Here is a 41,986-nt window from a genome sequence, read left to right as displayed (position 1 = left end):
CGGAAGGGGAGTGAAAGAGATCCTGAAACCGTGTGCCTACAAATAGTCAGAGCCCGTTAACGGGTGATGGCGTGCCTTTTGTAGAATGAACCGGCGAGTTACGATCCCGTGCGAGGTTAAGCTGAAGAGGCGGAGCCGCAGCGAAAGCGAGTCTGAATAGGGCGTTTAGTACGTGGTCGTAGACCCGAAACCAGGTGATCTACCCATGTCCAGGGTGAAGTTCAGGTAACACTGAATGGAGGCCCGAACCCACGCACGTTGAAAAGTGCGGGGATGAGGTGTGGGTAGCGGAGAAATTCCAATCGAACCTGGAGATAGCTGGTTCTCCCCGAAATAGCTTTAGGGCTAGCCTTAAGTGTAAGAGTCTTGGAGGTAGAGCACTGATTGGACTAGGGGTCCTCATCGGATTACCGAATTCAGTCAAACTCCGAATGCCAATGACTTATCCTTAGGAGTCAGACTGCGAGTGATAAGATCCGTAGTCAAAAGGGAAACAGCCCAGACCGCCAGCTAAGGTCCCAAAGTGTGTATTAAGTGGAAAAGGATGTGGAGTTGCTTAGACAACTAGGATGTTGGCTTAGAAGCAGCCACCATTTAAAGAGTGCGTAATAGCTCACTAGTCGAGTGACTCTGCGCCGAAAATGTACCGGGGCTAAATACACCACCGAAGCTGCGGATTGATACCAATGGTATCAGTGGTAGGGGAGCGTTCTAAGGACAGTGAAGTCAGACCGGAAGGACTGGTGGAGTGCTTAGAAGTGAGAATGCCGGTATGAGTAGCGAAAGACGGGTGAGAATCCCGTCCACCGAATGCCTAAGGTTTCCTGAGGAAGGCTCGTCCGCTCAGGGTTAGTCAGGACCTAAGCCGAGGCCGACAGGCGTAGGCGATGGACAACAGGTTGATATTCCTGTACCACCTCTTTATCGTTTGAGCAATGGAGGGACGCAGAAGGATAGAAGAAGCGTGCGATTGGTTGTGCACGTCCAAGCAGTTAGGCTGATAAGTAGGCAAATCCGCTTATCGTGAAGGCTGAGCTGTGATGGGGAAGCTCCTTATGGAGCGAAGTCTTTGATTCCCCGCTGCCAAGAAAAGCTTCTAGCGAGATAAAAGGTGCCTGTACCGCAAACCGACACAGGTAGGCGAGGAGAGAATCCTAAGGTGTGCGAGAGAACTCTGGTTAAGGAACTCGGCAAAATGACCCCGTAACTTCGGGAGAAGGGGTGCTTTCTTAACGGAAAGCCGCAGTGAATAGGCCCAAGCGACTGTTTAGCAAAAACACAGCTCTCTGCGAAGCCGTAAGGCGAAGTATAGGGGGTGACACCTGCCCGGTGCTGGAAGGTTAAGGAGAGGGGTTAGCGTAAGCGAAGCTCTGAACTGAAGCCCCAGTAAACGGCGGCCGTAACTATAACGGTCCTAAGGTAGCGAAATTCCTTGTCGGGTAAGTTCCGACCCGCACGAAAGGTGTAACGATTTGGGCACTGTCTCAACCAGAGACTCGGTGAAATTATAGTACCTGTGAAGATGCAGGTTACCCGCGACAGGACGGAAAGACCCCGTGGAGCTTTACTGTAGCCTGATATTGAATTTTGGTACAGTTTGTACAGGATAGGCGGGAGCCATTGAAACCGGAGCGCTAGCTTCGGTGGAGGCGCTGGTGGGATACCGCCCTGACTGTATTGAAATTCTAACCTACGGGTCTTATCGACCCGGGAGACAGTGTCAGGTGGGCAGTTTGACTGGGGCGGTCGCCTCCTAAAGTGTAACGGAGGCGCCCAAAGGTTCCCTCAGAATGGTTGGAAATCATTCGTAGAGTGCAAAGGCATAAGGGAGCTTGACTGCGAGACCTACAAGTCGAGCAGGGACGAAAGTCGGGCTTAGTGATCCGGTGGTTCCGCATGGAAGGGCCATCGCTCAACGGATAAAAGCTACCCCGGGGATAACAGGCTTATCTCCCCCAAGAGTCCACATCGACGGGGAGGTTTGGCACCTCGATGTCGGCTCATCGCATCCTGGGGCTGTAGTCGGTCCCAAGGGTTGGGCTGTTCGCCCATTAAAGCGGTACGCGAGCTGGGTTCAGAACGTCGTGAGACAGTTCGGTCCCTATCCGTCGTGGGCGTAGGAAATTTGAGAGGAGCTGTCCTTAGTACGAGAGGACCGGGATGGACGCACCGCTGGTGTACCAGTTGTTCTGCCAAGGGCATAGCTGGGTAGCTATGTGCGGAAGGGATAAGTGCTGAAAGCATCTAAGCATGAAGCCCCCCTCAAGATGAGATTTCCCATAGCGTAAGCTAGTAAGATCCCTGAAAGATGATCAGGTTGATAGGTTCGAGGTGGAAGCATGGTGACATGTGGAGCTGACGAATACTAATAGATCGAGGACTTAACCATATAATATGTAGCAAATGTTATCTAGTTTTGAAGGAATATGCCTTCATAGTTTGGTGATGATGGCAGAGAGGTCACACCCGTTCCCATACCGAACACGGAAGTTAAGCTCTCTAGCGCCGATGGTAGTTGGGACCTTGTCCCTGTGAGAGTAGGACGTCGCCAAGCAAAAACCTAAGTCATTTTGACTTAGGTTTTTTTGTGTTTATTTTTATTTTTATTTTTATTTACCGAATGTTATAATCCATAAATTTAATAAAGCTACAGACGAAAAAAGAATGAAATAGAGACTCTTTAAAATAATAGTAATGATTGTTTGTGTTCCTGATTTTCCTAATGTTGCTAAAGTAATACTTAAAATAGGACACATTATTTCTATCATAAGTATATATTTTAAATAATGAGATGCTATAAATAAGTATTTAATAATTACAGAAATTACTGCAATAGAGAAAAATAAATAGGATAATAGCATAGTTCTTTCTTTAACAGTTATCCTCTTTAGAAATTAAATCGTTATAATAATACAAGAGTGTATATATTTTGATTTAAAACATACTGAAGTGCTATTTAAACGATAAATACATAAAATAATTCTCTAGAAATATATATTCTAATTCCCTTTTCTTCTTGTATATAGTTGCAATTCTTCTTTTGAATATAACTAAAACACGAACGTTATTGACTACTAATAAAAAAACATTCGATTATTTATTGACATTGTTTATGAAATATTGTTAATATAGCCATAGAAACAATAATATAAGACCTCATATAATCGCGGGGATATGGCCTGCAAGTCTCTACCTAACGACCGTTATTCGTTAGACTATGAGGGAAAGTCACTCGGTATTTTTCTATTCACAAGGGATACGTATGCCTGAGTAGAGCGCTTTCTCTCATAGTAAAAGAGAAACTGTTCTATTTCAGGCTTTTTTTATTTGAATCGGGGGGATTCTAATATGAAATCACTAGTTGGAGTCATAATGGGAAGTACGTCAGACTGGGAAACAATGAAATATGCTTGTGACATTTTAGATGAATTAAATATACCGTATGAGAAAAAAGTTGTATCCGCTCATCGGACTCCGGATTATATGTTTGAATATGCAGAGACGGCTCGTGAACGTGGATTGAAAGTTATTATTGCTGGAGCTGGTGGAGCAGCACATTTACCAGGAATGGTTGCAGCGAAGACAAATCTTCCTGTAATTGGAGTTCCAGTTCAATCAAAAGCATTAAACGGCTTAGATTCATTATTATCCATCGTCCAAATGCCAGGAGGTGTTCCAGTTGCAACTGTTGCAATTGGTAAAGCCGGTTCAACGAATGCTGGATTACTTGCCGCACAAATACTTGGATCATTCCATGATGATATACATGATGCATTAGAATTGAGACGAGAAGCGATTGAAAAAGATGTGCGTGAAGGTAGTGAGCTAGTATGACGAGAATCATTTTACCTGGAAAAACAATTGGCATTATTGGAGGCGGCCAGCTAGGAAGAATGATGGCATTGGCAGCTAAGGAGATGGGATATAAAATTGCTGTTTTAGATCCTACAAAGCATTCGCCATGTGCACAAGTTGCTGATATTGAAATTGTTGCACCATATGCTGATTTAAAAGCAATTCAGCATTTAGCAGAGATAAGTGATGTTGTCACATATGAATTTGAGAATATTGATTATAGATGTTTACAATGGCTTGAAAAACATGCGTACTTACCACAAGGTAGTCAGTTGTTAAATACAACGCAAAATCGTTTTACAGAAAAGAATGCGATTGAGAAGGCTGGGTTACCAGTAGCAACGTATAGATTAGTTCAAAATCAAGATCAGCTTACAGAAGCAATTGCTGAGTTATCATTCCCTTCCGTCTTAAAAACGACGACAGGTGGATATGATGGGAAAGGACAAGTTGTTTTAAGAAGTGAAGCTGATGTTGAGACAGCAAGAAATCTTGTGGATAAAGCAGAATGTATTTTAGAGAAATGGGTGCCTTTTGAAAAAGAAGTATCAGTTATTGTGATTCGTAGTGTAAGTGGTGAAACAAAAGTGTTTCCAGTAGCAGAAAATATTCATGTAAATAACATTTTACATGAATCTATCGTTCCAGCTCGCATTACAGAAGAGCTTTCTCAAAAAGCAATTGCTTATGCAAAGGTACTTGCGGATGAATTAGAACTTGTGGGAACACTAGCTGTAGAGATGTTTGCTACAGATAATGGTGAGATTTATATTAATGAATTAGCGCCAAGACCTCACAATTCAGGACACTATACACAGGATGCATGTGAGACGAGTCAATTTGGTCAACATATTCGAGCAATCTGTAATTTACCTCTAGGAGAAACAAATTTGTTAAAACCAGTTGTCATGGTAAACATTTTAGGCGAACATATAGAAGGGGTCCTAAGACAAGTGAATAGATTAACCGGGTGCTATTTACACTTGTATGGAAAAGAAGAAGCAAAAGCACAGCGAAAAATGGGGCATGTTAATATTTTAAATGATAATATTGAAGTCGCTCTAGAAAAAGCGAAGAGTTTGCATATTTGGGACCATCAAGAACAACTGTTGGAGGGAAAAAGATGATTAGTCGTTATACACGCCCAGAAATGGGTGCAATTTGGACGGAAGAGAACAAATTTAAAGCATGGTTAGAAGTTGAGATTTTAGCTTGTGAAGCATGGGCTGAGCTTGGCGATATTCCAAAAGAAGATGTTAAGAAAATTCGTGAGCATGCATCATTTGATATTGATCGTATTTATGAAATTGAAAAAGAAACACGTCATGACGTAGTTGCATTCACTCGTGCTGTATCCGAAACGCCAGCATTAGGTGAGGAACGTAAATGGGTTCATTACGGTTTAACATCTACAGACGTAGTAGATACAGCGTTATCTTACATTTTAAAACAAGCGAATGAAATCATATTAAAAGACTTAGAAAACTTTGTAAGCATTTTAGCTAACAAAGCGAAAGAGCATAAATACACAATCATGATGGGAAGAACACATGGTGTTCATGCAGAACCAACAACATTTGGTTTAAAACTTGGTCTTTGGTATGAAGAAATGAAACGTAACGTAGAGCGTTTCAAACAAGCTGCTGATACAGTTCGTGTTGGTAAACTATCTGGTGCGGTTGGTACATATGCAAATATCGATCCATTCGTAGAAAAATATGTTTGTGAAAACTTAGGATTAGAAGCAGCACCAATTTCAACACAAACATTGCAACGTGATCGTCACGCACACTACATGTCAACACTTGCACTAATTGCAACATCTATCGAAAAGATGGCAGTTGAGATTCGTGGTTTACAAAAGAGTGAAACACGTGAAGTTGAAGAAGCTTTCGCAAAAGGTCAAAAAGGTTCTTCTGCAATGCCACATAAACGTAATCCAATTGGTTCTGAAAATATGACTGGTTTAGCTCGTGTTATCCGCGGTTATATGATGACAGCTTACGAAAATGTTCCATTATGGCATGAGCGTGACATTTCTCACTCTTCGGCAGAACGTGTAATTTTACCAGATGCTACAATCGCATTAAATTACATGTTAAATCGCTTTGGTAATATTGTTAAAAACTTAACTGTATACCCAGAGAATATGAAACGTAATATGACAAGAACATACGGCTTAATTTATTCTCAGCGCGTAATGCTTACACTAATCGACAAAGGTATGGTACGTGAAGAAGCTTATGATATTGTACAGCCTAAAGCGATGGAAGCTTGGGAAACACAAGTACAATTTAAAGAGCTTGTAGAAGCTGATGAGCGTATTACAAGCAAGTTAACGCAAGAAGAGATTAATGAATGCTTCAACTATGAGCATCATATGCAACACGTTGATACAATCTTTGAACGCCTTGGATTAAACGAAGCGTAAAATTTCATATGGCACAGAATAGAGTCATTCTGTGCCATTCTTTATAAAAATATTATTCACATTTTTCAAACTACAGGGGGCTTGCGAAATGCAAAAGCTAGAATTGCTGTATGAAGGTAAGGCAAAAAGAATTTATCGTACAGAATCAGCAGATATGGTTTGGGTAGAGTACAAAGATAGTGCGACTGCTTTCAATGGGGAGAAAAAAGAGACGATTACAGGAAAAGGTCGTTTGAACAATGAAATTACAACTTTATTGTTCAGAAAGTTACAAGAAGTGGGAATTAAAACACATTTTGTTGAGAAGTTATCTGAAACAGAACAACTTGTTAAAAAAGTGAGTATTATTCCTTTAGAAGTTGTCACAAGAAATGTAATTGCAGGAAGTCTTTCAAAACGATTAGGAATGGAAGAGGGAACTGTACTTGCAGAACCAATCGTAGAATTTTACTTCAAAGATGATGATTTAGGAGATCCGCTTGTAACGGAAGATCATATTCGTGTATTAAACGTTGCATCGCCAGAGCAAGTAAGTGTATTACGAGATATGGCTCTACAAATCAATCAAGTGTTGATTGATCATTTCGCAAGCTGTCGTGTAAGATTAGTAGATTTCAAATTAGAGTTTGGTGTAACGGAAGAAGGAGAAATCATTTTAGCGGATGAAATTTCACCGGATACTTGCCGTTTATGGGATGAAACGAGCAATGAAAAGTTTGATAAAGACGTATTCCGTCGCGATCTTGGAAATTTAACAGATGCTTATGAAGAGATTTTAAAACGTTTAGGGGGAATTTCACATGTATAAAGTTAAGGTATATGTAACATTAAGAGAAAGCGTATTAGATCCACAAGGAACAGCAGTAAAAGGAGCACTTCATAGTCTTTCATTCACAGAAGTACAAGATGTTCGAATCGGAAAGTACATGGAACTAACAATTGATAAATCTGTATCTGATTTAGATAGCAAGGTAAAGGAAATGTGTGAAAAACTATTAGCGAACGTTGTAATGGAAGACTTCCGTTATGAAGTTGAGGAGGTTGTCGCACAGTGAAATTTGCCGTAATAGTATTTCCGGGTTCGAACTGTGATGTCGATATGTTCCATGCAATTAAAGATGAGCTTGGCGAAGAAGTAGATTACGTTTGGCACGATACAGAGAATTTAGATGAATATGATGCAATTCTACTACCAGGTGGATTTTCTTATGGTGACTACTTACGCTGCGGTGCTATCTCTCGCTTTGCTAATGCAATGAAAGCAGTGCAAAAAGCTGCTGAGCAAGGAAAGCCGATTTTAGGTGTATGTAATGGATTCCAGATTCTTGTTGAATCAGGATTACTACCAGGAGCGTTAATGAGAAACGAAAACTTAAAATTTATGTGTCGCACTGTTCAGTTGCGTGTTGAAAATAATGAAACGATGTTTACATCACAATATGGAAAAGATGAAGTAATTAATATTCCAATCGCGCATGGTGAGGGGAATTACTATTGTGATGAAGCGACGCTTAAACAATTAGAAGAGAACAATCAAATCGCATTCCGTTACGTAGAAAACCCTAACGGTAGCGTTTCAGATATTGCTGGTATTGTAAATGAAAAAGGAAATGTACTTGGTATGATGCCACACCCAGAGCGTGCGGTAGATGAATTACTTGGCGGTGCTGAAGGGTTAAAAGTCTTTCAATCTATCTTAAAACAGTGGAGGGAAACATATGTCGTTAATGCTTGAACCAAATCCAACACAAATTAAAGAAGAGCGTATATATGCGGAAATGGGGCTAACAGACGAAGAGTTTGCCATGGTTGAAAAGATTTTAGGTCGTCTGCCAAATTATACAGAAACAGGGTTGTTCTCTGTAATGTGGTCTGAACATTGTAGTTATAAAAATTCGAAACCAGTTCTTCGTAAGTTTCCAACTACAGGTGAGCGCGTTCTACAAGGGCCTGGGGAAGGTGCTGGAATTGTAGATATCGGTGATAATCAAGCAGTTGTATTTAAAATGGAAAGTCATAACCATCCTTCAGCTATTGAACCATATCAAGGAGCTGCAACAGGTGTTGGTGGTATTATTCGTGACGTATTCTCTATGGGAGCACGTCCGGTAGCTCTATTAAACTCACTTCGTTTCGGTGAATTACAGTCACCACGTGTGAAATATTTATTCGAAGAAGTAGTAGCAGGAATTGCAGGATACGGTAACTGCATCGGTATTCCGACTGTTGGCGGCGAAGTACAATTTGATCCATGTTATGAAGGAAATCCACTTGTAAATGCAATGTGCGTAGGTTTGATTAACCACGAAGACATTAAAAAAGGGCAAGCGCACGGTGCTGGTAACACAGTAATGTACGTAGGAGCATCAACTGGTCGTGACGGTATTCACGGTGCAACATTCGCGTCGGAAGAACTATCTGAAAGCTCAGAAGCGAAACGTCCAGCGGTTCAAGTAGGGGATCCATTTATGGAAAAACTTCTTATTGAAGCGTGTTTAGAATTAATTCAATCCGATGCACTTGTTGGAATTCAAGATATGGGTGCGGCTGGTTTAACATCATCTTCTGCAGAAATGGCAAGTAAAGCAGGAATGGGTATTGAAATGTACTTAGATGATGTACCACAGCGTGAAACAGGAATGACACCATATGAAATGATGCTATCTGAATCACAAGAGCGTATGTTAATTGTCGTGAAAAAAGGTAGAGAACAAGAAATAGTAGATTTATTTGAGAAGTATGGTCTTGCAGCGGTTACGATGGGGAAAGTAACGGAAGATAAAATGCTTCGTTTATTCCATAAAGGTGAAAAGGTAGCTGAAGTTCCAGCAGATGCTTTAGCAGAAGAAGCACCAATTTATCATAAGCCATCAAAAGAAGCAGCATACTTTGCTGAATTCCAAGCAATGAAAATGGAAACGCCAAAAGTAGAAAATTATAAAGAAACGTTATTCGCTTTATTACAGCAACCAACAATTGCAAGTAAAGAGTGGGTATACGATCAATACGATTACCAAGTTCGCACAAGCACAGTTGTTACGCCAGGTTCAGATGCTGCAGTTGTACGTGTACGCGGTACAGAAAAAGGATTAGCAATGACGACAGATTGTAACTCTCGCTACATTTATCTAGACCCAGAGATGGGCGGTAAAATTGCAGTAGCAGAGGCAGCGCGTAATATCGTATGTTCTGGAGGAGAGCCACTTGCAATTACAGATTGCTTAAACTTCGGTAACCCAGAAAAACCAGAAATCTTCTGGCAGATTGAGAAATCAGTAGACGGTATGAGTGAAGCTTGTCGCACATTACAAACACCAGTTATCGGCGGAAACGTATCGATGTATAACGAGCGTAGTGGTGAAGCTGTATATCCAACACCAACTGTTGGGATGGTCGGACTTGTGCATGACTTAAAACATGTAACAACACAAGAGTTTAAGCAAGCTGGTGATTTAGTGTATGTAATTGGTGAGACGAAAGCTGAGTTTGGCGGAAGTGAATTACAGAAAATGATTCACGGCAAAATTTTCGGTCAATCACCAAGTATCGATTTAGATGTAGAATTAAAACGCCAAAAACAAGTATTAGAAGCAATTCAAGCTGGTCTTGTTCAATCTGCACATGATGTTGCTGAAGGTGGTTTAGCAGTTGCGATTTCAGAAAGTGCAATTGGTGCTAAAGGCTTAGGTGCTACTGTGAAATTAGATGGAGAAGCAACAGCAGCATTATTCGCTGAATCACAGTCTCGCTTCGTGATAACTGTAAAACGTGAAAATAAAGAGGCGTTTGAGAAAGCAGTAGAAGCAATCCAAGTTGGAGAAGTAACAAGTACAAATGAAGTAACAATTCATAATGAAGAAAATGAAGTATTACTTACAGCAAATGTAGATGAAATGAGAAAGGCTTGGAAAGGGGCAATCCCATGCTTGCTGAAATAAAGGGGTTAAACGAAGAATGTGGCGTTTTCGGAATTTGGGGGCATGAAAATGCAGCACAAGTTTCATACTACGGATTGCACAGTTTACAGCACCGTGGGCAAGAAGGCGCAGGCATTGTCGTAAATAATGGGGAAAAAATCGTCGGTCACAAGGGGTTAGGTTTAATATCAGAAGTGTTTTCAAGAGGTGAGCTAGAAGGATTAAATGGAAAATCAGCAATCGGACATGTACGATATGCAACAGCTGGTGGAAGTGAAGTTGCTAACGTTCAACCATTGTTGTTCCGTTTTTCCGATCATAGTATGGCGTTAGCTCATAACGGAAATTTAATTAACGCAAAAATGCTTCGTCGTGAATTAGAAGCAGAGGGCAGTATTTTTCAAACTAGTTCAGATACAGAAGTACTTTTACATCTTATTAAACGTAGCACGAAAGATTCTTTAATTGAAAGTGTAAAAGAGGCTTTAAATAAAGTGAAAGGTGCGTTTGCGTATCTTTTACTAACTGGAAATGAAATGATCGTTGCATTAGATCCGAATGGGTTCCGTCCGCTTTCAATTGGAAAGATGGGGGATGCTTACGTTGTAGCGTCAGAAACATGTGCTTTTGATGTAGTAGGTGCAACATACATTCGTGATGTAGAACCGGGTGAATTACTTATCATTAATGATGAAGGAATTCACGTAGATCGTTTCACAAACGATGTAGAACATGCAATTTGTAGTATGGAATATATTTACTTTGCACGACCAGATTCTAATATTGCAGGCGTTAATGTTCATGCAGCACGTAAGAATATGGGCAAACGTTTAGCGGCAGAAGCTCCTATTGAAGCAGATGTTGTTACTGGTGTACCAGACTCTAGTATTTCAGCTGCGATTGGCTATGCGGAGGCGACAGGTATTCCATATGAGTTAGGATTAATTAAAAATCGTTACGTTGGACGTACGTTTATTCAACCTTCTCAAGAACTGCGCGAGCAAGGGGTTAAGATGAAGCTTTCCGCAGTAAGAGGTGTAGTTGAAGGGAAACGAGTTGTTATGATTGATGACTCTATCGTAAGAGGAACGACAAGTAAACGAATTGTTCGTATGCTTCGTGAGGCTGGAGCGACAGAAGTTCACGTAAGAATTGCTTCACCACCTCTGAAATATCCATGTTTCTATGGCATTGATATTCAAACGAGAAAAGAATTAATTGCAGCAAATCATACAGTAGAAGAAATCCGTGAAATGATCGGAGCAGATTCTTTAACATTTTTAAGCGAAGATGGATTAGTAGATGCAATTGGACGTCCATATGAAGGGAAATATGGTGGCCTATGCATGGCTTACTTTAATGGGGACTATCCAACAGCTCTTTATGATTATGAGCAAGAGCTTTTAGAAAGTATGAAATAAGAAAAGTGAAACAAGCTTCTACTTCTTTTGATGTAGAAGCTAGCTCCTTTCTTAAAATAGCCCGCCCTGGATGGGGAGAAATTAAAAGACGAGGTGTAAATAACGATGGCGAATGCATATAAGCAAGCAGGAGTAGATATTGAAGCTGGATATGAAGCGGTATCTCGCATGAAAAAACACGTACAAACAACTATGAGAAAAGAAGTACTAGGCGGTTTAGGCGGTTTTGGAGGTATGTTTGATCTATCAAAATTTGCATTAGAAGAACCTGTATTAGTATCTGGAACAGATGGCGTGGGAACGAAATTGATGCTCGCTTTTATGGCAGATAAACATGACACAATTGGTATTGATGCAGTAGCAATGTGTGTAAATGATATTGTTGTCCAAGGAGCAGAGCCGCTTTTCTTCCTTGATTATATTGCTTGTGGTAAAGCTGAACCTAGTAAAATTGAAAACATCGTCAAAGGTATATCAGAGGGCTGTCGCCAAGCTGGTTGTGCATTAATCGGTGGAGAAACAGCTGAAATGCCAGGAATGTATTCTACGGAAGAATATGATTTAGCTGGTTTTACAGTTGGGATTGTTGATAAAAAGAAAATTGTAACAGGTGAAAAGATTGAAGCTGGTCACGTGCTAATTGGCTTAGCATCTAGCGGTATTCATAGCAATGGTTACTCTTTAGTACGAAAAGTGTTATTAGAAGATGGGGAACTATCTTTAGAGCGTATTTATGGCCGCTTAGAACTACCTCTTGGTGAAGAATTATTAAAACCAACGAAAATTTATGTCAAACCTATTTTAGAACTATTGAAGAAACATGAAGTATACGGTATGGCGCATATTACAGGTGGTGGATTTATTGAAAATATTCCACGCATGTTGCCAGAAGGAATCGGTGCTGAGATTGAACTAGGATCTTGGGAAATTCAGCCGATCTTTAGTTTGCTTCAAGAAGTTGGAAAACTGGAAGAGAAAGAAATGTTCAATATTTTTAACATGGGTATTGGTATGGTAGTAGCAGTGAAGGAAGAAGATGCAAAAGATGTTGTTCGTCTTCTTGAAGAGCAAGGAGAAATGGCTCGTATTATTGGACGTACTATACAAGGAGCTGGCGTTACTTTTAATGGGGGCACAGCACTATGAGTAGATTAGCAGTTTTTGCTTCTGGAAGTGGATCTAACTTTCAATCTCTCGTTAATGCGGTAGAAGAAAAAAGATTGGGTGCAGAAATTAGTTTATTAGTATGTGATAAACCAGAAGCACGAGCTGTTGGACGGGCAAATTATCATCATATTCCGTGTTTTGCTTTTTCAGCGAAAGCATATGAGTCAAAAGAAGCGTTTGAAAAAGAGATATTAAAGAAGCTAGAAGAATATGAAATTGATTATGTTATTTTAGCTGGATATATGCGTTTAATCGGGCCGACGTTACTAGAAGCATATGGCGGGAAGATTATTAATATTCATCCATCATTACTACCGAGCTTTCCGGGTAAAGATGCTGTCGGTCAAGCGTTAGAAGCAGGTGTGAAAGTAACTGGAGTAACAATTCATTATGTAGATGCAGGTATGGATACAGGGCCAATTATTGCACAAGAAGCAGTGGTTGTTTCTGAAGGGGATACGAGAGAAAGCTTACAAAAGAAAATTCAACAAGTTGAACATAAATTATACGTAAATACAGTGAATCAAATTGTTCAGTCTGTGAAAGAATCAACTGTTAACTAACATACAACCAGGGGTGAAGGATAAATGAAAAAGCGTGCATTAGTAAGTGTTTCAGATAAGACAGGAGTAGTAGAATTTGTTAAAGGGTTACTAGAACAAGGGATTGAAGTTATTTCAACAGGTGGTACGAAAAAGTTACTAGAAGAAAATGGCTTACAAGTAATCGGCATTTCTGAAGTAACTGGTTTCCCTGAAATTATGGATGGCCGTGTGAAAACATTACATCCAAATATTCATGGTGGTCTATTAGCAGTTCGTGATAATGAAACACATGTAACACAAATGAATGAGTTAGGTATAGAGCCAATTGACTTTGTTGTTGTTAACTTATACCCATTTAAAGAAACAATCGCTAAGCCTGATGTAACATTTGCTGATGCAATTGAAAATATTGATATCGGTGGCCCGACAATGATTCGCTCTGCTGCGAAAAATCATAAATTTGTATCGGTAATTGTAGATCCAGTAGATTACGATGTTGTATTAGCAGAACTGAAAGAAGACGGTGAAGTAAAAGAAGAAACGAAACGTAAATTAGCAGCGAAAGTATTCCGTCATACAGCGGCATATGATGCGTTAATCTCTAACTACTTAACAGAGCAAATGGGTGAAGAAAGTCCAGAAACATTAACTGTGACATTTGAGAAAAAGCAAGACTTACGTTATGGCGAGAACCCACATCAAAAAGCAACTTTCTATAAAGCGCCATTCGCAGCAACTTCTTCTGTTGCATACGCAGAACAATTACACGGTAAGGAATTATCGTATAACAATATTAATGATGCAGACGCAGCGCTTAGCATCGTAAAAGAATTTACAGAACCAGCAGTAGTAGCAGTAAAACATATGAATCCATGTGGTGTTGGAGTAGGAACTAATATTCACGAAGCATATACTCGTGCTTATGAAGCAGATCCAGTATCAATCTTCGGCGGTATTATCGCAGCAAATCGTGAAATTGATAAAGCTACAGCAGAAAAGTTACATGAAATTTTCTTAGAAATTGTTATCGCACCTTCGTTCTCACAAGAAGCTTTAGAGGTGTTGCAAAGTAAGAAGAACTTACGTTTATTAACTATAAATATTGAAAAAGCGACAAGTGCAAGCAAAAAACTAACTTCTATACAAGGTGGACTTCTTGTTCAAGAGGAAGATACGTTATCATTAGATGAAAGTACAATTTCAATTCCAACGAAACGTGAACCTTCAGAGCAAGAATGGAAAGATTTAAAACTAGCTTGGAAAGTTGTAAAACATGTGAAATCAAACGCAATTGTTTTAGCGAAAGATGATATGACAATTGGTGTTGGTGCGGGACAGATGAACCGTGTAGGTTCTGCAAAAATCGCAATTACACAAGCTGGTGAAAAAGCACAAGGTAGCGCGCTTGCATCTGATGCTTTCTTCCCAATGCCAGATACATTAGAAGAAGCAGCAAAAGCAGGAATTACAGCAATCATTCAACCGGGCGGATCAATCCGTGATGAAGATTCTATTAAAGTGGCAGATACTTATGGGATTGCTATGGTGTTCACTGGCGTACGTCATTTCAAACACTAATAGAGGATGTTTAAAAAGTCCGGTTAAGATAACCTTCGCATGTCGTCGTTGCATCGCCAGTGCGGTACTCATGTAGGAAAGCTACACTCCGTGTCCTCCTGGCAAATGCGCCTAGACCTGCTCGTTTCTCTTAATCCTCTTTTTTAAACCTTTATTGATATGGATGTTTAAAAAGTCCGGTTAAGATAACCTTCGCATGTCGTCGTTGCATCGCCAGTGCGGTACTCATGTAGGAAAGCTACACTCCGTGTCCTCCTGGCAAATGCGCCTAGACCTGCTCGGTTTTCTTAATCCTCCTTTTTAAACCTTTATTGATATGGATGTTTAAAAAGTCCGGTCGAGATAACCTTTTATTGATATGAAAAAGCAAACTAGGAGCATAGCTTCTAGTTTGTACTTATTTAATTATTGGGGGATGAAATATGAATGTTTTAGTAATTGGCCGCGGTGGGCGTGAGCATGCTTTAGCTTGGAAGTTTGCACAATCTGAAAAAGTAGAAAAGGTATATGTAGCACCAGGTAATGAAGGTATGAGAGATGTTGCAACACCAGTTGATATTGATGAAAATGATTTTGATGCATTAGTTTTATTTGCAAAAGAGAATAATGTTGAGTTAACTTTCGTTGGACCAGAAATTCCGCTTATGAATGGAATTGTTGATCGTTTTAAAGAAGAGGGACTTCGCGTATTTGGCCCGAATAAAGCGGCTGCTGTTATTGAAGGTAGTAAAGCTTTTACAAAAGAGCTTATGAAAAAGTATGATATTCCAACTGCGGCGTACGAAACTTTTACAGATTATGAAGAAGCAGTACAGTACATTCAAAAAGTTGGTGCACCAATCGTTATTAAAGCTGACGGCCTAGCTGCGGGTAAAGGGGTAACGGTAGCAATGACGCTTGAAGAGGCATTACAAGCTGTGAAAGAAATGCTACAAGATGTGAAATTCGGCGCGGCAAGTAAGAAGATCGTTATTGAAGAGTTTTTAGATGGACAAGAATTTTCATTAATGGCATTCGTGAATGGAACAACTGTACATCCAATGGTAATCGCCCAAGATCATAAAAGAGCTTTTGATGGTGATAAAGGTCCAAATACGGGCGGAATGGGTGCATATTCTCCAGTACCACAAATTCCAGAATCAGCAGTTCAAGAAGCGATTCAAACCGTATTGCATCCAACTGCTAAGGCGATGATTGAAGAAAACCGTTCGTTTACAGGTATTTTATACGCAGGTCTTATTTTAACAAATGATGGTCCGAAGGTAATTGAATTTAATGCACGCTTCGGCGATCCTGAAACAGAAGTTGTATTACCTCGATTAGAAAACGATTTAGTTGATGTATGTAACGCTGTATTAGATGAAAGTGAACTAACGTTACAATGGTCAGAAGAAGCGGTAATCGGTGTTGTACTTGCTTCTAAAGGATATCCAGAAGCATATAAAAAAGGTGATATTATTAGCGGACTAGATGCACTGCAAGATGTGATTGTTTTCCATGCAGGTACAGCAATGAAACATGGGGACTTTGTAACGAACGGTGGCCGTGTATTATTTGTTGCTTGTAAGGCAAATAGTTTACAAGAAGCAAAAGATAAAGTATATAAAGAAATCGGTAAAATTGAGAGTGATGGTCTATTTTATCGAAGTGATATAGGATATCGTGCAATTGGGCATGAGATGACGAAAAGTTAATATGTAAAAATCCCGCTGAGGAATCAGCGGGATTTTTTATGCATCTTTATCTTTTTTTAATTTCCCTTTTTGCTTTGCCATTTCTCGAAGTAAATACTCGATGTGTGCATTGACGCTACGAAATTCATCATTTGCCCATTTTTCGATGACTGCGTGTAATTCAGGATCAATACGTAATGGAAAGCTTTTCTTTTTAGCCATAATTACTTATAGCCCTTAGTATAGGCTTCCTGTATTAATAACTGGTTGCGCACCTTTATCTGAAACGATGGCAACTAATAAGTTGTTTACCATATTTGCTTTACGCTCGTCATCGAGTTCTAGTACGCCTTCTTCATCTAACATATGGATGGAATCTTTCGCCATCTTCACAGCACCTTCAACAATTTCTTTTCTAGCAGCTAATACTGCTTTTGCTTGCTGGCGTTGTAGCATTGCATGGGCAATTTCTGTTGCGTAAGCTAAGTGCGTTAAACGAGTTTCTAATACTTCTACACCAGCAATTTCAAGACGCGCCTCTAACTCACGTTTTAATTCCTCAGAGATTTCTTCAGTATTTCCGCGTAACGTAACGCAGGTTTCATCTTGGAAATTGTCATAAGGATATTTTGTAGCAACATGGCGGATTGCCGTTTCGCTTTGAATTTCTACAAATCGATCATAATGTTCAACACCAAACATTGCTTTTGCAGAATCAACAACTTTATATACGATAACAGCTGCAATTTCAATTGGATTTCCATCAACGTCATTTACTTTTAATTTTTTACTGTTAAAGTTTTCAACACGTAAAGATACAGTTTGACGGAATGCGAACGGAATCGTTAAAAATAAACCGTTTTGACGAATTGTTCCTAAATAATTACCGAAGAACGTAATAACCTTCGCTTGATTCGGTTGAACAATACCGATACCTGTAGCGAGAACTGCGGCTAATATAATAGTTAGTGCCGCTCCTATGAAAATTTCTTTTGCAAGGAAAAATACACCGATAGCAGCTAAAATCAAAATTCCAATAATACCGAGAAAACCATTTACATAAAATACTTGTTTTTCTTTCATATGATCGCCTCCTGATATAAAAATGATATCACTTTTATATCATTTTAAGCAAGAGGTATGCACCTAATTTTCTGAATTTTATTGATTGATATCTTTTATATACATTTTAAGGTCGAAAAAGAGAATGTACGTTCTGTTTTATGGTAAAATAAAGAAGACTTAACCGCCCACTGCAGCAGCTAAGTCCCTTTGAGAGCATCTTGCATCGTGACAAATGATTCAAAGCGGTTTTGCCAGGATTATATTTTCAATCGCTGACTCAATCTCTTTGTCAGAAGCGTCATAACTTCCTTTTGACTTTGGTTTGTCATGAGTGGAAGTTTGATTCACTTCTTCTTTAGCATGTCCTTTTTCAGCAAAATTCATGCTAGGAATTTTAAATGCCCCCATATTCATGTATTTTCCGAATTTCCACATTTCAACAACAGGGCAGAAACGAACAATTCCTTCTGCAACTTTCATTGCACCAATCCATAGAAAAATGTTAGACCAAGTGCACCACGGCTTGCGTACAAGTTTAGTTGCACTACATCCGAAGAGGACAAGCCCAAGTGTAATTCGAATTAGAGCGTTTATTGTCCCGATATTTTGCTTCATTAGAAAAACACTCCTTTTTATGAAAGTTGAAATAGATAATACTATTTCTTTTATTAGTATCCCGTTTGATTTTTGGGATATGTAATCCAACATTTGACGTGGAAAAAGATGTTGGAATGTGCGTGTGTGTAAGTAACTTTTTTTGTTATAATGAAAGAATGCATAAAAGGAACTTCAAAATTAAATCCTCTAGTTTAAAAAATATGGAAGAGGTAATTCCAAACTTAATTCTCCGTTTTAAACAAATATTTAAGATGAAGTTAAAACAATAATGATGAAAATAAACTGTTATTTTGAACAGAAATATATATAACTAGAGAAAAGGAAGGGTGTTTTCATGTACGATATTTCCGGATGGAAACATGTATTTAAGCTTGATCCAAATAAGGAGTTAAGCGATGAACATTTAGAAATGATTTGTGAGTCTGGAACTGATGCGGTTATTGTAGGCGGAAGTGATGGAGTTACAATTGATAACGTATTACACATGCTAGTTAGCATTCGTAGATATGCAGTTCCTTGTGTATTAGAGGTTTCTGATGTAGAAGCAATTACACCAGGATTTGATTTTTATTACATCCCAAGTGTTTTAAATAGCCGAAAAGTAGAATGGGTAACAGGTGTTCATCATGAGGCATTGAAAGAATTTGGGGATATTATGGACTGGGACGAAATTTTTATGGAAGGGTATTGTGTTTTAAATCCAGAAGCGAAAGTAGCCCAGCTTACAGAAGCGAAATGTGATGTAACAGAAGATGACGTTATTGCATATGCTCGTTTAGCAGACAAGCTATTACGTTTACCGATATTTTATTTAGAATATAGCGGTACGTATGGAGATGTTGAACTTGTTAAAAATGTAAAAGCAGAATTGAAACAAGCTAAGTTATATTATGGCGGTGGTATTTCTAATGCAGAACAGGCGAAAGACATGGCACAATATGCTGATACAGTAGTTGTTGGAAATATTATTTATGATGATATAAAATCGGCGTTAAAAACAGTTAAAGCAGTAAAAGGAGAGTAGGTGCAGGCGTATATGAGTATGACAGATAGATTATTAAACGGTTTAAATCCACAGCAACAAAAAGCAGTCCAAACAACGAATGGACCACTTCTATTAATGGCAGGTGCAGGTAGTGGTAAGACACGTGTGTTAACACATCGTATTGCGTATTTACTTGGTGAAAAAGGTGTAGCACCATGGAATGTACTAGCTATTACCTTCACAAATAAAGCAGCTCGTGAAATGCGTGAGCGTATTGATACACTTGTGGGACCAGAAGCAGAAGATATTTGGATTTCGACGTTCCACTCTATGTGTGTACGTATTTTACGACGGGATATCGATCGTATTGGTATTAATCGTAACTTTACAATCTTAGATTCAGGCGATCAGCTAACTGTAGTCAAAAAAATTATGAAAGAGCGCAATATTGATCCGAAGAAATTTGAGCCGCGCTCTATTTTAGCGGGTATTAGTAATGCGAAAAATGAACTGTTATCTGCGGATAAATATGCAAAAAAAATTACAATGGCTGATCCATATGAAAAATTGACGAGCGATGTATACACAGAGTATCAAAAACGTCTTTTGAAAAATAATTCATTAGACTTTGATGATTTAATTATGACCACGATTCAGTTATTTGAACGTGTTCCAGAAGTATTAGAGTTTTATCAGCGTAAGTTCCAATATATTCACGTTGATGAGTATCAAGATACGAACAAAGCGCAATATCTTCTTGTTAAACATTTGGCAGCGCGTTTTAAAAATCTTTGCGTTGTAGGTGACTCTGACCAGTCTATTTATCGCTGGCGTGGTGCAGATATTTCTAACATTTTGTCGTTCGAAAAAGACTATGAGAATGCACAAGTAATTTTGTTAGAACAAAACTATCGTTCGTCACAAAATATTTTAAATGCAGCGAATGCTGTTATTGAAAAAAATACGAATCGTAAGCCGAAGAAATTATGGACAGACAATCAAGTTGGAAGTAAAATCTCGTATTATCGTGCTGCAACTGAAAAGGACGAAGCGTATTTTGTTGCGAAAAAAATTCGTGACGATATTCAAATGGGGAAACGAAAATATACTGATTTTGCAGTGTTATATCGTACGAATGCTCAGTCTCGTATGGTCGAGGAGATTTTCCTTAAATCTAACATTCCGTACAAAATTGTCGGGGGTACGAAGTTCTACGATCGTAAAGAGATTAAAGATATTTTGGCGTACTTACGTTTAATCGGTAATCCAGATGATGAAATTAGTTTTGCACGTATTATTAACATGCCAAAGCGTGGTATTGGTGCGACTTCTATCGATAAAATTATTAATTACGGTGTGCAAAACGGAATTTCATTAACTGCTGTATTTGATGAAATTGAGCATGTTGGAGTAAGTGCAAAAATTACAAAGGCAGTAAAAGAATTTGCGAATTTATTAAATAACTGGGTAAATATGCAAGAGTATTTATCTGTTACAGAATTAGTAGAAGAAGTTATTGAAAAAACAGGCTATCGCGATATGTTGAAAAATGAACGTTCTTTAGAAGCGGAAGGTCGTTTAGAAAACTTAGACGAGTTCTTATCTGTTACGCAAACATTTGAATCTCAAAGCGAAGATAAGAGCCTTGTTGCATTCTTAACAGATTTAGCACTTGTTGCTGATATTGATCGTGTAGATGAAGACCCAACTGCTGGTGAAGAAGTTATTTTAATGACGATGCACTCAGCGAAAGGATTAGAGTTCCCGGTTGTCTTTATTGTTGGCTTAGAGGAAGGGATATTCCCTCATACTCGTTCTCTTATGGAAGAGGATGAAATGCAAGAAGAACGTCGTCTTGCTTATGTAGGTATTACCCGTGCAGAAGAAGAGCTATATTTATCTAACGCGCAAATGCGTACTTTATTTGGTAGAACAAGTATGAACGCTGCGTCTCGATTCATTACAGAAATCCCGACAGAACTAGTGGAATCATTAAATGAAACAGCGCCAAAGCGTGAAACATCGTTTGGTGCAAAAGGCAGAACGGCAAGTAGCGGCAAAACGACAATCACAACGACAACACGCTCTCGTTCAGCTTTCGCGCGCCCTGCAGCTAAGACGACAGGCGGCGAACAAATTGGCTGGGCAGTAGGAGATAAAGCTTCCCACCAAAAATGGGGAGTCGGTACAGTTGTAAGTGTAAAAGGTGAAGGTGATGCAAAAGAATTAGATATTGCATTCCCAAGCCCAATTGGTGTTAAACGTTTGTTAGCAAAATTTGCACCTGTGACGAAACAATAGAAAGGAATGAGGATATGTCAAAAGAGATAGCAAAAAAACGTATAGAAGAACTGCGTGATTTATTAAATACATTTAACTATCAATATCACGTATTAGACAATCCTTCTGTTTCTGATGCGGAATATGACCGTAATATGCAGGAGCTTATAAAATTAGAAGCAGAGAACCCAGAGTTTATGAGTGAAGATTCTCCCTCCGTGCGCGTTGGGGGGACTGTTCTTGATATATTTGAAAAAGTAACACATAAGTCACCAATGTTAAGTTTAGGAAATGCATTTAACGAAGGAGATTTACGTGATTTCGACAGAAGAGTACGTCAAGGAATTGATGGTGCGAATGTAAGATATATATGTGAATTAAAAATTGACGGGCTTGCCGTTTCGCTTCATTATGAAAAAGGACGCTTCATTCAAGGGGCGACACGTGGTGATGGTGTAACGGGTGAAGATATTACTCAAAATTTAAAAACGATTAAAGCTATCCCACTTCGTTTAAATGAAGAAGTAACGTTAGAAGCACGAGGCGAAGCTTATATGCCGAAGCGTTCATTCGTTAAACTAAATGAAGAAAAAGAGCAAAATGGAGAAGATGTATTTGCGAATCCGCGTAATGCAGCAGCAGGTTCAATACGTCAACTTGATCCGAAAATTGCAGCGAAGCGTAACTTATCTATGTTTGTGTATGGTCTTGCGAATGTAGAAGAAAAAACAATTCCATCACATAGTGAATCGCTTGATTTCTTAGGTGAACTTGGATTTAAGACAAATCCAAATCGCCGTACATGTGAAACAATTGAAGAAGTTATAGCTTATGTAGAAGAATGGCAAGAAAAACGTCCGCATCTTGATTATGAGATTGATGGAATCGTTATAAAAGTAGATGATGTTGCCCTTCAAGAAAGTCTAGGAACTACAGCGAAGAGTCCAAGATGGGCGATTGCTTATAAATTCCCGGCTGAAGAAGTTGTAACGAGATTAACAGGCATTGAATTAAGTGTTGGCCGAACAGGAGTTGTAACACCGACTGCAGAACTAGAGCCAGTGAGAGTTGCTGGTACGATTGTTCGTCGTGCTTCTTTACATAACGAAGATTTAATTCGTGAAAAAGACATTCGAATTGGTGACTACGTTGTTGTGAAGAAGGCTGGAGATATTATTCCTGAAGTTGTGAACGTTATTTTTGATAAGCGTACTGGTGAGGAAGAAGAATACCGCATGCCAACTCATTGTCCAGCATGTGAGAGTGAACTTGTTCGTTTAGAAGAAGAAGTAGCACTTCGTTGTATAAATCCAACTTGTCCTGCTCAAATTCGAGAAGGGTTAATCCATTTCGTTTCAAGAAATGCAATGAATATTGATGGACTTGGAGAACGTGTCATTACACAACTCTTTGATGCTGATTACATTCGTACATTTGCTGATTTATATGCATTGACGAAAGAGCAATTATTACAGTTAGAACGTTTTGGTGAAAAATCAGCAACAAACTTAATACAAGCAATTGAAAATTCTAAAGAAAACTCGTTAGAGCGATTATTATTTGGTCTTGGAATTCGCCACGTTGGAGCGAAAGCAGCACGTACATTTGCAGAGCACTTTGAAACGATGGATGAGCTTGTAAAAGCAACGGAAGAAGAACTAAAAGCAATTAATGAAATTGGCGAAAAAATGGCTCAATCTGTTGTGACATATTTTGATAATGAAGATGTATTAGAGTTATTACAGCAGTTTAAAGAGTATGGCGTGAATATGACATACAAAGGTATAAAAATTGCAGATTTACAAAATGTTGAATCTTACTTCGCAGGAAAAACGGTTGTTTTAACAGGTAAGCTAGAAGTTATGGGGCGAAGTGAAGCGAAGAAGAAGATTGAGGCATTAGGTGGAAAAGTAACGGGAAGTGTTAGTAAGAGTACGGATTTAGTTGTTGCAGGTGAAGCGGCTGGTTCAAAATTAGCACAAGCGGAGAAACATAATGTTGAGGTTTGGAATGAAGAGAGGTTCTTACAAGAGCTAAATAAGTAAGAGGTGCAAACTTACCATGAAAAAAATAGCATTAGCGGTATTAAGCCTTGGCCTACTTGTAAGTGGGTGTAGTGCAGGTGCCGACAAAGATGAAAAAGTGGCTGAGAAATCGGGGAAAGCAAAAGAACAATCAGTTGTTCCAAAATACGCTATGTCGGATGAATATTATAAGACGACTATTCCATTTGATGGTGGAAAGGCACGTGGTTTAGTCGTGCAAGGAGTAAATAATCGTCTTGATATAGATGAATTTGAAACAGGATTAATGCGTATTGCGAAGGAATCATTTAGTACGAAAGATTATTTCTTTAAAGGCGGAGATACTCTAGAGGCTCAATATGTACAAATGCTTGTCAAAAGAAAGCGTACAAATGCTGAACAGAAAGAACTAGAAGACACATTAAAAAAAGATGCAGTTAAATTTCCAAACATAGGATTAAATCCAGCTTTAGGCGAAGGATCTGAAATACTAGAAGAAAAAAACAAAAAAAATCCAATATATATTTCCAATATTTTAGAGCATGATTATTATGTGAAAAACGGCGACAAAGATGAGCGTAGCGGCATTGTAGTTGGATTAGCAATGAATTCAGTTCATTATTATAATGAAGAACATGGTTACCCGCGTGAAGCTACAATCTCGAATGAAAAAATGTTAGCTGAAGGGAAAAAAATGGCGCAAGAAGTCTTGAAGTTTATGCATCAAAAAGATCCTGCAACAAAAAACCTTCCGATAACATTTGCAATTTATCGTCAGGCTCCGAAGGCTTCACTTGTGCCAGGTAACTTTGTTTCTTATGCGAATGTTGAAAAAGGTAGTGAAACGGTTGAAGATTGGAAACAAATTAATGAAAAATATTATTTGTTCCCATCAGAGCAAGCGAAAACAGATAATAAACGTGAAGACCTTGCAAGAGTATCCAACTTTAAGGCAAAACTAAGCGATTATTTCCAAGGCGACTATACAGCTGTTATTGGTACTGGTATGTATAGAGATGATGAATTAAGAGAAATGAAGCTTGATATTCCTGTCCAGTTTAATGGAAAAGCTGAAATAGTTGGTTTTACACAATATGTGGCAGGGCTTGTTATGGAATACTTCCCGAATTATATGAAAGTACAAGTAACGATTAAATCTGTAGAACGCCCAGAAGCTATTATTATACGTGAAGCAAAACAAGATGAACCACTTGTGAAGATTTTAGATTAAATATGAAGGCTGTTCCTCTATGGAACAGCTTTTTTTCTTGTGTAATTTTGTTATAATTTAAAATGTTGTAAAAAATAGGGGTAAGGGGTAAAGCTCATGGAAGAATTAAGTTTTCAAGTCATTATTTTATTAATTGCATTCGGTTTTTTAGCAGCTTTTATTGATTCCGTTGTTGGAGGAGGAGGGTTAATTTCGCTTCCTGCACTTATGTTTGTTGGCTTATCGCCAGCTTCGGCAATTGCAACGAATAAATTAGCGGCAACAATGGGGACGTTTACGAGTGCGATGTATTTCATTCGATCAGGAAAAGTTGATTTTAAAATTGTAGGAAAGTTAATCCCGTTAACTATTGTTGGAGCTGTTGCAGGTGCTTTAGTAGTAAAATTTATTCCATCGGATATTTTACGCCCATTAGTACTTGTAATGTTGGTATTTATTGCTATTTATATTATTTCAAAAAGAATTGGGGAAGTGTGTCTACCTATAAGAAGATGACGCAAAGAAAAACATTAATATTTTTCTTTGCTATTTTAATGATAGGATTTTATGATGGATTTTTTGGACCAGGGACAGGGTCGTTTTTAATTTTTGCATTTTTATTAATTGGCTTGGATTTTATTCAAGCGGCAGCATCTGGAAAACTTTTGAACTTTGTTAGTAATATTGTATCTTTAATTACTTTTTTATTTTTAGATATAATTCATTTTGAATACGGTATTATCATGGGATTATCAATGATCTTAGGTGCTTATTTTGGATCGAAGTTTGCGGTTCAAAAAGGTGTTGGATATGTAAGGACTTTATTTTTATTGGTTACTATATTATTGATCGGGAAAAATGTTTTGGAATATACTCATATTTTGTAGATTCATACGCATGTATGAATCTCTTTTTTTTATTATATTTTAAAAATTTATTAATTTTTAAAATATAAGTCTAGGAATATTTGAATAAATCTAAATTATCGTGTAGAATAATGTTGTAAAATGTAAACGTTTTTCTAAGGGGAGGCTAAAAAAAATGGTAGTAGCATACAAACATGAGCCATTTACAGATTTTTCAGTGGAGGCTAACAAATTAGCGTTTGAAGAAGGTTTAAAGAAAGTAGAATCTTATCTTGGACAAGACTATCCATTAATTATTGGGGGAGAAAAAATCACTACAGAAGACAAAATTGTTTCTGTAAACCCTGCAAATAAAGAGGAACTTGTTGGTCGTGTTTCAAAAGCAAGCCGTGAGTTAGCTGAAAAAGCAATGCAAGTAGCGGATGAAACATTCCAAACTTGGAGAAAATCAAAGCCAGAAATGCGTGCAGACATTTTATTCCGTGCTGCAGCAATCGTTCGTCGCAGAAAACATGAATTCTCTGCTATTCTTGTAAAAGAAGCAGGTAAGCCATGGAATGAGGCAGATGCTGATACAGCAGAAGCAATCGACTTTATGGAATATTATGGTCGTCAAATGTTAAAATTAAAAGACGGTATTCCAGTAGAAAGCCGTCCAATTGAATATAATCGTTTCTCTTACATTCCATTAGGAGTAGGTGTTATCATTTCTCCTTGGAACTTCCCATTCGCAATTATGGCAGGTATGACAACAGCTGCTTTAGTTTCTGGTAACACAGTATTACTAAAACCAGCTAGTACAACTCCTGTAGTAGCAGCGAAATTTATGGAAGTATTAGAAGAAGCTGGCTTACCAGCTGGCGTAGTAAACTTCGTTCCAGGTAACGGTTCTGAAGTTGGTGACTACTTAGTAGATCATCCTCGTACACGTTTCGTAAGCTTCACGGGATCTCGTGATGTAGGTATCCGCATCTATGAGCGTGCAGCGAAAGTAAACCCAGGACAAATTTGGTTAAAACGCGTTATCGCTGAAATGGGCGGTAAAGATACAATCGTTGTTGATAAAGAAGCAGATCTTGAATTAGCAGCTAAGTCTATCGTTGCATCAGCATTCGGATTCTCAGGACAAAAATGTTCTGCATGTTCTCGTGCAGTAATCCATGAAGATGTATATGATCATGTATTAAATCGTGCTGTTGAATTAACAAAAGAATTAACAGTTGCTAACCCAGCAGTATTAGGTACAAACATGGGTCCTGTTAATGACCAAGCTGCATTCGATAAAGTAATGAGCTATGTTGCAATTGGTAAAGAAGAAGGTAGAATCTTAGCAGGTGGCGAAGGAGACGATTCTAAAGGCTGGTTCATCCAACCAACAATCGTTGCTGACGTTGCAGAAGATGCTCGCTTAATGAAAGAAGAAATCTTCGGACCAGTAGTAGCATTCTGTAAAGCGAAAGACTTCGATCATGCACTTGCAATTGCAAATAATACGGAATACGGTTTAACAGGTGCTGTTATTACTAACAACCGTGACCATATTGAAAAAGCACGCGAAGACTTCCACGTTGGTAACTTATACTTCAACCGTGGATGTACTGGTGCAATCGTAGGTTACCAACCATTCGGTGGCTTTAACATGTCTGGTACAGACTCTAAAGCTGGTGGACCTGATTACTTAGCACTTCACATGCAAGCAAAAACTACTTCTGAAACTTTATAAGAAATAGTAGAGGAGCTCTTCACAGAATGTGAAGAGCTCCTTTTAAAATTAAAATCCTATATATTACCATCGTTCGAAGGGAATGAGCTAAAACCTATTAATAGCGGGATAAACATGTGAACAGAAATAAAATGATGAGAAAAGTTGACTTATTAGTCATATTTTTTAGTATTCATTTTGAGAATTTCCTGTATAATACAATTTGAAAGAAAATCTATGGTTCGACAAGGAACACTCCTTTCGGTTTTGCTCACTGAAAGGAGTGTTTTTTTATGTAGCTAAAAATTCTTTTGTGCTTATTACATTTGCATATACACCATTTAAACTGGCTAAAATTGTATTATGAATATAAACAGCTGGTATAGTAGCGTTCTTAAAAGAAAGGTCTTTTGTAGCACAAGCATCATGTATAACGGTACATTGAAAGCCAAAATCGAATGCAGCCCTTACTGTAGCATCAATACACATATGAGTCATCATCCCGCATACGACGACATGTTCAATGTCTAAACGCTGTAATTGCTCTAGAAGATTAGTTTCTCGGAAGCTATTTGGATAATGTTTGACTATAACTGTTTCTTCTCTAAGTGGACGTACGCTTTCGTGAATATGTACACCTTCTGTATTAGGTAGGAAAAAAGTAGCGTCATCTTTTATAGCTACGTGTTGGATATGAAAAATAGGTTCGCTGTTTGTTCTAAAGTATTGTAATAACTGATTAGCATATTCGCTTGCTTCTACTGGATTACGCAATTCCATCTTTCCATTTGGAAAATAATCGTTTTGAATATCGACGAGTAAAAGAGCTGTTTTCATATATTTATCTGCCTCCGAGTTTCATATTCAAATAAATTTATTCAATTCGTGGAGAGGATTCTCCTGTTTAAAAATATGAGGAAGAAGAATTTTAAATAACCTTGAAAGTTACTATTTTCTCATGAATTTTCATCTGAAAATTTTAATAAAGGAATAATTAATATTTTTCTAAAAAATGTATTGACTCTTATTATTCTGAGTTCTATAATGAGAATTAATTAAACGACAATTAAATCGATACATTCTTATCCAGAGAGGTGGAGGGACTGGCCCTACGATACCTCAGCAACGGGTTTTTTTAATACCGTGCTAACTCCAGCAAGCCATATAAAGGCTTGGAAGATGAGAAGATGTGAACGAGTACATATAAGTGCTCTCCTTCTTATCTTTATGGTTGATAAGAAGGAGAGCACTTTTTATTTTACCTCGAAAGCTCTACTTCAAGTTTTTACAGCATATAGGAGGGGAAAAAATGATTTCTTTTAACAATGTAAGTAAAGTGTATGAATCAGCTGGGCAATCTGTTCATGCGGTGGAGGATGTAACATTATCAGTTGAGAAAGGCGAAATTTTTGGCATTATTGGTTTTAGTGGCGCTGGAAAGAGTACGTTATTACGCTTAGTAAATATGTTAGAGAGACCGACGGCAGGAACGATTTCAATAGATGATAAAGATATTACATCATTATCGACGAAAGAATTACGTAAACTGAGACAAAGAATTGGAATGATTTTTCAAAGTTTTAATTTATTTAATTCAAGAACAGTATTTGGAAATATTGCTTATCCATTAAAGTTAGCGAAAGTGCCAAAGAATGAGATAAAAGAAAGAGTAAATGAACTGCTGAAGTTTGTAGGGTTAGAAGATAAAGCAAACTATTACCCAGAGCAGCTATCAGGTGGACAAAAGCAGCGTGTGGGCATTGCTAGAGCACTTGCGACATCGCCAGATATTCTTATATGTGATGAGGCAACATCAGCCTTAGATCCAGAAACGACGACAGAAATTCTAAACTTATTAATGAAAGTAAATCGAGAATACAATTTAACAATTCTTCTTATTACACATGAAATGCATGTTGTGAAAGAAATTTGTCACCGTGTAGCTGTAATGGAGAAGGGAAAAGTTATTGAAGAAGGAAAACTGTTCGATGTTTTCACACAACCAAAAACAAAGACGACTCAAAACTTTGTACGTTCTGTTATTAATGATCATTTACCAGAAAGTGTTCTAGCGAAAATTCAAAATGGTGGTCAAATTTATCGTCTAACATTTACTGGTGAGGAGACAGGACAGCCGGTACTATCATATATCGCAAAAAACTATAACGTCGATGTAAATGTACTGTACGGAAATATTATTGAACTTCAAAATGTGCTATTTGGAAATCTTCTTGTAGAGTTGCAAGGGGAGCAGAGGGAAATTCAAAAAGCATTACAACATCTAAGACTGCAAGTGCAGCTGAAGGAGGTAGAAGTTCATGCGAGTTGATTGGAGTATATTTTGGCCGCGCATACTAGATGCGACGGGGGATACCCTCTTAATGGTAATTGTAACCCTTATATTTGCTACAATTCTTGGTATACCGCTAGGTTTACTTTTATATGTAACGAGAAAAGGAAACTTTTTAGAAAATAAATGGGTCTTTTCTATTCTTAACATCATAATTAATACAATTCGCCCGGTACCATTCATTATCTTTTTAGTAGCGTTAAGTCCACTAACAAGAAGTGTTATCGGAACGACGATTGGAACAGCAGCGGCAATTTTCCCGATGACGTTAGTCGCATCAATTGGTATTGCTAGAATGGTTGAAACAAACCTTGTTTCCGTTCCGAAAGGAGTAATTGAGGCAGCACAAGCAATGGGCGCCTCGCCAATTAGAATCGTTTTTGAAATCCTTGTACCAGAAGCGTTAGCGCCATTAATCTTAGGTGTCACATTTATGACAGTTGGTTTAATTGAATTTTCTGCAGTTGCTGGGCTTGTCGGTGGTGGCGGTCTTGGTGATTTAGCAATGACATATGGTTATCAACGTTTTGATACATCAGTTATGTTCGTAACGGTCGTTTTACTTATTATTCTCGTACAGATAGCTCAAAATTTAGGGAATTACTTTGCGAAAGTCTTGTTACGCAGATCATAAAAAGGAAGAGAGGAAAAGAAAATGAAGAAAATTTTAGCATTTGCATTATCAGCGATTGTAGGGATTTCGGCGTTAAGTGGCTGCTCGGATGCAGGAGCAAAAGAGAAAACAGTTCGCATTGGTGTAACTGGAACGGATGGAAACGCTTGGGAAATTTTGAAGAAAAAAGCTGAAAAAGAAGGGATTAAGATTAAACTGGTGGAGTTCTCTGATTACACAACGCCAAATAAAGCGTTAGCTGATGGAGATATTGAATTAAACTCATTCCAGCATATTGCTTTCTTAGAGCAATTTAAAAAAGAGCATAAGTTAGATATTACAGCTGTTGGTACAACGCAAATTGCGCCAATGGGTTTATACTCTGAAAAATATAAGAAAGCAAATGAAATCCCAGATGGTTCAGAAATTGCAATTCCAAACGATCCAACGAACCAAGCACGTGCATTAAAACTTCTTGATGCAGCTGGATTATTAAAGCTGAAAAAGGATTTTGGTCTATTTGGAGATCCAAGTGGTATTGCTGAAAATCCGAAGAAATTAAAAATTACACCGGTTATCGCACAGCAAACACCTCGTGTGTTAAAAGATGTAGCGGCATCAGTTATTAATAACGGTGTTGCTGGTCAAGCTGGATTAGATCCAGCGAAGGATCCTATTTTCTTAGAAGATCCAAAGAATGAAAATGCGAAGCCTTATATTAATATTTTCGCAGCTCGTACGAAAGATAAAGATGATCCAACACTGAAAAAAGTAATTGAATTATACCATTCAAAAGAAGTAACAGATGCAATTAAGAAAGAAACAAATGATGGTTCAATTTCAGTAGATCTTTCACTTGAGGAGCTTGAAAAAATCGTAAAATAATCATTGGGTTTAATGGACTAACAGAAGGAACCCCTCCGCTGTTAGTTCGTTCAACATATAAACTTAACAAACAAACCCTAATTCTGTACCTTCCAATTTTGTATAACGTAGAATCCAATGTTTGTTAAGTAGAGTAATGGACCAGGAGTTTTCCTGGTCTTTTTTTATGAATGAAAATAGCTAGCGAACAGTAAGGTGATCCAAATTATAATGGGATAAGAAAATAAGCTGAAAAGGATTGTAATTACGAATTGCTTTTGATGAATTAAGTGTTTTTTTGATAAAAAAAAGAAAATAGAAAAGAGAGTAATGAAAAATGCTGATATGACGCCGGGGTTATAGAAGCGATAAATGAAAAACAAAATAATATGTTGAACAGAGTTAAAGAAGATAGCCCCTTGTATAAAAATAATCCAGTATATAGAAGACAAGAAGTTAAGTTGATATAGAAAGACGATAAGTAATACAAAGATTGTTAATACGGAAATGGCAATGAAAAATTGTTGGCTAGTTATAAGACGGATTGAAAATTGATTAGCAAGATATTGTGGCATTTGGAAAGCTTCTTCAAGGTTATGAATGAAAAATAATAAGGGAATGATCCAGAGTATAGTAGTGGAATGCTTTTTCATCAACTTACATCACTCCAATAAAGTATAGAAAGCCTAAAAAAGGCCCTCTATACAGAGATAGTTATTCAATTATGATATTTTTTAAATTAACTTCATGATGATCTCGTTCTTTCGGATAAGCAGCTAGCTCCTCTTGCAAAATATTTAATATTTGCTTAGCTGATTGCTGGATTGGATTAGGTAGCTCTTCTAATATATGCATCCCGACTTTTACTTTTGTACGAATTACCCTTCGTAGTAGTTCCTCATGCATGCACTACACCTCCAAACCGAATGTTTAGTATATCTTCTTCAAATTTTGCCCCTTGAATAGAAAGGTGTGTTAATGTTTTTGGTAACGTGATGTTCCGTTTAACAGAACCCGCTCGAATAATAAGTTCATCACCTTTTTGATTTAAGGAAAGTTCACTTTTGTTTGAGAAGGGAATGGACAGAACGAAAATATATTCATCGCCATCCTTTTTTACATATTGAGTGCGCCCGTTAAATTTCACTTCTGTAGGGGAATGATCAGTTTTAAATAAAGAATCTCCTACACGTTCTAACATAGACAAACCAACAACTTCTTGTTCAAACATTGGAGCTTCGTAAATAGGAAGGGGTTGAAAACTATCTTGAATTAATGTTTTATATTTCTTCTGTGTATCTTTCCATGCCTGAAAATAAGGATCGGTGACAGTGTTAGGGATGACGCGATTAATCATAATGGCATCTACGTTATAATCGTATAAATTTAAATAAGTAAAGCTACGCTGAGCTTCTTTAATGACCATTTTTTCAGGATTTACAACGATGCGGATACTTGTTACTTCTCGGTTTGATAAAATATCTCTCATTTCTCCGAGCTGTTCAAGTGTATTTGTTAATTCGTCCATAATATCATCGGTTGGAAGAGGGACACCAAGGAGTGGTTGAGCTACAGGACGAACGACTTTTAAAACTTTTCTTTTAATAGGAAACAATTTTTCCATCCACCAGCCGAGCATGTCTGGAAAGCTTAGCATTGCTAATGTTTCTCCTGTTGGAGCACAATCAATAATGATAACATCATATGTGTTTTGTTTATAATAATCGAGTACGCGAAGTAAGCTAATTAAATCTTCCATACCAGGAAACATCGTTAATTCTTCTGTTGTAATATCATCGGCTGCTTTGGAAGTGAAGAGTAGTGTAATATATTTCTGTAATTTTCCCCATCCTTTTTCCATCTCATAAATCGTATTAATTTCTTGTGCCCACAAATTTTCACGAATTTCTAATGGCTCAGAAGATAGCTTTATACCAAATGAATCTCCTAAACTATGAGCGGGATCTGTACTCATGACTAAAGTTTTTAATCCTTGTTTTGCGCTTTGAATTGCTGTTGCTGCTGAAATGCTAGTTTTTCCTACGCCGCCTTTACCTGTATACAAAATAATTCTCATCATTCATATCTCCTTTGTTTCGAATATCGAATATTACGAGTGTCGAAGTAAATGATTGAATAAAAACCCAGATAGGGTTTTATTCAATCGGAATGTTTTTCATTTTAGGTGTAGAAACTTTTTCTTCTGTTTTTTGCTGTGACGTAGCAATGTGATTCATAATCTTTTGGAAGATTTGTAGTAAGAATGCTTTTTCTTCTTCTGACAATGCTTCTGTCACTAAGCTAAAGTAGTGGGCTGCATTTTGTTTTACTTCTTGAACGAGCATTACGCCGTTTTCTGTTAACCGAATTAATACAATACGTCGGTCGTTTTCATCACGGTAGCGCTCAATATATCCCTTTTTTACAAGGCGATTTACAACGCCCGTCGTTGTACTCATCGGTATATCAAGAAGGTCAGCAATTTTCGTCATTGTAATATCTGTATTTCGTTCCATCCAAAGTAAACAAAATACTTCTGTTTTAGAAAGTGTTAAATCTAGGCTTACCCATTCTTCAGGATAGAAAAGTTTCTTGGCGTTATCTAGCAGTAAGTCTAAAAAATGTTCATATTGCAACAATTAATTCCACTCCCGTATATTTCGAGGTTCGTAATATTTATTTTTATTTTATGTAGAATAGAAAAAATTGTCAATTGTTTTAATTATTTTTTCAGATTAGACAGAAAACTTTCTTTAAAATAGTATTCTTTTATGATAGATTTATAAATATAAAACTAGAATTTACATAAAAATCCATCATGGTAAATATACTTATCTATAATGGGTATACAGCTAACGAGGGGGAGAACGATGAGAAGACGTAATACGCAAGCGTTCACATTTTTAGCATGGACTTCATTTGTTTGTGCGCTTTCAGGTATGCTAATTGGGATTTATACGTTAGATGAAACGCTTAGTGTAAAAGGATACTATTTAATTGGAACATTATTTTTAACGATGTCTTGTTTTGTATTACAAAAAACAATTCGTGATAATGAAGAAGATAACGAGAGATTTCCAAAAAATAAACCGTTAGATAAAGAGTAAATTGTAAAGAAAGGCATTTGCCTTTCTTTTTTTATGTAAAAATGGCGTAAGTACTCTGTGTTGACTTGCTTGAAGTACTGAAAATTTGGTATCATCAATAGTATTGTAGATTGAACGATATATTATGGAGGTGGCCTAGCCGTGTCAAGAATTTCCGTTGAGAATGTAAAGCACGTAGCACATTTAGCACGTCTTGCAATTACTGATCAAGAAGCAGAAAAATTTCAAAAACAACTAGATGCAATTGTTACATTTGCAGAACAGTTAAATGAATTAGATACAACAGATGTAAAACCAACAACTCATGTATTAACTATGAAAAATGTTATGCGTGAAGATGTACCAGAAAAAGGTTTACCAGTTGAAGAAGTATTAAAAAATGCACCGGATCACAAAGATAATCAAATCCGTGTTCCAGCAGTATTAGAATAGAGGAGGGGAATTTCGATGTCATTATTTGATCATTCAGTATCAGAGTTACATAAGAAGTTAAACAACAAAGAAATTTCCGTTACGGATTTAGTGGAAGAATCTTACAAACGTATTGCGGATGTTGAAGATAACGTAAAAGCTTTTCTTACATTAGATGAAGAAAATGCACGCGCAAAAGCGAAAGAATTAGATGCAAAAATCGGCGCTGAAGATAATGGTTTATTATTCGGTATGCCAATTGGTGTAAAAGATAACATTGTAACTAACGGTCTTCGTACAACTTGTGCAAGCAAAATATTAGCAAACTTCGATCCAATTTATGATGCGACAGTTGTGCAAAAGCTAAAAGCTGCTGACACAATTACAATCGGTAAATTAAACATGGACGAGTTCGCAATGGGTTCTTCAAATGAAAACTCAGGATTCTACGCTACGAAAAACCCATGGAACTTAGATTACGTTCCAGGCGGATCTAGTGGTGGTTCTGCAGCAGCTGTAGCAGCAGGAGAAGTACTATTCTCTCTAGGTTCTGATACGGGTGGTTCTATCCGTCAGCCAGCTGCATATTGCGGTGTGGTAGGTTTAAAACCAACTTACGGACGCGTATCTCGTTACGGATTAGTAGCATTCGCATCTTCACTTGACCAAATCGGACCGATTACACGTACAGTAGAAGACAATGCATACTTATTACAAGCTATTTCAGGTATTGACCGCATGGATGCAACTTCTGCAAATGTTGAAGTTGGAAACTATTTAGCTGGTTTAACAGGCGATGTTAAAGGTTTACGCATTGCTGTACCGAAAGAATACTTAGGCGAAGGTGTTGGCGAAGAAGCTCGTGAGTCAGTACTAGCTGCTTTAAAAGTATTAGAAGGTATGGGCGCAACTTGGGAGGAAGTATCTCTTCCACACTCTAAATACGCTCTAGCAACGTATTACTTACTATCTTCTTCTGAAGCATCTGCTAACCTTTCACGCTTTGATGGCGTGCGTTATGGTGTTCGTTCTGATAATGTAAATAACTTATTAGATCTTTACAAAAACACACGTAGTGAAGGTTTCGGTGATGAAGTTAAACGTCGTATTATGCTTGGTACATTTGCTCTTAGCTCTGGTTACTATGATGCATATTACAAAAAAGCACAACAAGTACGTACATTAATTAAGAACGACTTTGAAAATGTATTTGCTAACTATGATGTTATTATTGGACCAACAACACCAACTCCGGCATTTAAAGTGGGAGAAAAAGTTGACGATCCAATGACAATGTATGCAAATGACATTTTAACAATCCCAGTAAACTTAGCGGGTGTTCCAGCGATTTCAGTTCCATGTGGATTCGGTGCTAACAACATGCCACTTGGTCTACAAATCATTGGTAAACACTTCGATGAAGCGACAATTTACCGCGTTGCACATGCGTTTGAGCAAGCAACAGACTATCATACAAAAAAAGCAAGTCTGTAAGGAGGCGAGCATAGATGAATTTAGAAACAATTATTGGTTTAGAGGTTCACGTTGAGTTAAAAACAAATTCGAAAATTTTCTCTGCGAGTCCAACAGAATTCGGAGCGGAGCCAAATACACAAACAAGTGTAATTGACTTAGGATACCCAGGGGTACTTCCTACTTTAAATAAAGAAGCAGTTAACTTTGCGATGAAAGCTGCAATGGCATTAAACTGTGAAATCGCAACGGAAACGAAGTTTGACCGTAAAAACTATTTCTATCCAGATAACCCGAAAGCTTACCAAATCTCTCAATTTGATAAGCCAATTGGTGAAAATGGTTGGATTGAAATCGAAGTAGACGGTAAAAAGAAACGTATCGGTATTACACGTCTTCATTTAGAAGAAGATGCTGGTAAATCAACGCATACAGCTGATGGTTCATTAGTAGACTACAACCGTCAAGGTATGCCTTTAATCGAGATCGTATCTGAGCCAGATATGCGTACGCCAGAAGAAGCATATGCATACTTAGAGAAGTTAAAATCAATCATTCAATACACTGGTGTATCTGATTGTAAGATGGAAGAAGGTTCCTTACGTTGTGATGCGAACATTTCTCTTCGTCCAGTTGGACAAGAGAAGTTCGGTACAAAAGCGGAACTGAAAAACTTAAACTCATTCACTTACGTACAAAAAGGTCTTGAGCACGAGCAAGTGCGCCAAGAAAAAGAACTGTTATCTGGTGGTATCATCCAACAAGAAACACGTCGTTATGATGAAGCAACGAAGAAAACAATCTTAATGCGTGTGAAAGAAGGATCTGACGATTACCGTTACTTCCCGGAGCCAGACTTAGTTGAACTTTACATTGATGATGAGTGGAAAGAAGCAGTTCGAGCTTCTATTCCAGAACTTCCAGATGCACGTAAAGCTCGCTACGTTGCAGAACTAGGCTTACCAGCTTATGATGCACACGTGTTAACATTAACGAAAGAGATGTCTGATTTCTTTGAAGCAACTGTTGCAGACGGTGCTGATGCGAAATTAACATCGAACTGGTTAATGGGTGAAGTACTTGCATACTTAAACAAACAACAAAAAGAATTAAAAGACGTTGCATTAACGCCTGCTGGTTTATCTAAAATGGTTCAATTAATTGAAAAAGGTACAATTTCTTCTAAAATCGCGAAGAAAGTATTTAATGAATTAATTGAAAAAGGTGGAGACCCAGAAGAAATCGTTAAAGCGAAAGGTCTTGTTCAAATTTCTGACGAGGGTACACTTCGTAAAGTTGTAACAGAAATTCTTGATAATAATGAGCAATCTATCGAAGACTTTAAAAACGGTAAAGACCGTGCAATTGGCTTCTTAGTTGGTCAAATTATGAAAGCTACAAAAGGACAAGCAAATCCACCGCTTGTTAACAAAATCTTACTTGAAGAGATTAATAAGCGATAATAGTAGTAACTTTTAAAGATTAAGCAGAAAAACACCCGTACATGGGTGTTTTTCTAGGTTAATCAAACGTTTGTTTAAATGAGACAAAATCGTTTAAACAAACGTTTGATTAACTGTCAAAAGTGGAAAAATGTTTGTATAGCAACTATGGTATGATAGTTGCAAAAAGGTGGGAATAATGATAAATCTAAACATAGAGGTTTTTTTCATCTCATGAAATAATAGATAGTTATTATTCGTTATATGTAAATTTTTATGGAAGAATGGATAGAAATAAAGTGAAACTTTAATCAGTGGGAGGTTCATCCAACACTGATTATTAGCCCTCACCAATCGGGCATTTACTGCCCGCAAATAGCGGGATAAATTTTGGGGTCAAATAAAAAACCATTGAAATGAATATTTACTTTTGATGGACTACACGAATCGGGTTCTTACTGCCTGTTTGAGCGGGATAAAAGAAGGATAGCAAGATGAGAGGAGGTAGGCATGGGAATACTGAATAGAAGTTCAGTATGTTCTTTTTCGATACATAAAGAAATTTCCTGTGCTAATAAATGATGAAGCGAGCAAGAATTATTTATAATCCTACTTCTGGGCGTGAGCTATTTAAGAAGAGCTTACCAGAAGTATTACAAAAATTAGAACAAGCTGGCTATGAGACATCTTGTCATGCGACAACGGGTCCTGGAGACGCTACTGTGGCGGCGAGGCAAGCTGCGGATCGTAAGTTTGATGTTGTTATTGCGGCTGGTGGCGACGGTACGTTAAATGAAGTAGTAAACGGTTTAGTTGGGCATGAATTCCGTCCGAAATTTGGAATTATTCCAGTTGGAACGACAAATGACTTTGCACGTGCAATTGGTGTACCTCGTTCTATTGAAGAGGCAGCAGATATTATTTGCGAAGGAAAAACAGTGCCATTAGACCTTGGTAGAGCGAACGATACATATTTTATTAACATCGCTGGTGGCGGTCGTATTACAGAATTAACATACGAAGTACCGAGTAAGCTAAAGACAGTATTAGGGCAGCTTGCTTATTACCTAAAAGGTATCGAGATGTTACCATCATTGCATCCGACATATGTTGAAATTGAGTATGATGGAAAGTTACTACAAGAAGAAATTACGATGTTTTTAATTACGAATACTCGTTCAGTAGGTGGATTTGAAAAGGTAGCACCGTATGCATCTATTAACGATGGGTTATTTGACCTATTAGTACTGAAAAAAGGTTCTATCGCTGATTTAATTAAAGCAGCAACACAAGCACAACGTGGTGAACATATTAATAATCCAAAAGTGTTATATACACAAGCGAACCGAATTAAAGTACATTCACCAGATAAACTAATGATTAATTTAGATGGTGAGTATGGTGGAGATGCACCGATGGAATTCGAAAATATATATCATTGTTTAGAACTATTTGTTCCTGAACATCAAGAGGATGCCCTGTAAAGGCATCCTTTTTTACTTTGTTAAAATGAATTGTAAATTGGGAGTTAGTTTGATTTTTATGGTATTTTTACAATTCTTTTATTTTACATCCATATTTTATTGATACACTGGAGGAGATAAGAAACGAGAGGTAGGATGCTATGGAGAAGGTAAAAGCAATACTATTTGATAAAGATGGGACATTAATGGATTTTCATTCAATATGGATAAAAGTAGCTGAAGAACTTGTAGCTGAATGTATAAGTTTATATCATTTACCAAGTACAATGCGGCAGACCTTATTAGAAGAGATTGGTGTAGAGGGAGCATTTGTTAATCCAAGGAGTGCAATAGCTGCTGGAACAAGCCTTGATGTAGCGAAGGGGCTTTGTAATTATATTGAGTCTGCTAGAGAAGAAGAGATGCATCAGTGGGTAAGTGAGAAGTTATTTTCCCTTATGTATGAGCATCGTTCGCATATGAAAATGACAGCAGACTTACCGAAAGTGTTACAGGCATTAAAAGATAAAGGATTTATATTAGGGGTTGTCACGGCGGATGATTTCGCACCAACAGAATTATTTTTAAGACAATATAAGTTGGAGAACTTTTTTGATTATATTATAGCCTCGGATACATTCCCTGCGCAAAAACCAGATAAAAAGATTATAGAAGTGTTTTGTGAGAAATTTAATTTAGAATCATGTGAGGTTGCGGTTGTTGGAGATACGCCAACTGATTTACATTTAGCTAAAAATGGCGATTGCTATGCAATTGGGGTGCTATCTGGTACAGGAGACCGTCCAACATTAGAACCACTTGCTGATTTAGTGTTAGATTCTGTTGGAGAGTTTATTTCTCAATCGGGTGAGTTTTTCTGGGAGAAAGAAAAGTCTAATGTGTAAGGAAAATAAGTCTATAAAGACTCTTAATGAGTCTTTATAGACTTATTTTTTATGCCTGGATACAAAGAATATAGGATAAATGCTAGAAAAGAAAGTTGGCATATATTTTGCAATAAAAAGAGAAAACAATGTAAAGAAAAGGATGGGGTACGCAATGAACACAAAAAAATTTGCTAAAGTAAATGAACAAATTCCAGGACCGAAAGCGGCATCTTTATTAGAACGCCGTCAAAATATAGTACCAAAAGGAGTAAGTAACGGCATCCCAACGTTTGTACAATCTGCCAATGGTGCTCTTGTAACAGATGTTGATGGCAATCAGTACATTGATTTTGCAGGAGCAATCGGGACAATTAACGTAGGGCATTGTCATCCAACGGTTAAAGAAGCGCTCCATAAACAAGTCGATCAATACATTCATACTGGATTTAACGTCATGATGTATGAGCCATATATTGAATTAGCAGAAAAGCTTGCGGCATTGGCACCAGGAAGTTTCGATAAGCAAGTCCTGTTTTTAAATAGTGGTGCAGAAGCAGTTGAGAACGCGGTGAAAATCGCTCGTAAATATACGAAGAGACCTGGTATTATCGCATTTTCTAAAGGTTTCCACGGGCGTACATTAATGACAATGACGATGACAAGTAAAGTGAAGCCATATAAATTTGGGTTTGGTCCCTTTGCTCCAGAAGTATATAAAGCGCCATTTCCATACGAATACCGTCGCCCAGAGGGATTAACGGAAGAGCAGTATGATGATTTTATTATTGAAGAGTTTAAGAACTTCTTCATATCGGAAGTAGCACCAGAAACAATTGCAGCTGTTGTAATGGAACCTGTTCAAGGGGAAGGTGGATTTATCGTCCCAAGTAAGAAATTTGTTCAAGAAGTACGCCGCATTTGTTCAGAGAACGGCATCTTATTTGTAGCGGATGAAATACAAACAGGCTTTAGTCGTACAGGAAAATATTTTGCAATTGATCACTATGATGTCGTTCCAGATTTAATTACAGTGTCTAAATCATTAGGTGCTGGTGTACCGATAAGTGGTGTCATTGGACGTAAAGAAATTATGAATGAGTCTGCACCAGGTGAACTTGGTGGAACGTATGCAGGAAGTCCATTAGGATGTGCGGCTGCATTAGCTGTTCTCGATGTAATAGAAAATGAGAAATTAAATGATAGAGCGATAGAATTAGGAAAAGTCGTAATGAACCGATTCGAAGAGATGAAAAATAAATATCATTGCATCGGTGATGTGCGTGGGTTAGGCGCAATGTGTGCATTTGAGGTCGTTCAAGATCGTAAGACGAAAGCACCTGACAAAACGTTAACGGCTAATCTATGTGCAGAAGCAAATAAGCGTGGGTTACTGTTATTATCAGCAGGGACATATGGAAATGTTATCCGTGTGTTAATGCCTTTAGTTATTACAGATGAGCAACTTGAAGAAGGTTTAACAATAATTGAAGAATCATTGCAAGCTTGTTATGAGCAAACAAACATCGCTCGCGTTTAAAAACTGAAGTATAAATAGCAAACATTCTAGCTGAATCTATATTAAATGCAGAAAATTCACTTTATAATAAAGGTAGTGAAGTGGATCGATGGATTTGAAGTTAGGGGTGGCTAGGATGGTTGCAGAAAAGGAACGAGTGTTAATGGATTTAAAAGATGTATTTGAATATGCGTTTGACGAAATTTTTGTTACAGATGAGCAAGGGATCGTTGTACGTGTAAATAGTACATGTGAAAGGCACTACCAACTAGCTGCAGAAGAGTTAGTTGGTAAGCATGTAAAAGAACTACAAAAGGATGGAATCTTTTATCCATCAGCGACATTAGAAGTGATTGAAAAAAAGAGGCCAATTGAACTCGTTCAAACTACAAAATCAGGAGAGTATTTACACGTTCGTACAAGGCCTGTTTTTGATGATGAGGGAAATTTAAGAAGAGTGATTAGTTATTCTCGCGACCTTACTGAACTCTATCAATTACGTCAAAAGGTAGAGGAAATGGAT

Annotated in this window: 36 protein-coding genes, 2 rRNA genes, 2 pseudogenes and 2 riboswitches (2 of these 42 cut by a window edge); of the genes and pseudogenes, 31 read left to right on the top strand and 9 right to left on the bottom strand. The window is 37.7% G+C overall.

The window, feature by feature from the left end; all coding sequences use genetic code 11:
- A 23S ribosomal RNA gene (locus tag MKY38_RS20640) occupies positions 1–2,389 on the top strand; it begins 533 nt to the left of the window's first position.
- 49 nt (positions 2,390–2,438) lie between these two features.
- Positions 2,439–2,554, top strand: a 5S ribosomal RNA gene (gene rrf, locus MKY38_RS20635).
- Positions 2,555–2,609: 55 nt separating this feature from the next.
- Here the strand turns inward: rrf and MKY38_RS20630 are convergent.
- On the bottom strand, positions 2,610–2,861 hold the full coding sequence (locus MKY38_RS20630) for a hypothetical protein (RefSeq protein ID WP_065224751.1): 252 nt from the start codon (positions 2,859–2,861) through the stop codon (positions 2,610–2,612).
- Positions 2,862–3,136: 275 nt separating this feature from the next.
- Positions 3,137–3,238: riboswitch (purine riboswitch) on the top strand.
- A gap of 110 nt (positions 3,239–3,348) precedes the next feature.
- On the opposite strand from MKY38_RS20630, the gene purE reads away from it, so the two are divergent.
- The 12 genes from purE (at position 3,349) to purD (ending at position 16,608) form a co-directional block, all read left to right on the top strand.
- On the top strand, positions 3,349–3,834 hold the full coding sequence (purE, locus tag MKY38_RS20625; protein WP_000839367.1) for a 5-(carboxyamino)imidazole ribonucleotide mutase: 486 nt from the start codon (positions 3,349–3,351) through the stop codon (positions 3,832–3,834).
- Entirely contained in the window at positions 3,831–4,982 is a 1,152-nt protein-coding gene (gene purK, locus MKY38_RS20620; protein ID WP_065224752.1) for a 5-(carboxyamino)imidazole ribonucleotide synthase, read from the top strand. Before purE ends, purK begins: the two co-directional genes overlap by 4 nt.
- Positions 4,979–6,286 (top strand): adenylosuccinate lyase, encoded by a 1,308-nt coding sequence (gene purB / locus MKY38_RS20615; protein WP_000625682.1) that lies wholly within the window; start codon positions 4,979–4,981, stop codon positions 6,284–6,286. The genes purK and purB overlap by 4 nt, the downstream gene beginning before the upstream one ends.
- Positions 6,287–6,374: 88 nt before the next feature.
- Positions 6,375–7,094, top strand: coding sequence for a phosphoribosylaminoimidazolesuccinocarboxamide synthase (purC, locus tag MKY38_RS20610; RefSeq protein WP_001170544.1), 720 nt, complete (start codon positions 6,375–6,377; stop codon positions 7,092–7,094).
- Entirely contained in the window at positions 7,087–7,341 is a 255-nt protein-coding gene (purS, locus tag MKY38_RS20605; RefSeq protein WP_000278823.1) for a phosphoribosylformylglycinamidine synthase subunit PurS, read from the top strand. The genes purC and purS overlap by 8 nt, the downstream gene beginning before the upstream one ends.
- Complete coding sequence (gene purQ, locus MKY38_RS20600) at positions 7,338–8,021, top strand: phosphoribosylformylglycinamidine synthase subunit PurQ (protein ID WP_000666787.1); 684 nt, start codon at positions 7,338–7,340, stop codon at positions 8,019–8,021. Before purS ends, purQ begins: the two co-directional genes overlap by 4 nt.
- Positions 8,005–10,224 carry a phosphoribosylformylglycinamidine synthase II gene (gene purL, locus MKY38_RS20595; protein WP_000055562.1) on the top strand — a complete coding sequence of 740 codons (2,220 nt, stop codon included), beginning with the start codon at positions 8,005–8,007 and terminating at the stop codon, positions 10,222–10,224. Before purQ ends, purL begins: the two co-directional genes overlap by 17 nt.
- Positions 10,209–11,624, top strand: coding sequence for an amidophosphoribosyltransferase (gene purF / locus MKY38_RS20590; protein WP_000879025.1), 1,416 nt, complete (start codon positions 10,209–10,211; stop codon positions 11,622–11,624). The genes purL and purF overlap by 16 nt, the downstream gene beginning before the upstream one ends.
- A 105-nt stretch (positions 11,625–11,729) precedes the next feature.
- On the top strand, positions 11,730–12,770 hold the full coding sequence (gene purM / locus MKY38_RS20585) for a phosphoribosylformylglycinamidine cyclo-ligase (protein WP_001262439.1): 1,041 nt from the start codon (positions 11,730–11,732) through the stop codon (positions 12,768–12,770).
- Complete coding sequence (gene purN / locus MKY38_RS20580; RefSeq protein WP_000088596.1) at positions 12,767–13,354, top strand: phosphoribosylglycinamide formyltransferase; 588 nt, start codon at positions 12,767–12,769, stop codon at positions 13,352–13,354. The genes purM and purN overlap by 4 nt, the downstream gene beginning before the upstream one ends.
- 24 nt (positions 13,355–13,378) lie before the next feature.
- Positions 13,379–14,914, top strand: coding sequence for a bifunctional phosphoribosylaminoimidazolecarboxamide formyltransferase/IMP cyclohydrolase (purH, locus tag MKY38_RS20575; RefSeq protein ID WP_000745436.1), 1,536 nt, complete (start codon positions 13,379–13,381; stop codon positions 14,912–14,914).
- A gap of 422 nt (positions 14,915–15,336) precedes the next feature.
- On the top strand, positions 15,337–16,608 hold the full coding sequence (purD, locus tag MKY38_RS20570) for a phosphoribosylamine--glycine ligase (protein WP_065224755.1): 1,272 nt from the start codon (positions 15,337–15,339) through the stop codon (positions 16,606–16,608).
- 36 nt (positions 16,609–16,644) lie between these two features.
- On the opposite strand, the gene MKY38_RS20565 is transcribed toward purD, so the two are convergent.
- The 3 genes from MKY38_RS20565 to MKY38_RS20555 all read right to left on the bottom strand — a co-directional run bounded on the left by MKY38_RS20565 (position 16,645) and on the right by MKY38_RS20555 (position 18,267).
- Positions 16,645–16,809: a toxin-antitoxin system HicB family antitoxin gene (locus MKY38_RS20565; RefSeq protein WP_001085171.1), complete on the bottom strand. Its 165-nt coding sequence runs from the start codon at positions 16,807–16,809 to the stop codon at positions 16,645–16,647.
- A 15-nt stretch (positions 16,810–16,824) separates the two neighbouring features.
- A complete protein-coding gene (locus tag MKY38_RS20560; protein WP_065224756.1) occupies positions 16,825–17,670 on the bottom strand; it encodes an SPFH domain-containing protein in 846 nt (281 codons plus the stop codon).
- Positions 17,671–17,889: 219 nt separating this feature from the next.
- On the bottom strand, positions 17,890–18,267 hold the full coding sequence (locus tag MKY38_RS20555; protein ID WP_098771829.1) for a YgaP family membrane protein: 378 nt from the start codon (positions 18,265–18,267) through the stop codon (positions 17,890–17,892).
- 337 nt (positions 18,268–18,604) lie between these two features.
- On the opposite strand from MKY38_RS20555, the gene MKY38_RS20550 reads away from it, so the two are divergent.
- From MKY38_RS20550 to pruA, 6 genes and pseudogenes are all read left to right on the top strand, one after another.
- A complete protein-coding gene (locus MKY38_RS20550; protein ID WP_070179637.1) occupies positions 18,605–19,294 on the top strand; it encodes a heptaprenylglyceryl phosphate synthase in 690 nt (229 codons plus the stop codon).
- A gap of 12 nt (positions 19,295–19,306) precedes the next feature.
- A complete protein-coding gene (gene pcrA, locus MKY38_RS20545; protein ID WP_002164784.1) occupies positions 19,307–21,556 on the top strand; it encodes a DNA helicase PcrA in 2,250 nt (749 codons plus the stop codon).
- Positions 21,557–21,570: 14 nt separating this feature from the next.
- Positions 21,571–23,580, top strand: a complete 2,010-nt coding sequence (gene ligA, locus MKY38_RS20540; RefSeq protein WP_000031450.1) for an NAD-dependent DNA ligase LigA — start codon at positions 21,571–21,573, stop codon at positions 23,578–23,580.
- Positions 23,581–23,596: 16 nt separating this feature from the next.
- Entirely contained in the window at positions 23,597–24,790 is a 1,194-nt protein-coding gene (locus tag MKY38_RS20535; protein WP_065224759.1) for a CamS family sex pheromone protein, read from the top strand.
- A 96-nt stretch (positions 24,791–24,886) separates the two neighbouring features.
- Positions 24,887–25,656, top strand: a pseudogene (locus MKY38_RS20530) (TSUP family transporter).
- Between the two features lie 154 nt (positions 25,657–25,810).
- Positions 25,811–27,358, top strand: coding sequence for an L-glutamate gamma-semialdehyde dehydrogenase (gene pruA, locus MKY38_RS20525; RefSeq protein WP_000259555.1), 1,548 nt, complete (start codon positions 25,811–25,813; stop codon positions 27,356–27,358).
- Positions 27,359–27,608: 250 nt separating this feature from the next.
- Here the strand turns inward: pruA and MKY38_RS20520 are convergent.
- Positions 27,609–28,174 (bottom strand): annotated as a pseudogene (locus tag MKY38_RS20520) (cysteine hydrolase family protein).
- 242 nt (positions 28,175–28,416) lie between these two features.
- Positions 28,417–28,523: riboswitch (SAM riboswitch) on the top strand.
- Between the two features lie 123 nt (positions 28,524–28,646).
- Between MKY38_RS20520 and MKY38_RS20515 the strand changes: the two are divergent.
- The 3 genes from MKY38_RS20515 to MKY38_RS20505 are packed head-to-tail and all read left to right on the top strand — an operon-like array spanning position 28,647 to position 31,185.
- Entirely contained in the window at positions 28,647–29,666 is a 1,020-nt protein-coding gene (locus MKY38_RS20515; RefSeq protein ID WP_341049599.1) for a methionine ABC transporter ATP-binding protein, read from the top strand.
- Positions 29,656–30,321, top strand: a complete 666-nt coding sequence (locus MKY38_RS20510) for a methionine ABC transporter permease (protein ID WP_001261865.1) — start codon at positions 29,656–29,658, stop codon at positions 30,319–30,321. The genes MKY38_RS20515 and MKY38_RS20510 overlap by 11 nt, the downstream gene beginning before the upstream one ends.
- Before the next feature lie 21 nt (positions 30,322–30,342).
- Positions 30,343–31,185: a MetQ/NlpA family ABC transporter substrate-binding protein gene (locus MKY38_RS20505; protein WP_114556007.1), complete on the top strand. Its 843-nt coding sequence runs from the start codon at positions 30,343–30,345 to the stop codon at positions 31,183–31,185.
- 164 nt (positions 31,186–31,349) lie between these two features.
- Here MKY38_RS20505 and MKY38_RS20500 read toward each other — a convergent pair whose 3' ends face one another.
- From MKY38_RS20500 to MKY38_RS20485, 4 genes are all read right to left on the bottom strand, one after another.
- Complete coding sequence (locus MKY38_RS20500) at positions 31,350–31,817, bottom strand: HXXEE domain-containing protein (RefSeq protein ID WP_341050339.1); 468 nt, start codon at positions 31,815–31,817, stop codon at positions 31,350–31,352.
- Positions 31,818–31,878: 61 nt separating this feature from the next.
- Positions 31,879–32,070 carry a DUF3926 domain-containing protein gene (locus tag MKY38_RS20495; RefSeq protein ID WP_000544106.1) on the bottom strand — a complete coding sequence of 64 codons (192 nt, stop codon included), beginning with the start codon at positions 32,068–32,070 and terminating at the stop codon, positions 31,879–31,881.
- Positions 32,063–33,244: an ArsA family ATPase gene (locus tag MKY38_RS20490; protein ID WP_002023162.1), complete on the bottom strand. Its 1,182-nt coding sequence runs from the start codon at positions 33,242–33,244 to the stop codon at positions 32,063–32,065. The genes MKY38_RS20495 and MKY38_RS20490 overlap by 8 nt, the downstream gene beginning before the upstream one ends.
- 76 nt (positions 33,245–33,320) lie before the next feature.
- A complete protein-coding gene (locus tag MKY38_RS20485; RefSeq protein ID WP_000942482.1) occupies positions 33,321–33,803 on the bottom strand; it encodes a MarR family winged helix-turn-helix transcriptional regulator in 483 nt (160 codons plus the stop codon).
- A 231-nt stretch (positions 33,804–34,034) separates the two neighbouring features.
- Here MKY38_RS20485 and MKY38_RS20480 point away from each other — a divergent pair, with 231 nt between their 5' ends.
- From MKY38_RS20480 to MKY38_RS20445, 8 genes are all read left to right on the top strand, one after another.
- Positions 34,035–34,271, top strand: coding sequence for a YiaA/YiaB family inner membrane protein (locus MKY38_RS20480; RefSeq protein ID WP_001254393.1), 237 nt, complete (start codon positions 34,035–34,037; stop codon positions 34,269–34,271).
- Positions 34,272–34,412: 141 nt separating this feature from the next.
- Positions 34,413–34,703 carry an Asp-tRNA(Asn)/Glu-tRNA(Gln) amidotransferase subunit GatC gene (gene gatC, locus MKY38_RS20475; RefSeq protein WP_000086999.1) on the top strand — a complete coding sequence of 97 codons (291 nt, stop codon included), beginning with the start codon at positions 34,413–34,415 and terminating at the stop codon, positions 34,701–34,703.
- 15 nt (positions 34,704–34,718) lie between these two features.
- Complete coding sequence (gene gatA, locus MKY38_RS20470) at positions 34,719–36,176, top strand: Asp-tRNA(Asn)/Glu-tRNA(Gln) amidotransferase subunit GatA (RefSeq protein ID WP_000051433.1); 1,458 nt, start codon at positions 34,719–34,721, stop codon at positions 36,174–36,176.
- 14 nt (positions 36,177–36,190) lie between these two features.
- A complete protein-coding gene (gene gatB / locus MKY38_RS20465; protein ID WP_001047685.1) occupies positions 36,191–37,618 on the top strand; it encodes an Asp-tRNA(Asn)/Glu-tRNA(Gln) amidotransferase subunit GatB in 1,428 nt (475 codons plus the stop codon).
- Positions 37,619–38,175: 557 nt separating this feature from the next.
- Entirely contained in the window at positions 38,176–39,081 is a 906-nt protein-coding gene (locus tag MKY38_RS20460) for a diacylglycerol kinase (RefSeq protein ID WP_000977679.1), read from the top strand.
- Between the two features lie 140 nt (positions 39,082–39,221).
- Positions 39,222–39,965, top strand: coding sequence for an HAD family hydrolase (locus MKY38_RS20455; RefSeq protein ID WP_065224764.1), 744 nt, complete (start codon positions 39,222–39,224; stop codon positions 39,963–39,965).
- Between the two features lie 154 nt (positions 39,966–40,119).
- A complete protein-coding gene (gabT, locus tag MKY38_RS20450) occupies positions 40,120–41,484 on the top strand; it encodes a 4-aminobutyrate--2-oxoglutarate transaminase (RefSeq protein ID WP_001093019.1) in 1,365 nt (454 codons plus the stop codon).
- 115 nt (positions 41,485–41,599) lie between these two features.
- On the top strand, positions 41,600–41,986 hold the beginning of the coding sequence (locus MKY38_RS20445) for a sigma-54 interaction domain-containing protein (protein WP_000225136.1). 981 nt of this gene lie beyond the right edge of the window; 387 of the gene's 1,368 nt are visible here — the first part of the coding sequence; its start codon is at positions 41,600–41,602; its stop codon lies off the right edge, out of view.

The organism is Bacillus sp. FSL R5-0585 (assembly GCF_038004545.1).
Taxonomy (GTDB): domain Bacteria; phylum Bacillota; class Bacilli; order Bacillales; family Bacillaceae_G; genus Bacillus_A; species Bacillus_A cereus.
This window is presented reverse-complemented; position numbering and strand designations above follow the sequence as displayed.

Excerpts from the sequence above, each read along its gene's own strand:
- MKY38_RS20630 (WP_065224751.1), bottom strand. The coding sequence starts at position 2,861 with ATGCTATTATCCTATTTATTTTTCTCTATTGCAGTAATTTCTGTAATT.
- purE (WP_000839367.1), top strand. The coding sequence starts at position 3,349 with ATGAAATCACTAGTTGGAGTCATAATGGGAAGTACGTCAGACTGGGAA.
- purK (WP_065224752.1), top strand. The coding sequence starts at position 3,831 with ATGACGAGAATCATTTTACCTGGAAAAACAATTGGCATTATTGGAGGC.
- purB (WP_000625682.1), top strand. The coding sequence starts at position 4,979 with ATGATTAGTCGTTATACACGCCCAGAAATGGGTGCAATTTGGACGGAA.
- purC (WP_001170544.1), top strand. The coding sequence starts at position 6,375 with ATGCAAAAGCTAGAATTGCTGTATGAAGGTAAGGCAAAAAGAATTTAT.
- purS (WP_000278823.1), top strand. The coding sequence starts at position 7,087 with ATGTATAAAGTTAAGGTATATGTAACATTAAGAGAAAGCGTATTAGAT.
- purL (WP_000055562.1), top strand. The coding sequence starts at position 8,005 with ATGTCGTTAATGCTTGAACCAAATCCAACACAAATTAAAGAAGAGCGT.
- purF (WP_000879025.1), top strand. The coding sequence starts at position 10,209 with ATGCTTGCTGAAATAAAGGGGTTAAACGAAGAATGTGGCGTTTTCGGA.
- purM (WP_001262439.1), top strand. The coding sequence starts at position 11,730 with ATGGCGAATGCATATAAGCAAGCAGGAGTAGATATTGAAGCTGGATAT.
- purN (WP_000088596.1), top strand. The coding sequence starts at position 12,767 with ATGAGTAGATTAGCAGTTTTTGCTTCTGGAAGTGGATCTAACTTTCAA.
- purH (WP_000745436.1), top strand. The coding sequence starts at position 13,379 with ATGAAAAAGCGTGCATTAGTAAGTGTTTCAGATAAGACAGGAGTAGTA.
- purD (WP_065224755.1), top strand. The coding sequence starts at position 15,337 with ATGAATGTTTTAGTAATTGGCCGCGGTGGGCGTGAGCATGCTTTAGCT.
- MKY38_RS20565 (WP_001085171.1), bottom strand. The coding sequence starts at position 16,809 with ATGGCTAAAAAGAAAAGCTTTCCATTACGTATTGATCCTGAATTACAC.
- MKY38_RS20560 (WP_065224756.1), bottom strand. The coding sequence starts at position 17,670 with ATGAAAGAAAAACAAGTATTTTATGTAAATGGTTTTCTCGGTATTATT.
- MKY38_RS20555 (WP_098771829.1), bottom strand. The coding sequence starts at position 18,267 with ATGAAGCAAAATATCGGGACAATAAACGCTCTAATTCGAATTACACTT.
- MKY38_RS20550 (WP_070179637.1), top strand. The coding sequence starts at position 18,605 with ATGTACGATATTTCCGGATGGAAACATGTATTTAAGCTTGATCCAAAT.
- pcrA (WP_002164784.1), top strand. The coding sequence starts at position 19,307 with ATGAGTATGACAGATAGATTATTAAACGGTTTAAATCCACAGCAACAA.
- ligA (WP_000031450.1), top strand. The coding sequence starts at position 21,571 with ATGTCAAAAGAGATAGCAAAAAAACGTATAGAAGAACTGCGTGATTTA.
- MKY38_RS20535 (WP_065224759.1), top strand. The coding sequence starts at position 23,597 with ATGAAAAAAATAGCATTAGCGGTATTAAGCCTTGGCCTACTTGTAAGT.
- pruA (WP_000259555.1), top strand. The coding sequence starts at position 25,811 with ATGGTAGTAGCATACAAACATGAGCCATTTACAGATTTTTCAGTGGAG.
- MKY38_RS20515 (WP_341049599.1), top strand. The coding sequence starts at position 28,647 with ATGATTTCTTTTAACAATGTAAGTAAAGTGTATGAATCAGCTGGGCAA.
- MKY38_RS20510 (WP_001261865.1), top strand. The coding sequence starts at position 29,656 with ATGCGAGTTGATTGGAGTATATTTTGGCCGCGCATACTAGATGCGACG.
- MKY38_RS20505 (WP_114556007.1), top strand. The coding sequence starts at position 30,343 with ATGAAGAAAATTTTAGCATTTGCATTATCAGCGATTGTAGGGATTTCG.
- MKY38_RS20500 (WP_341050339.1), bottom strand. The coding sequence starts at position 31,817 with ATGAAAAAGCATTCCACTACTATACTCTGGATCATTCCCTTATTATTT.
- MKY38_RS20495 (WP_000544106.1), bottom strand. The coding sequence starts at position 32,070 with ATGCATGAGGAACTACTACGAAGGGTAATTCGTACAAAAGTAAAAGTC.
- MKY38_RS20490 (WP_002023162.1), bottom strand. The coding sequence starts at position 33,244 with ATGATGAGAATTATTTTGTATACAGGTAAAGGCGGCGTAGGAAAAACT.
- MKY38_RS20480 (WP_001254393.1), top strand. The coding sequence starts at position 34,035 with ATGAGAAGACGTAATACGCAAGCGTTCACATTTTTAGCATGGACTTCA.
- gatA (WP_000051433.1), top strand. The coding sequence starts at position 34,719 with ATGTCATTATTTGATCATTCAGTATCAGAGTTACATAAGAAGTTAAAC.
- gatB (WP_001047685.1), top strand. The coding sequence starts at position 36,191 with ATGAATTTAGAAACAATTATTGGTTTAGAGGTTCACGTTGAGTTAAAA.
- MKY38_RS20460 (WP_000977679.1), top strand. The coding sequence starts at position 38,176 with ATGATGAAGCGAGCAAGAATTATTTATAATCCTACTTCTGGGCGTGAG.
- MKY38_RS20455 (WP_065224764.1), top strand. The coding sequence starts at position 39,222 with ATGGAGAAGGTAAAAGCAATACTATTTGATAAAGATGGGACATTAATG.
- gabT (WP_001093019.1), top strand. The coding sequence starts at position 40,120 with ATGAACACAAAAAAATTTGCTAAAGTAAATGAACAAATTCCAGGACCG.